Source organism: Aeromonas sp. 601027 (genome assembly GCF_049174455.1).
Classification (GTDB): Bacteria; Pseudomonadota; Gammaproteobacteria; order Enterobacterales; family Aeromonadaceae; genus Aeromonas; species Aeromonas veronii_A.
Genome location: NZ_JAAKTN010000017.1, coordinates 56,909 through 113,855 on the forward strand (window position 1 = coordinate 56,909; position 56,947 = coordinate 113,855).

53 protein-coding genes (1 of these 53 only partly in view) are annotated in these 56,947 nt (G+C 58.0%); 23 read left to right on the plus strand and 30 right to left on the minus strand.

The features are described from left to right. From gluQRS to G5193_RS19155, 7 genes are all read left to right on the plus strand, one after another. Positions 1-347: the 3' end of a tRNA glutamyl-Q(34) synthetase GluQRS gene (gene gluQRS, locus G5193_RS19125; RefSeq protein ID WP_421206908.1), read on the plus strand. 562 nt of this gene lie to the left of the window's left edge; 347 of the gene's 909 nt are visible here — the last part of the coding sequence; the start codon falls outside the window, past its left edge; the stop codon is at positions 345-347. Between the two features lie 166 nt (positions 348-513). Further along, the gene (pcnB, locus tag G5193_RS19130; RefSeq protein WP_257124359.1) at positions 514-1,980 is read left to right on the plus strand and encodes a polynucleotide adenylyltransferase PcnB; all 1,467 of its coding nucleotides are present in this window, start codon (positions 514-516) and stop codon (positions 1,978-1,980) included. A gap of 11 nt (positions 1,981-1,991) precedes the next feature. Beyond that, entirely contained in the window at positions 1,992-2,501 is a 510-nt protein-coding gene (folK, locus tag G5193_RS19135) for a 2-amino-4-hydroxy-6-hydroxymethyldihydropteridine diphosphokinase (RefSeq protein ID WP_005354659.1), read from the plus strand. Next, a complete protein-coding gene (gene panB, locus G5193_RS19140; RefSeq protein WP_005335640.1) occupies positions 2,498-3,292 on the plus strand; it encodes a 3-methyl-2-oxobutanoate hydroxymethyltransferase in 795 nt (264 codons plus the stop codon). Before folK ends, panB begins: the two co-directional genes overlap by 4 nt. A gap of 201 nt (positions 3,293-3,493) precedes the next feature. Beyond that, positions 3,494-4,351, plus strand: a complete 858-nt coding sequence (panC, locus tag G5193_RS19145) for a pantoate--beta-alanine ligase (protein WP_005335639.1) — start codon at positions 3,494-3,496, stop codon at positions 4,349-4,351. Positions 4,352-4,375: 24 nt separating this feature from the next. Then, positions 4,376-4,726 (plus strand): putative quinol monooxygenase, encoded by a 351-nt coding sequence (locus tag G5193_RS19150; protein WP_005354654.1) that lies wholly within the window; start codon positions 4,376-4,378, stop codon positions 4,724-4,726. Between the two features lie 152 nt (positions 4,727-4,878). After that, positions 4,879-6,243, plus strand: coding sequence for a cation:dicarboxylate symporter family transporter (locus tag G5193_RS19155; RefSeq protein ID WP_421206910.1), 1,365 nt, complete (start codon positions 4,879-4,881; stop codon positions 6,241-6,243). A gap of 83 nt (positions 6,244-6,326) precedes the next feature. On the opposite strand, the gene G5193_RS19160 is transcribed toward G5193_RS19155, so the two are convergent. The 3 genes from G5193_RS19160 to G5193_RS19170 form a co-directional block, all read right to left on the minus strand. Then, the gene (locus G5193_RS19160; RefSeq protein ID WP_042063117.1) at positions 6,327-6,854 is read right to left on the minus strand and encodes a rhodanese-like domain-containing protein; all 528 of its coding nucleotides are present in this window, start codon (positions 6,852-6,854) and stop codon (positions 6,327-6,329) included. 4 nt (positions 6,855-6,858) lie between these two features. Next, a complete protein-coding gene (locus G5193_RS19165; RefSeq protein ID WP_160881351.1) occupies positions 6,859-7,278 on the minus strand; it encodes a MauE/DoxX family redox-associated membrane protein in 420 nt (139 codons plus the stop codon). A gap of 119 nt (positions 7,279-7,397) precedes the next feature. Next, a complete protein-coding gene (locus G5193_RS19170; protein WP_421206913.1) occupies positions 7,398-7,805 on the minus strand; it encodes a hypothetical protein in 408 nt (135 codons plus the stop codon). 245 nt (positions 7,806-8,050) lie between these two features. Between G5193_RS19170 and G5193_RS19175 the strand changes: the two genes are divergently transcribed. Further along, positions 8,051-10,141 (plus strand): hypothetical protein, encoded by a 2,091-nt coding sequence (locus G5193_RS19175; protein WP_421206915.1) that lies wholly within the window; start codon positions 8,051-8,053, stop codon positions 10,139-10,141. Positions 10,142-10,200: 59 nt separating this feature from the next. On the opposite strand, the gene G5193_RS19180 is transcribed toward G5193_RS19175, so the two are convergent. The 3 genes from G5193_RS19180 to hpt form a co-directional block, all read right to left on the minus strand. Then, positions 10,201-10,974: an ABC transporter permease gene (locus G5193_RS19180; RefSeq protein ID WP_320656493.1), complete on the minus strand. Its 774-nt coding sequence runs from the start codon at positions 10,972-10,974 to the stop codon at positions 10,201-10,203. Continuing rightward, complete coding sequence (locus tag G5193_RS19185; protein ID WP_236317175.1) at positions 10,971-11,888, minus strand: ABC transporter ATP-binding protein; 918 nt, start codon at positions 11,886-11,888, stop codon at positions 10,971-10,973. Before G5193_RS19185 ends, G5193_RS19180 begins: the two co-directional genes overlap by 4 nt. Before the next feature lie 111 nt (positions 11,889-11,999). Beyond that, positions 12,000-12,530 carry a hypoxanthine phosphoribosyltransferase gene (hpt, locus tag G5193_RS19190; protein ID WP_005362861.1) on the minus strand — a complete coding sequence of 177 codons (531 nt, stop codon included), beginning with the start codon at positions 12,528-12,530 and terminating at the stop codon, positions 12,000-12,002. A gap of 201 nt (positions 12,531-12,731) precedes the next feature. Here hpt and G5193_RS19195 point away from each other — a divergent pair, with 201 nt between their 5' ends. After that, positions 12,732-13,346 carry a TetR/AcrR family transcriptional regulator gene (locus G5193_RS19195; protein WP_042079938.1) on the plus strand — a complete coding sequence of 205 codons (615 nt, stop codon included), beginning with the start codon at positions 12,732-12,734 and terminating at the stop codon, positions 13,344-13,346. Positions 13,347-13,418: 72 nt separating this feature from the next. Here the strand turns inward: G5193_RS19195 and G5193_RS19200 are convergent, their stop codons facing one another. Together G5193_RS19200 and mpl are read right to left on the minus strand one after the other, a co-directional pair. Next, complete coding sequence (locus G5193_RS19200) at positions 13,419-14,030, minus strand: flavin prenyltransferase UbiX (RefSeq protein ID WP_128815641.1); 612 nt, start codon at positions 14,028-14,030, stop codon at positions 13,419-13,421. Next, positions 14,027-15,397: a UDP-N-acetylmuramate:L-alanyl-gamma-D-glutamyl-meso-diaminopimelate ligase gene (gene mpl / locus G5193_RS19205; protein ID WP_118854605.1), complete on the minus strand. Its 1,371-nt coding sequence runs from the start codon at positions 15,395-15,397 to the stop codon at positions 14,027-14,029. Before mpl ends, G5193_RS19200 begins: the two co-directional genes overlap by 4 nt. 258 nt (positions 15,398-15,655) lie before the next feature. On the opposite strand from mpl, the gene G5193_RS19210 reads away from it, so the two are divergent. Next, on the plus strand, positions 15,656-16,357 hold the full coding sequence (locus G5193_RS19210) for a phosphatase PAP2 family protein (protein WP_421206919.1): 702 nt from the start codon (positions 15,656-15,658) through the stop codon (positions 16,355-16,357). 69 nt (positions 16,358-16,426) lie between these two features. On the opposite strand, the gene galE is transcribed toward G5193_RS19210, so the two are convergent. From galE to barA, 7 genes are all read right to left on the minus strand, one after another. Next, the gene (galE, locus tag G5193_RS19215; protein ID WP_421206921.1) at positions 16,427-17,440 is read right to left on the minus strand and encodes a UDP-glucose 4-epimerase GalE; all 1,014 of its coding nucleotides are present in this window, start codon (positions 17,438-17,440) and stop codon (positions 16,427-16,429) included. A gap of 116 nt (positions 17,441-17,556) precedes the next feature. Continuing rightward, positions 17,557-18,546 (minus strand): FAD-binding oxidoreductase, encoded by a 990-nt coding sequence (locus G5193_RS19220; protein WP_421206923.1) that lies wholly within the window; start codon positions 18,544-18,546, stop codon positions 17,557-17,559. A gap of 111 nt (positions 18,547-18,657) precedes the next feature. Next, positions 18,658-20,307, minus strand: coding sequence for a hydroxylamine reductase (hcp, locus tag G5193_RS19225; RefSeq protein ID WP_421206991.1), 1,650 nt, complete (start codon positions 20,305-20,307; stop codon positions 18,658-18,660). Positions 20,308-20,596: 289 nt separating this feature from the next. Further along, positions 20,597-21,064 carry a Dps family protein gene (locus G5193_RS19230; protein ID WP_421206925.1) on the minus strand — a complete coding sequence of 156 codons (468 nt, stop codon included), beginning with the start codon at positions 21,062-21,064 and terminating at the stop codon, positions 20,597-20,599. 155 nt (positions 21,065-21,219) lie between these two features. Next, positions 21,220-22,107: an N-acetylmuramoyl-L-alanine amidase gene (locus tag G5193_RS19235; RefSeq protein WP_421206927.1), complete on the minus strand. Its 888-nt coding sequence runs from the start codon at positions 22,105-22,107 to the stop codon at positions 21,220-21,222. A 34-nt stretch (positions 22,108-22,141) separates the two neighbouring features. Continuing rightward, the gene (locus G5193_RS19240; protein ID WP_005335594.1) at positions 22,142-22,621 is read right to left on the minus strand and encodes a DUF1456 family protein; all 480 of its coding nucleotides are present in this window, start codon (positions 22,619-22,621) and stop codon (positions 22,142-22,144) included. Between the two features lie 89 nt (positions 22,622-22,710). Next, on the minus strand, positions 22,711-25,428 hold the full coding sequence (gene barA / locus G5193_RS19245; protein WP_421206929.1) for a two-component sensor histidine kinase BarA: 2,718 nt from the start codon (positions 25,426-25,428) through the stop codon (positions 22,711-22,713). Positions 25,429-25,581: 153 nt separating this feature from the next. On the opposite strand from barA, the gene rlmD reads away from it, so the two are divergent. The 5 genes from rlmD to eno all read left to right on the plus strand — a co-directional run bounded on the left by rlmD (position 25,582) and on the right by eno (position 33,706). Next, entirely contained in the window at positions 25,582-26,904 is a 1,323-nt protein-coding gene (gene rlmD / locus G5193_RS19250; RefSeq protein WP_421206931.1) for a 23S rRNA (uracil(1939)-C(5))-methyltransferase RlmD, read from the plus strand. Between the two features lie 547 nt (positions 26,905-27,451). Then, positions 27,452-29,665: a GTP diphosphokinase gene (gene relA, locus G5193_RS19255; RefSeq protein WP_005335588.1), complete on the plus strand. Its 2,214-nt coding sequence runs from the start codon at positions 27,452-27,454 to the stop codon at positions 29,663-29,665. 73 nt (positions 29,666-29,738) lie between these two features. After that, positions 29,739-30,536: a nucleoside triphosphate pyrophosphohydrolase gene (mazG, locus tag G5193_RS19260; protein ID WP_421206933.1), complete on the plus strand. Its 798-nt coding sequence runs from the start codon at positions 29,739-29,741 to the stop codon at positions 30,534-30,536. A gap of 141 nt (positions 30,537-30,677) precedes the next feature. Beyond that, a complete protein-coding gene (gene pyrG, locus G5193_RS19265; protein ID WP_005335584.1) occupies positions 30,678-32,315 on the plus strand; it encodes a glutamine hydrolyzing CTP synthase in 1,638 nt (545 codons plus the stop codon). An 89-nt stretch (positions 32,316-32,404) separates the two neighbouring features. After that, the gene (gene eno / locus G5193_RS19270; RefSeq protein ID WP_005335583.1) at positions 32,405-33,706 is read left to right on the plus strand and encodes a phosphopyruvate hydratase; all 1,302 of its coding nucleotides are present in this window, start codon (positions 32,405-32,407) and stop codon (positions 33,704-33,706) included. A gap of 122 nt (positions 33,707-33,828) precedes the next feature. On the opposite strand, the gene G5193_RS19275 is transcribed toward eno, so the two are convergent. The 3 genes from G5193_RS19275 to G5193_RS19285 form a co-directional block, all read right to left on the minus strand. Next, positions 33,829-34,314 carry a GNAT family N-acetyltransferase gene (locus G5193_RS19275; RefSeq protein ID WP_421206936.1) on the minus strand — a complete coding sequence of 162 codons (486 nt, stop codon included), beginning with the start codon at positions 34,312-34,314 and terminating at the stop codon, positions 33,829-33,831. 260 nt (positions 34,315-34,574) lie between these two features. Continuing rightward, entirely contained in the window at positions 34,575-35,762 is a 1,188-nt protein-coding gene (locus tag G5193_RS19280; protein WP_421206938.1) for a restriction endonuclease, read from the minus strand. Between the two features lie 66 nt (positions 35,763-35,828). Beyond that, positions 35,829-36,431 (minus strand): hypothetical protein, encoded by a 603-nt coding sequence (locus tag G5193_RS19285; protein ID WP_019445334.1) that lies wholly within the window; start codon positions 36,429-36,431, stop codon positions 35,829-35,831. A 725-nt stretch (positions 36,432-37,156) separates the two neighbouring features. Here G5193_RS19285 and G5193_RS19290 point away from each other — a divergent pair. After that, a complete protein-coding gene (locus tag G5193_RS19290) occupies positions 37,157-38,332 on the plus strand; it encodes an aspartyl protease family protein (protein WP_421206939.1) in 1,176 nt (391 codons plus the stop codon). A gap of 40 nt (positions 38,333-38,372) precedes the next feature. Here G5193_RS19290 and G5193_RS19295 read toward each other — a convergent pair whose 3' ends face one another. The 9 genes from G5193_RS19295 to G5193_RS19335 all read right to left on the minus strand — a co-directional run bounded on the left by G5193_RS19295 (position 38,373) and on the right by G5193_RS19335 (position 46,750). Then, positions 38,373-38,969, minus strand: coding sequence for an MliC family protein (locus G5193_RS19295; RefSeq protein WP_421206941.1), 597 nt, complete (start codon positions 38,967-38,969; stop codon positions 38,373-38,375). Positions 38,970-39,155: 186 nt separating this feature from the next. After that, a complete protein-coding gene (locus G5193_RS19300; RefSeq protein WP_042084552.1) occupies positions 39,156-39,521 on the minus strand; it encodes a DUF2061 domain-containing protein in 366 nt (121 codons plus the stop codon). A 346-nt stretch (positions 39,522-39,867) separates the two neighbouring features. Beyond that, the gene (locus G5193_RS19305) at positions 39,868-40,437 is read right to left on the minus strand and encodes a hypothetical protein (RefSeq protein WP_421206943.1); all 570 of its coding nucleotides are present in this window, start codon (positions 40,435-40,437) and stop codon (positions 39,868-39,870) included. A 66-nt stretch (positions 40,438-40,503) separates the two neighbouring features. Next, complete coding sequence (locus G5193_RS19310; RefSeq protein WP_421206945.1) at positions 40,504-41,154, minus strand: hypothetical protein; 651 nt, start codon at positions 41,152-41,154, stop codon at positions 40,504-40,506. Positions 41,155-41,358: 204 nt separating this feature from the next. Continuing rightward, the gene (locus tag G5193_RS19315) at positions 41,359-42,150 is read right to left on the minus strand and encodes an HNH endonuclease (RefSeq protein ID WP_421206946.1); all 792 of its coding nucleotides are present in this window, start codon (positions 42,148-42,150) and stop codon (positions 41,359-41,361) included. A gap of 145 nt (positions 42,151-42,295) precedes the next feature. Continuing rightward, on the minus strand, positions 42,296-42,829 hold the full coding sequence (locus tag G5193_RS19320) for a transcriptional regulator (protein WP_421206948.1): 534 nt from the start codon (positions 42,827-42,829) through the stop codon (positions 42,296-42,298). A 708-nt stretch (positions 42,830-43,537) separates the two neighbouring features. Further along, positions 43,538-44,392, minus strand: coding sequence for a 23S rRNA (adenine(2030)-N(6))-methyltransferase RlmJ (locus G5193_RS19325; protein WP_421206950.1), 855 nt, complete (start codon positions 44,390-44,392; stop codon positions 43,538-43,540). After that, positions 44,386-44,847: a DUF2390 domain-containing protein gene (locus G5193_RS19330; protein ID WP_421206952.1), complete on the minus strand. Its 462-nt coding sequence runs from the start codon at positions 44,845-44,847 to the stop codon at positions 44,386-44,388. The genes G5193_RS19325 and G5193_RS19330 overlap by 7 nt, the downstream gene beginning before the upstream one ends. Continuing rightward, positions 44,840-46,750, minus strand: a complete 1,911-nt coding sequence (locus G5193_RS19335) for an ABC transporter ATP-binding protein (protein WP_421206954.1) — start codon at positions 46,748-46,750, stop codon at positions 44,840-44,842. Before G5193_RS19335 ends, G5193_RS19330 begins: the two co-directional genes overlap by 8 nt. 154 nt (positions 46,751-46,904) lie before the next feature. Between G5193_RS19335 and G5193_RS19340 the strand changes: the two genes are divergently transcribed. Then, positions 46,905-47,318 (plus strand): CBS domain-containing protein, encoded by a 414-nt coding sequence (locus G5193_RS19340; protein ID WP_040068349.1) that lies wholly within the window; start codon positions 46,905-46,907, stop codon positions 47,316-47,318. 115 nt (positions 47,319-47,433) lie between these two features. On the opposite strand, the gene G5193_RS19345 is transcribed toward G5193_RS19340, so the two are convergent. The 3 genes from G5193_RS19345 to G5193_RS19355 all read right to left on the minus strand — a co-directional run bounded on the left by G5193_RS19345 (position 47,434) and on the right by G5193_RS19355 (position 51,118). Continuing rightward, the gene (locus G5193_RS19345) at positions 47,434-49,095 is read right to left on the minus strand and encodes a hypothetical protein (RefSeq protein WP_421206956.1); all 1,662 of its coding nucleotides are present in this window, start codon (positions 49,093-49,095) and stop codon (positions 47,434-47,436) included. Between the two features lie 124 nt (positions 49,096-49,219). Beyond that, on the minus strand, positions 49,220-49,687 hold the full coding sequence (locus G5193_RS19350) for a hypothetical protein (protein ID WP_216979440.1): 468 nt from the start codon (positions 49,685-49,687) through the stop codon (positions 49,220-49,222). 54 nt (positions 49,688-49,741) lie between these two features. Further along, positions 49,742-51,118 carry a PLP-dependent aminotransferase family protein gene (locus G5193_RS19355; protein ID WP_421206958.1) on the minus strand — a complete coding sequence of 459 codons (1,377 nt, stop codon included), beginning with the start codon at positions 51,116-51,118 and terminating at the stop codon, positions 49,742-49,744. 116 nt (positions 51,119-51,234) lie between these two features. Between G5193_RS19355 and G5193_RS19360 the strand changes: the two genes are divergently transcribed. From G5193_RS19360 to G5193_RS19385, 6 genes are all read left to right on the plus strand, one after another. Beyond that, complete coding sequence (locus G5193_RS19360; RefSeq protein ID WP_040068356.1) at positions 51,235-51,831, plus strand: LysE family translocator; 597 nt, start codon at positions 51,235-51,237, stop codon at positions 51,829-51,831. A 125-nt stretch (positions 51,832-51,956) separates the two neighbouring features. Further along, positions 51,957-52,547 (plus strand): LysE family translocator, encoded by a 591-nt coding sequence (locus G5193_RS19365; RefSeq protein ID WP_040068358.1) that lies wholly within the window; start codon positions 51,957-51,959, stop codon positions 52,545-52,547. 125 nt (positions 52,548-52,672) lie between these two features. Beyond that, a complete protein-coding gene (locus G5193_RS19370) occupies positions 52,673-53,371 on the plus strand; it encodes an aspartate/glutamate racemase family protein (RefSeq protein WP_421206960.1) in 699 nt (232 codons plus the stop codon). A 130-nt stretch (positions 53,372-53,501) separates the two neighbouring features. Beyond that, a complete protein-coding gene (locus G5193_RS19375; protein ID WP_042084524.1) occupies positions 53,502-54,608 on the plus strand; it encodes a 1-acyl-sn-glycerol-3-phosphate acyltransferase in 1,107 nt (368 codons plus the stop codon). A gap of 314 nt (positions 54,609-54,922) precedes the next feature. Further along, a complete protein-coding gene (locus G5193_RS19380) occupies positions 54,923-55,393 on the plus strand; it encodes a YhcH/YjgK/YiaL family protein (protein ID WP_421206962.1) in 471 nt (156 codons plus the stop codon). A 274-nt stretch (positions 55,394-55,667) separates the two neighbouring features. Continuing rightward, positions 55,668-56,867, plus strand: coding sequence for an acetate kinase (locus tag G5193_RS19385; protein ID WP_005354534.1), 1,200 nt, complete (start codon positions 55,668-55,670; stop codon positions 56,865-56,867). Positions 56,868-56,947 lie beyond the last annotated feature (80 nt).

The following is a 56,947-nucleotide window of genomic DNA, read 5'->3' on the forward strand; positions in this document are numbered from 1 at the left end:
ATATGGACAGCGGCATCACCGAGATAGTGCGCGGCGCCGATCTGCTTGAACCCACGGTGCGCCAGATTGCCCTCTACCAGACCCTGGGGGCGCCGGTGCCCGACTGGGTGCATCTGCCGCTGGCGGTGCTGGCAGATGGCAACAAGCTCTCCAAGCAGAACCATGCGCCGGCCCTGGCGCTCGATGAGGTGCGACCGGCCCTGTGGCAGGCGCTGCACTTCCTCGGCCAGTGCCCGCCGCCCGAGCTGATGGCGAGCCGGATCGACGAGATCATCGGGTGGGGCATCGCCAATTGGCAGCTAGAACGGGTGCCCGCCAGCGAGAAGATCCCGCTGGACATTGAATAAAGAGAGCCGGTTTTCGTGTAATAAGGCGTGAGCTGGGCGCTGATAGACCGCTATTTTTTGGCTCGGTTTGATTCAAATGAGCTGAAGTAGCCACATGGTTTTTCATTTGTGCAGGCGTGAGCTATGATAGGCCGCTATTTTTTGGCCTCCCGTCAATTTAGAAGTCATGAAGAGGTGTACCATTTTTTCCCAGATCGCAAACTTTTGCCGCAAGGTGCTCGGCAAGGAAGACGGCGAGCAGTCGGCGGAGTCCCCCATTCCGGCCCGTGTTGCCGGACAACGTCGAACCCTGAGTCGTGACCAGCACCCGATTTCGCGCAAAGAGATCAGCGAGAATGCACTCAAGGTGCTCTATCGCCTGAACAAGGGCGGCTACGAAGCCTACCTGGTCGGCGGCGGAGTCCGGGATCTGCTGCTCGGGAAGACGCCCAAGGATTTCGACATCGCAACCGATGCGACGCCGGAGCAGATCAAGGCGCTGTTCAGCAACTGCCGCCTGATTGGCCGTCGTTTCCGCCTGGCCCACATTGTCTTTGGTCGTGACGTGATCGAAGTGGCCACCTTCCGGGGTCACCACCATCAGGTCAATACCAGCAAACATGTGTCTGCCCAGTCTGATGAAGGGATGCTGCTGCGCGACAACGTCTACGGCACCATCGAAGAGGATGCCGAGCGCCGCGACTTTACCGTCAACGCCCTCTACTACAGCGCCAAAGATTTCACCCTGCACGATTTCGAAGGGGGTCTGGAAGATCTGGCTGAGCGCAAGCTTGAGCTGATCGGTGATCCCGAGACCCGTTATCGTGAAGATCCGGTGCGGATGCTGCGCGCCGTGCGCTTCGCCGCCAAGCTGGATATGACCATCAGTCCGCGTACCGCCGCCCCTATCAAGGAGCTGGCGCCACTGTTGCAAGACATCCCTGCGGCCCGCCTGTTTGAGGAGACCCTCAAGCTGTTCCTGGCTGGCGACGGCCTGGCGACCTACAAACTGCTGCGCGAGTATGGTCTGTTCCAGCAGCTCTTCCCGCAAGTGGCTGCGCTGTTTACCCCGCACGGCAACTCGCCCTACGAGCAGTTTATCGAGCAGGCACTGATCGATACCGATACCCGGGTTCGTGAAGATAAGCGCGTCACTCCCGCCTTCCTCTACGCCACCTTGCTGTGGGGCTGCGTTGAGGCCCGTGGTCGGGTGCTGGAGAACGAGAGCGGCCTGCCCTGGTATGACGCCTTCATGCTGGCGATCAACGAGGTGCTGGACAATCAGGTGCGGATCATCGCCGTTCCCCGCCGTTTCACCACAGATGTCCGCGACATCTGGGCACTGCAACAGCGTCTGACCCGTCGTCAGGGCAAGCACCCCGAGCGCGCCATGGAGCATCCCAAGTTCCGCGCGGCGTTCGACTTCCTGTTGCTGCGCAACCGGGTCGAGCGCGGTCTCGGCGAGCTGGCCAGCTGGTGGGAGCGCTATGTCGCCTCCAATCCGGATGTACGCCCGCAACTGCAGCGTGAAGCGACCCGTCGCCCGGCAAGCGGTGAGCGCGGCGAGGCTCGCAGCCACGATGGCGAGAAGCGCAGCAGCAACAGCCGCAACCGTCGTCGCCCCCGTCGCCGCAAACCGAAAGTGGCCGAGTGACAACAGACGTGATGACCGAGGTCTTCATCGCCATTGGTTCCAACCTGTCTGATCCGCTGGGTCAGGCTCGTCGCGCCGTTGCCGCCTTGGCAAGGTTGCCGGAATCTGTGCTGGTGGAGGCCTCGTCGTTTTACAGCAGCCGCCCCATGGGGCCTGCTGACCAACCGGACTACGTCAATGCCGTGGCCCGGCTCAATACCCGGCTCGCGCCCCTTGCGCTGCTGGATCAATTACAAAAAATCGAGCTGGAACAGGGACGTGTGCGCAAAGATGAGCGGTGGGGGCCGAGAACTCTGGATCTTGATCTGCTGCTCTATGGGGATCAGGTGATCAACCATGAGCGCCTGATCGTACCCCACTACGGCATGAAGGAGCGGGAGTTCGTGCTGCTGCCCCTTGCCGAAATTGCGCCTGCTCTGGTGCTGCCCTGCGGCACCCCGCTCGCCCGACTGGTTGCCCGCTGCCCGCACAATGATTTGGCCATCATTGCCCCGCGTGCAGACGTACAGGAGCCTCTATGAGCAAGATCACCACCGCCAGCCTGCTGAAGATGAAGCAGGAAGGTCAAAAGTTCACCGCCATCACCGCCTATGATGCCACCTTTGCCAAGCTGTTCGACGACGAAGGGGCCCACGTGCTGCTCATCGGCGATTCGCTGGGCATGGTGCTGCAAGGGGGGCAGGATACCCTGGCGGTCAACATGGATGAGATGGTCTATCACACCCGCTGTGTGGCGCGCGGTGCCAGCAAGGCACTGGTGGTCGCCGACATGCCGTTCATGAGCTACGCCACCCCCGAGCAGACTTACCAGAACGCTGCCCGCCTGATGGCGGCCGGTGCCCGCATGGTGAAGATGGAAGGGGGCGACTGGCTGTGTGACTCCATCCGCCACCTCACCCGCAACGGGGTGCCGGTGTGCGGTCACCTCGGCCTCACTCCGCAATCCGTTCATGTCTTTGGCGGCTTCAAGGTGCAGGGGCGCGACGAGTTTCAGGCGCAGGAGATCTACCGTCAGGCCCTCGAGCTGCAAGCGGCCGGTATCCAGCTGCTGGTGCTCGAGTGTGTGCCTACTGCGCTGGCCGAGCGCATCACCAAGGCGCTTCGCATCCCGGTGATCGGCATTGGTGCTGGCCCCGCGACCGATGGTCAGATTTTGGTGATGCACGATGCCTTTGGCGTCACCTCCGGCTATGTGCCCAAGTTCACCAAGAACTTCCTGGCCGAGACCGGTGATGTGCGTGCCGCCATCCGCCTCTATGTCCAGCAGGTGAGCGAGGGGAGCTTCCCCGGCCCGGAGCACTGCTTCAACTGATCCTGGCGGTTGCATGATGGGGGCTGCGGCCCCCGTCTCTGCTTGTCAGCTTCGCACAGTTAATCTGTATAGCTAATCCGTATCTTATTGATTCATCTAAAGGTGAACTGCTGATAGCCATGTTCGTGCCCCATCCCGCCCGAGCGCTATCTGTGGATGCAACCCGTCTCTCTTTTTGATTTATCGGAAGGTGAACTGCTGATGTTGGTCGTAAATAATCCCGTCGTTCTGCGTGAGCAGATAAGCCAATGGCGCCGTGAAGGGCGTGCCATCGCATTTGTGCCCACCATGGGTAACCTGCATCAGGGCCACCTGACGCTGGTGAAAGAGGCGCACAGCCACGCCGAGAAGGTGGTGGTCAGCATCTTCGTCAACCCGATGCAGTTCGACAAGGCCGAGGATCTTGCCAACTATCCGCGCACCCTGGAGCAGGATTGCGCTGCGCTGGAAGCGGCCGGCGTCGATATGGTGTTCACCCCGACCCCGGAGATCATGTATCCGCAGGGTCTGGCCAGCCAGACCTTCGTCGAGGTGCCGGGCCTCTCCAATCTGCTGGAGGGAGCGCTGCGCCCGGGTCACTTCCGCGGGGTCAGTACCGTCGTTACCAAGCTGTTCAATCTGGTACAGCCGGATGTGGCCTGCTTTGGCCAGAAGGATTACCAGCAGTTGGCGCTTATTCGCAAGATGGTGGCCGACATGGCGATGCCCATCGAGATCGTCGGTGTGCCCACCGTGCGGGCCGAAGACGGGCTGGCGCTCTCTTCGCGCAACGGCTACCTGACAGCTGCCGAGCGGGCCATCGCCCCCGAGCTGGCGCGCACCATGAACTGGATCGCCGAGCAGATTGAAGCGGGTGACCACCACCTGCCCTCCTTGGTGGCGCAGGCCAGCCAGCGTCTCGACAACGCCGGTTTTCGTACCGATGCCATCGACATCGTCGATGCCGCCACCCTCGAATCCGCCACTGACGAGAGCGCGCAGCTGGTGATCCTGATGGCTGCTTATCTTGGCAAGGCCCGCCTTATCGACAATCAAGTGGTCACGCTGCAGCAAGCCTGAGCCCGCCACAACCAGGAGGACTCCATGTCCAAGAAGGTTTACTGCATTGCCCAATTCCTGCCCAAACCCGGTCAGGAGCAGGCCCTGTTTCAGGTGCTGCAGGCGCTCGAGCCCAATACCCTGCGTGAGGATGGTTGCCTGCAATATCGGGTAACCCGCCACATCGCGAGCCCGTTTGCCGAGGGGGAAAGCTTTCCCATCGTATTCAACGAGATTTGGCAAGATATGGCGGCTTTCGAAGCCCACTGCCAGCGCGCGGAGATCAAGGCTTTCTTCGAGCGTTACTGCCTGGCGGAAGATGGTTTGGCCGCCAAGTGGAATGTCTGCGTCTATAGCGACGAACCCGAACAGTACGACGCCCCCGTAAAGAAGTAATTCCCCCGATTGCCAGCGGACGCCCTCTTGGGCGTCCGCTGCTTTTTCACGCCTGCACTCTCCTGCATTCCGGCGTTTTGTTCTGGGGCCCAGCCCGCATTTCCCTTCGTTTCTATCCACTTTTGGCCTGATGGCCGCTACAGGTACTCATGATGTTTGTCCTGATTGCATCGCTTGTTTTCTGTCTGCTCTGTTTTGCTCTCACCCGGTTGCCTACCGGTTTGCCGCTCTCGCGCAAGGTGCTTGCGGGTCTGCTGCTTGGCGCCCTGTTCGGGCTGGCGCTGCAACTGGGTTGGGGCGCCGATGATGCCGGCGTTCAGCAGACCCTGGAGTGGGTCAATATCGTCGGCGGTGGCTATGTCAGCCTGCTCAAGGTGGTGATGATGCCGCTGGTGTTCACCTCCATCCTCTCCGCCATCAACAAGCTGGAGCAGGCTCAGTCCCTCGGCAAGATCAGCGCCGTGCTGATCGGCTCCATGCTGACCCTGGTGATGATCGCCGGTGTGGTGGGGATGACCATCACCAACCTGAGCGGTCTCACCGCAGCCGGGTTGTTGAGTCACGGCAGCGACAGCGCAGCCCTGCAACAGAGTATGAGCACCATCGACAGTGCCCAGACCCTGCCTGCCTTGCTGCTCTCGCTGGTGCCCACCAACTTTGCCGCCGATATGGCGGGTAGCCGCGGCCTCTCGGTGATCGGGGTGGTGATCTTCACCGTGTTGGCCGGGGTTGCTCTGCTCCAGATGAAGGCGGAGCACCCGGAGGCGGGTGCTCGCGCCGCCGTGGCCATCGACACCCTGCAGTTGTGGGTGATGAAGATGGTGCGGGTGGTGATTGCGCTCACCCCTTATGGCGTGATGGCGCTGATCGCCCGGGTGGTGGCCCACTATCCCCTGAGCGAGATCCTCAGCCTGCTCGGCTTTATTCTGGTCTGTTACGTCGCCATTCTGGCGATGTTTGCGGTGCACATGGTGATCCTGCTGCTGATCGGTCAGAACCCGCTGCACTATTTGCGGGAAGTGTGGGGCGTGCTCACCTTCGCTTTTGTCTCCCGCAGCAGCGCGGCTTCCATCCCGCTTAGTATCGAGACCCTGCAGCGTCTTGGGGTGCCCGCCAGCATCGCCAACTTTGCCGCCTCGTTCGGTGCCAACCTCGGCCAGAACGGCTGCGCCGGTATCTATCCGGCCATGATGGTGGCGATGATTGCTCCCATGCTAGGTATCAACCCGTTTGATCCCCTGTTCCTGCTGACTCTGCTGCCGGTGATTGCGCTGGGTTCGATCGGGGTGGCCGGCGTCGGCGGTGGCGGCACCTTCGCCGCGCTGATCGTGCTCTCCACTCTAAACTTCCCCATCGCGCTGGTGGGGGTGATGATCGCCATCGAGCCACTGGTGGATATGGGCCGCACAGCTCTCAACGTCAACGGCTCCATCATGGCGGCGATGATCACCAAGCGGTTGCTGGGCAAGCAACAGCTGGCCCAAGCGGAGCAGCCGCAGACGCAGGCCGCCAGTTAACTCCGAGTGTTGCCCAATATGAAAGAAGCCCGCAGTTGCGGGCTTCTTTCATATCGGCTGTGTTGCCTTGTGGGCAGACGCGGTTATTCGGCAGAGACGGGGTAACCGGCTCCTTTCCAGGCGAAGATGCCGCCCGGCACCCGATAGACTTGCTGATAGCCCTGAGTCACCGCCCAGGCGGCTGCGTTGTGGCTGCGGCCGCACTTGACGAAGCCGCAGTAGATCACCACCGGGCGGGACTTGTCTTCACCCAGCAGCGCCTGGAACTGCTCCGCCGTGCCGCTCCCCTCGACGATTTCGCTCCAGTTGTCGCCGGACTTGGCCTCCTTCACGAAGACAAAGTTCTTGGCGCCCGGGATGTGCTCTTTCTTGTAGGAGTCCTCATAGGGCATGGTGTCGATGATCACCAGCTCCTCGCCCTTGTCCATCCGGGTCTTCAGCTCGGCCACGGTCAGCAGCTGATAGCCCCCCTGCTGCGTCTCTTGCGCCAGCTGCACCGCCGACTGCTCCAGCTTCACCTCCTGCTCGAACTGGTTGTCGCCACAGCCACCGAGGGCAAAGCTGGCGGCGATCAGCGAGGCCAGCAGGGTGCGGGATCGCAATGTCATCATGTCACTACTCCTTTAGAACGGGAAAAACGGGGCGGGAAGTTCGCAGCAGGGCGCCCGCAAGCGTCAGTAGCAGCAGATCCCGCACAATGGCCTCCGGCAACGAGCTGAGGTCAGCCCTGCCTAGACAGCCGCAAGAGATGTCGAGCCCGATGGCAACGCCATAGCCCAACACCGGAATAAACAGGGCGAGCAGCCCGATCACCAGCCACAATCCCCAGCGCCGGTTGGCGATGACTGCAAGCCCTGCGCAGAGCTCAAGGGCGATCAGCCCCCAGGCGGCGAACGGGATCAGCGGCGGCCAGATCAGGCCAAAGGCGCCGATCTGCTCGATGAACAGGGCGGGGGATACCAGCTTGAACCCGGCGGAGGCGAGGAAGAATCCCCCCAACGCCAGATTGGCCAGCATGCGCAACAACGCAGGCATGTTCTACCTCTTTATAGAGAGTGGTAAATTCTAACAATTCCCGATTGAGCCGCAATGACTAAACCCATGCCGGACAAGATAAATCTCGATTTTGCGGGGCAGTGACCAGAATGGGGGCGCTAGACCCTGATGGTGGCGGTTGTAGAGGCGGGATGCTGTGGCTGTGTCGATTGCTCCCGGTCGTGCTGGTGGGTCAGCAGTTCGGCAGCCAGCTCGATGGCCCGCTCGAGCAGTAGCAGCAAGCTGTCGACCGTCAGATGATCGAGCCACTCGTGGGCCCAGATCAGGGTCTCTCCCTGCTCGGTCTGATCCAGCAGAAACACCGGCTCGTCGCCAAGGTGGTTGAGCAGGGGCGTGTTGGGCATGGCGTGGCCCGGTAGCAGCAGATAGATCACCAGATGGCCCTCATCCTCTGCCAGCGTCAGCACCAGTTCGTCGTTGATGGCGAGGGTGGTGGCTGTCTGTCCGGCCACCGGAAGCGGAAGTCCAAGTTGTGTGTACAGGGCGGTGATGAGAGCGTGATACATGGCCAAACCTCGGGCAGGGAGAGAGTGACACCCTATGCGGCTGATCGGTGGTTGCTTATCACTTGTCGTCATTTTTTTAGCGTTTTTGGTCGGCGGGGCGAATGATTGTGCCGAAATTGTGAGCTGACAGACATCTTTTACGGGTCAGTCCGAATCCTAAAAAAGCGGGACCATCGCTGACAGGGTGACAAGGGGGGTCGGCGTACGCTGAGGATCTTCTCTCTCATCAACGCAGGTTTCTTGCCATGAAAATTGCCTCCCCGGATATCGATGTAAGCCGTCATCAGCAGACAAGCTCTGATGCTACACCTCCTGCTACTGCTCGCCTTGGCAACGCCAGACTACGGCTGCTGGATGCCGGTAGCCGGGAGTTCGAGAGGGGGATCCGCCGCGGTATTGGCCATCGGCAGAGCCCGGAACTCAAGGCGGTCAAGCAGGCGGTACGGCACTATCAGGTCCAGCCAACACCTTCACTGGCCGGGCTGGCGAAGATCGAACAGGCGCTGCAGTTCTGGATCGACTCGGGCAAGAATCGCTCCCGTCAGCAGGATCCCGTGTTGCAAAAACTGGTCGATGACATCGCTGTCCGCCGTCAGGCGTTGGCACAGGGTGGCAAGCCTCCCTCATTTCAGCTGGCGTGGGTCTGCAACGAACAGGGGAGGGTCAATCAGCCTATCGAGAGTAACCAGCAGATCCGCCAGTGGTGCAGCGAGTTGGCTCGCCTGCAACAGGAGGGGGCCAACGACTTGTTCAAGCGGGAGCTGCAAGGGGGGCTAGACCTGATGTTCGGGGTGAGTGAGGGGATGATGGCGAGACGGTTGGAGCGGGCGCCGACCCGTGAAGAGGTCGCAACAAGCCACGAGTGGCAGCTGTTTTGCGGGACCTTGCGTCAGGCTCTGCCCGCACTGGGTGAGCTCAAGCCGCAAGCCACTGCCGAGGAGAATGGTCGCGATATCCTGTTGACCCACAGCCAGTTGCTGGAGCTGGGCCACCTTAAGGAGGTTCTGGATCTCAGCATTCAGCAGCAGGTGAGCAAGCAGGGGGAGATTGGTTTGCTCAGGACCGAGCTGCTGACCGCGCTTGTGGATGGACTGGATGAGCCCTGGCTTGAGCGCGAGGCGCAGGAGAAGGCGCTCTGGCAGGGAGAGGCCGTATCAGGAAAGCACTATCAGAGTGGTGTGCGGGCCGAGCTCAAGAGTCCTCTCTCTGCGGCCAGCAAGGAGCTGAAACCGGGTGAGCCTGTGAGCCAGAAGGCCTTTGGCGGGCTCGGGCTGGTCAGTGCCAGTGCGCTGGTGGAGGCTTTCGCCAAGATCGAGATTGGCAAGTGGGAGGGGCGTCGCGACACACCGGTAGGAGAGTTTGCCGGCAAGGTGGCTCTGACCCAGGAGAACAAGGCGAGTGCCAAGGCCGAGCTGGTGATTGGCAAGGCGGAGGGCTCATTGGTGTTCAATCCGGTGAACAAGATCGTCAATGATACCGACGGCTCGCGTTACACCCCGGGGCCCCATGACCTTAGTCTGCTTCGCATCGGGGCCAGTGCCGAGCTGGTGAGCAGGCTGGGGCTGTCGGTTGAGGGGAGCTGGACTATCGGCAACCTGCTTAACGCCAAGCTGGCAGGCTCTGCCGAGGTGGTCGCCAATGCCAAGCTGGAGGCCGGTTCTGCGGCTATCATGACGCCCAATGGGCCAGTGGTCAGCGTAACGGCCAACGCCTCGGCCTTTGCTGGTATGAAAGCAGAGGGGAGTGCCCAGCTCAATCTGCTCAAGAGTCAGTATGCGGATGCCTATAGCCTTTCGGCCAAGGTACGCGCCTCCGCCAATCTGGGGGTAGGTGCATCGGCCGGTGCCACTGCGGCTTTCGGGCCACAGGGAGCCAAGTTTCATACTACCCTTGGCGTGACACTGGGGGTGGGGTCCGATGTCGGTTGGGAGGGCGGAGTCAACGCCATGGCAACCAAGGCGTATGCACTGGAGCTGGCTGCTCGTGCGGTAAGCAACTTTGATCAGCGCAAAGGGGAGCAGCTAGATGGACTGGCGATGGCGGCAGGGAATGAAAACCGTCTCTTCGAACTGGCCCAGCGGGTCGATAACCGGATTGTCACTCTCGCCACCCAGTTGGAGGAACTGCAGCTGGCGGCCAGCGAGAACCGGATCCGGATGCAGGAGAGCCTGATCGATCCCGATCTCGCGGCTGGTCGCACCGCCATGGCGCAGGCTATCGACGATGCTTTCGGTCAGGAGCGGGTCGATGAGCAGGGGGGCGTCACGGTTCCCGAGCGTAACGAGAAGCTTGATCTCACCGCCCGGCTGCTAAAGGATCACGCCATCCGGGTCTAGGTCATCCCGAGGCCGGCAGGACAATGAAAACGGGCACCGCGAGGTGCCCGTTTTGGTCATCAGTGGCGCAGTCCGGTACCCCGGGAGATAAGCCACCAGGCGATACCGTAGAGGGCCACGATAAAGCCGATGATGATGAGGTAGGCGGTGCCGAGCGGCACGTCGGAGATACCGAGGAAGCCGAAACGGAATGCGTTCACCATGTAGATGATGGGGTTCACCTGGGAGACCCCCTGCCAGAAGGGGGGCAGCAGGCTGATGGAGTAGAACACCCCGCCCAGATAGGTGAGCGGCGTCAGCACGAAGGTGGGGATGATGCTGATGTCGTCGAAAGTCTTGGCAAACACCGCGTTGATGAGCCCCCCCAGCGAGAAGAGGATGGCGGTCAGCAGCACGGTCACGCAGACGCTGAACAGATGGTGGATCTGCAGCGGCACGAAGAAGAGCGACACCAGGGTGACGATGAGACCGACACAGAGGCCGCGGGCTACGCCACCGCCCACGTAGCCCGCGATGATGACGTAGTTGGGCACCGGCGCCACCAGCAGCTCCTCGACGTTGCGCTGGAACTTGGCGCTGAAGAAGGAGGAAGCGACGTTGGAGTAGGAGTTGGTGATCACCGACATCATGATGAGGCCGGGCACGATGAACTCCATGTAGGTGAAGCCGCCCATGTCACCGATGCGCGAACCGATCAGGTTGCCGAAGATGACGAAGTAGAGGCTCATGGTGATGGCGGGCGGCACCAGGGTCTGGATCCAGATCCGGGTAAAGCGGCTCACCTCTTTGGCCAGAATGCTCTTGAAGGCGATGTAGTAAGTGGTCAGGTTCATGCTTTTCTCCCCTCTTCGACTAGGGTGACAAACAGCTCTTCCAGCCGGTTGGCCTTGTTGCGCATGCTCAGTACCTGCACCTGCTGGTGTGACAGCTGCTCGAACAGGCTGTTGAGGGACTGGCTCTTGTCGAGATCCACTTCCAGGGTGCGCTCATCTTGCATGCGGCCGTTGAATTCGGGCACGTTTGGTACGGCAGAACCTGGCGCCAGATCGAGCAGGAAGGTCTCGCGGCCCAGCTTGCCCAGCAGGTTTTTCATGCTGGTGTTCTCAATCAGGCGACCCTTGTCGATGATACCGATGTTGCGGCAGAGCATCTCCGCCTCTTCCAGATAGTGGGTGGTGAGGATGATGGTGACCCCCTGCTCGTTGAGATCCTTGAGGAAACTCCACATGGAGCGGCGGATCTCGATATCGACCCCGGCGGTCGGCTCATCGAGGATCAGCAGCTTGGGCTCGTGCATCAGGGCGCGGGCGATCATCAACCGGCGCTTCATGCCGCCGGAGAGGGTGCGGGCCGGCATGTCGCGCTTCTCCCACAGATCGAGCTGGCGCAGGTACTTCTCGGCGCGGATCTTCGCTTCCGCCTTGGGCACGCCGTAGAAGCCGGCCTGATGGGTGACAATCTGGATCACCTTCTCGAACTGGCTGAAGTTGAACTCCTGCGGCACCAGCCCGAGCTGGGCCTTGGCCTGTTCAAGGTCGCTGTCGATGTCGTAGCCAAACACCTTCACCTTGCCGGCGCTCTTGTTCACCAGCGAGCTGATGACGCCGATGGTGGTGGATTTGCCCGCGCCGTTCGGGCCTAGCAGGGCGAAGAAATCCCCCTGCCTGACGGTAAGATCGATGCCTTTAAGGGCTTCGACGCCCCCCTGATAGGTCTTTTTCAGGCCGCTGATTTCCAGTGCGTTCATTGCAACCTCTGTGATGGTTGAATCCGGCTCGATACAGAAAAGGCGGCCAAGGCCGCCTGCACAGAGTAAAGGGCGCAAGGCCGCTTCACCCGTGATATTCCTGAACCTGGCTTACTCCTGAGGTACCACTTTGCCGATAAACGGCAGGTTGCGGTACTTCTGGGCGTAGTCGATGCCACAGCCGACCACGAATTCGTCCGGAATGGCGAAGCCAATCCAGTCGACCGGCACCTGCACTTCGCGGCGGGAGGGTTTGTCCAGCAGGGTGCAGATGGCCAGGGATTTCGGCTCGCGCAGGGAGAGGATCTCGCGCACCTTGTTGAGGGTGTAACCGGTGTCGATGATGTCTTCCACGATCACCACATCCTTGCCCTTGATGTCATCGTCCAGGTCTTTGAGGATGCGGACGTCACGGGTGCTGTGCATGCCGGAGCCGTAGCTGGAGGCGGTCATGAAGTCCAGGGTGATGGGCAGCTTGCACTGGCGGCAGAGGTCGGCCAGGAAGATGCAGGAACCGCGCAGCAACGCAATCATCACGACTTCGTCAGAACCCTGATAGCGGGCGGTGATCTCTTCACCCAATTTGGCGATCCGGGCGGCTACTTCAGCCTCGGAGATCATCACCTCGACGGTGTGTTTCATCACTTACTCCCATAAGGCCAAAGGGGATTTGGCCGTTCATGAATATCAAAACCGATGATTCTACCACTCATGTTGAAGGGTGCTAGAGATACGTGGTGCTTTTATCGGCTTATTTTAATTGATAGAGTTAGCAGGCACTCAGGCATGATTAGTTAAAATACTATAAACACCATAATCAATAACTATTAGATGATAAAAACTATGGAACCACGCGCAGAAATAAGACGTCGTACCCGGCTGTCGCCGGAAGCTCGTCGCTCCCAATTGATGGAATGTGCCATCGAGGTGTTCTCCCGTCGCGGCATTGGCCGTGCAGGTCACGCCGAGATAGCCGAACAGGCCAAGGTCTCTGTGGCTACCGTCTTCAACTATTTCAACACCCGCGAGGAGTTGGTAGATGAGGTGCTGGCCGAGATCGAACGCTTTGTGAACCAGATGCTGTCGCAGGCATACGGTGACCAGGGCTCCATTTTCGACAAGATCCAGCGTCATGTACGCCTCTCTGTCGATGCCGCCTACGATCAACCGGATTATGCCGGTATCTGGCTGGAGTGGAGCTCATCGGTTCGGGAAGAGGTATGGCCCCGCTATACCCGGCTGCTCGATCACTGCCTTGAGCTGATCGCCAGCGAGCTGCAAACCGCCATGGATGCAGGGGAGATCACCAGCGTGCTGTCAGCACAGGATCTGGCCCGCTCTCTGACCGGTTTTGGCTATGTGATGATGCAGATGATCAATCAACCTCAGCGCCCGGCGCGCCAAGAGGTGACTGATTTCCTGTTCAAGTACGTGACGGCGCCAATTCAGGCTCGCTAACACGACTTAACGAAAAAACGGCGTCACTCATTGAGTGGCGCCGTTTTTTTATGGCCGAATGTGGCGGTCACCTCAGTGGTGGCCATAGCCCCAGCGGTGGGTCAGCTCATGCTCGACACCGAGATGATCGAGGATGCGGGCGACCATAAAGTCCACCAGATCCTCGATGCTTTTCGGCTCATGATAGAAACCGGGCGCGGCAGGCATGATGGTCACCCCGAGCCGTGCCAGTTTCAGCATGTTCTCCAGATGGATCGCCGAGAAGGGGGTTTCGCGGGGTACTAGGATCAGCTGGCCGCGCTCCTTGATCACCACATCCGCTGCCCGCTCTAGCAGGTTGTCCGAGGTACCGTTGGCAATGGCCGAGACTGTGCCCATAGAGCAGGGGCAGACCACCATCTGTTTGGGCGCGGCCGAGCCGGAGGCCACCGGCGAGAACCACTCCTCCTTGCCGCAGGCGACAATCTGCCCCTCCTTGGCGCCATATTGGCGACAAAGATAGGCAGAGAGCTCTTTCGGCGAGCCCGGCCAATCCTGTTGCTGCTCGGTCTTGAGTACCACACGAGCCGCCGATGAGGCGAGCAGGTAGACCCGATAGTCCGCCTGCACCAGACACTGGAGCAGGCGCAGGGCGTAGGGGGCGCCGGAGGCGCCAGTCAGCGCCAGGGTGATCGCGTTGTTCATAGTTCGCCGTGGTAATCCTTGAGGCGGGCGATCAGCTTGTCATGAATGCCACCGAAGCCGCCGTTGCTCATGATCAGAATATGGTCGCCATCGCGGCTCTCGGCCACCAGCCGGTTGATCAAGGTCTCCAGATCGTTGAATACCTTGGCCGGTCGGGTCATATGGGCCGTCACCTCGCCGAGATCCCAGCCGATGTTGGGGGGTTGGAAGAAGAACACCTCGTCGGCGCCATCGAAGCAGCCAGCCAGCTCCTCCTTGTGAACCCCCAGCTTCATGGTGTTGGAGCGTGGCTCCAGCACCGCCAGAATACGGGCTTCTCCCACCTTGGCGCGCAGGCCGCCGAGAGTGGTCTCGATGGCGGTGGGGTGGTGGGCAAAGTCGTCATAGACACTGATGCCAGCCACCTCGCCTTTGAGCTCCATCCGCCGTTTGGGGGATTTGAATTGGCAGAGCGCCGCAATACCGTGCTCCACCATGACACCAGCATGGCGGGCGGCCGCGATGGCCATCAGACCGTTGTTGACGTTGTGTTCGCCGATGCACTCCCAGTGCACCTCGCCCTGTTTTTCGCCATCCAGCCACACCTCGAAGGCGGAGCCGTCATCGGCCAGCTTGACCGCCTTCCACTTGGCGTCGTTCTGACCCACTAGCTCCACTTCGCTCCAGCAGCCCATCTTGCGTACGGCGGTGAGGTTGTCATCGGCTTGCGGGAACAGCACCCGGCCGTTGCTCGGCACGGTGCGCATCAGGTGGTGGAACTGGCGCTGGATGGCGGCGAGATCCGGGAAGATGTCCGCGTGGTCGAACTCCAGATTGTTCATCACCAGGGTGCGCGGATGGTAGTGGACGAACTTGGAGCGTTTGTCGAAGAAGGCGCAGTCATACTCGTCCGCTTCGATGACAAAGAAGGGGGCGGAGCCGAGACGAGCCGAGACCGGGAAGTTGCCCGGCACGCCGCCAATAAGGAAACCGGGCTCCAGCTTGGCGTACTCCAGCACCCAGGCCAGCATGCTGGCGGTGGTGGTCTTGCCATGGGTGCCGGCGACGGCAAGCACCCAGCGATCCTGCAGTACGTGCTCCAGCAGCCACTGGGGGCCGGAGATGTAGGGTAGATTGCGGTCCAGCACATATTCAACACAGGGGTTGCCGCGGCTCATGGCGTTGCCAATCACTACCAGATCCGGCGCCGGATCGAGTTGGGAGGGGTCATAGCCTTCGGTCAGTTCGATGCCCTGTTGCTCGAGCTGGGTACTCATGGGGGGATAGACGTTGGCATCCGAACCGGTCACCCGGTAACCAAGCTGTTTTGCCAACACCGCCAGACCACCCATAAAGGTGCCGCAGATCCCGAGAATGTGAATATGCATACCGCTTCCTTTCGCAGTAAAGGGAAGTGCGCATTCTAGGGGGTGTTGCGGTGGTGGCACAAGCCGCACTCATGGTGAGAGGCCCACAGATGCAGCACCGAAGGCAGAAATCTTGGCGCTGTTGGGGTGTGTGAGGCTTGAATGGATTTTTGGGTTTTATTTGAAGCTTGATATTATGTCGCACTTTCTTACAATTCTTCGGTTTTGTGACGCACTTTACAGTTTTACGATATCGCCCTTTTCCAAAGGAGAGTCCCCATGGGCAAGTTCCTGCTTTGCTATCTGGTCGGTGGTCTGGTGGCCATCAGTTGGGCTGCGCTGCCCGCTCATGGTCCCTGGGATCAGTGGGACCTCGCGATTTTTCACACCGTTAACGGCTGGCTCGGCCAGTCGGCTCTGTGGGCCGATCTGGTGGCTATCACCAATAACCGGCTGTTCGATCTGGCGGTGCTGGCCTGTATGGGGCTGATCCTGGCCCGCTGTTTCTTTGCACGGGATCTGGCGGGTCGTCGCCAACTGGTAGCGATGGGCATAGTGATGCTGCTGAGTGCTCTGGTGATCAACCAGCTTGGTCACCGATTGCCGGTGGAGCGACCCAGTCCGACCCTGATGGTGGCCGATGCGCTGCGGGTGACCCAGATCAGCGCTATTCCGACCAAGGACTCTTCCGGTGATAGCTTCCCGGGGGATCACGCCCTGTTCCTGATGATCTTTGCCGGTTTTGTCCTGCGCTATCTGCCGCGCTGGGCGGGAGTCACCGCATTGCTGATAGTGCCGATCTTTTCCGCGCCGCGCATTCTGGCTGGCGCTCACTGGTTTACCGATGTCTATGTCGGCGCGTTGGGGCTGGCGACCCTCTGTCTGCCCTGGTTGCTGCTGACCCCGCTGGCGGATCGGCTGATAGAGCGCATCGCCCCCCGATTGGCCCGTGTGCCGCTGTTGCGCAGTCAGACCCACTGATTGAACGTCGCAAAATAAAACGCCCCGACATGAAAATGTCGGGGCGTTTTGTTATCAACCCGCGAGAGATCAGCCTTGATAGCCGTTCGGGTTGTTGCTTTGCCAGCGCCAGGTATCGACCATCATCTGCTCCAGACCGCGCTCTGCCTGCCAGCCCAGCTCGGAACGGGCCAGCGTCGGCTCTGCCCAGCACTCGGCGATGTCGCCCGGGCGACGGGGTTTGATCTGGTAGGGAATGGGTCGGCCGCTGGCCGCTTCAAACGCCTTGACCATCTCCAGTACCGAGTAGCCTTGACCTGTACCCAGGTTGTAGGTGAAGACACCGGTGTCGCTCTTGATGCGTGCCAGCGCTTTGAGGTGACCGATGGCGAGATCCACCACATGGATGTAGTCGCGCACGCCGGTGCCATCCGGGGTCGGGTAGTCGTTGCCAAATACCCCCAGCTCCTTGAGCTTGCCGACACCCACCTGGCTGATATAGGGCAGCAGGTTGTTGGGGATACCGTTGGGATCTTCACCAATCAGGCCGCTCTCGTGGGCGCCGACCGGGTTGAAGTAACGCAGCAGTACGATAGCCCAGCGGGGATCGGATTTGGCGAGATCGCGCAGGATCTCCTCCACCATCAGCTTGGAGCGACCATAGGGGTTGGTGGCGCTGGTGGGGAAATCTTCCCGCAGCGGTACCGAGGCGGGATCGCCATAGACGGTGGCCGAGGAGCTGAATACCAGCCGGAACACGCCGGCCCTGGCCATCTCTTCGCACAGCACCAGAGTGCCGCTGATGTTGTTCTGGTAGTAGGTGAGCGGGATCTGGCTCGACTCCCCGACCGCCTTGAGGCCGGCGAAGTGGATGACCGATTCGATCTGGTGGTTGGCGAACAGCTGCTGCAGGCAGGCTCTGTCCAGCACATCCCCTTCGACGAAGGTGACCGGTTTACCGGTGATCTGCTCGACCCGCTTGAGTGACTCCGGTGAGGAGTTGGAGAGGTTGTCGAGTACCACGACCTGCTGCCCCGCGCCGAGCAGCTCAACCAGGGTGTGGGAGCCGATATAGCCAGCGCCCCCTGTGACCAGTATTGTCATTTTTTATCCCGTGTTCTGGTGAAACTGGGGCCGAGTCTAGCTCCCCTGTCTACTTGGGAAAAGGTTGGGATACCGATGACGCCTTCACCGCACCTCACAAAAGCCTGCACCACGCCTCAATAATCGAGACTGATATCCCCTTTCGCGGTGCAGGAGCAGGCTAGAGCAACGCCGCTCTCCAGATCCTGAGCACTTAAGGTCATCACGCTCTGGCGCTCGATGTCACCTGTGGTGGTGCAACGACAGCTGCCACATACCCCGGCGCGACAAGCCGCCATTATGGTTTCGCCCGCCGCTTCCAGCGCCGCCAGCAGGGTCTGACCCGGCAGGATTTTCACTTTCTTGCCGCTCTTTTTCAGGGTCAGCCAGAAGTGGTCGCTGGTGGTCTTGATGGGCTCTGCGGGAGGAAGACCGAAGGACTCCTGATGCAGCTGCTCCGGCGGCAATCCCAGCTTCGTCAGCATGGTTCTGACCGCCGCCATATAGGGGGCCGGACCGCAGAGATAGACATGGCGTTCGTGAAGGTCTGGGGCCAATTCGGCCAGCATGGCTGGGGTGAGTCGGCCAATCCAGGGGTGATCTGCTGGGGCCTCTTCCAGAATCAGGGCATGACGTACGCCTGAATGAGCCGCTGCCAGCGTATCCAAGTCCTCTGCGAAGATCACATCTGCTGGCGAGCGGGCGCTGTGAATAAAGCGGATATCGGCATCCGGCCGTTTGGCCAGCTCGTCCCGTAACATGGACCACATGGGGGTAATGCCGGAACCGGCACTGAGCAGCAGTGGCCGTTCGCAAGGCAAGGTGGTCAGGTTGAAATCGCCGAACGGACCATCGGCCCGGATCTTGTCTCCCACCTGCAAGGTCTGGTGCAGATGGTGGGAGACTAGCCCCACATCCTTGATGGTGACCTGCCAGCATGCATCCTGCGGGCTGGAGGAGAGGGTATAGGCGCGGCACTCCGGCTGGCCGTCTATCTCGGTGTGCAGGGTGATGCACTGGCCAGCCAGTACGGGTGGGAGGCTGCCGGAAAGCGGCGCCAGCTGCCAGCTCACGACGTCGTGGGTGCTCTGTTGGCGGCCAATGCAGGTGAGCGTGAGAGAGGTCATCACAAGGCTCCTTAGGTTTGAAACGGTTCGAAAAACGTCTGGTGAAAAAGCCGGATCCAGAAAAAAGGCGAGCCGGGCGGCTCGCCAAACGCTTACAACATGAGGTGCCGATCAGGCCGCCAGGATCTCGGCCAGGTCAGCCTCGGCCGTGGTGGTTCCTTTCAGGCCGAACTGCTCTTCTAGCACCTTGAGCAGGGCCGGGGTGAGGAAGGCGGGGGCGGTCGGGCCGGTACGAATGTCCTTCACCCCGAGGGAGAGCAAGGTGAGCAGAATGACGATGGCTTTTTGCTCGAACCAGGAGAGCACCAGCGTCAGCGGCAGATCGTTGACCCCGCACTCGAACGCCTCGGAGAGTGCCAGCGCCAACTGAATGGCGGAGTAGGCATCGTTGCACTGGCCCACGTCCAGCAGACGGGGAATGCCGCCGATGTCGCCAAAGTCGAGCTTGTTGAACTTGTACTTGCCGCAACCCAGGGTGAGCAGCAGGCTGTCGCGCGGCGCCGCCTTGGCAAACTCGGTGAAGTAGGCGCGCTCGGCCTTGTCACCGTCACAGCCACCCACCAGGAAGAAGTGGCTGATCTCTCCGGCTTTGACCTTCTCAATCACCGCGGGGGCGGCCTGCATCAGGGCGTTGCGGGCAAAGCCGATGGTGATGAAGTGCTCGAGCTCAACGTGCTTGAAGCCTTCCAGCGCTTGGGCCTTGGCGATCACGGCGGAGAAATCATCCCCCTCCAGATGGGTGACGCCCGGCCAGCCGACGATGGAGCGGGTAAAGATGCGATCCGAGTAGTTGCCCACATTCGGGTCGATGATGCAGTTGGAGGTCATCACCACGGCGCCCGGGAAGTTGGCAAACTCCTTCTGCTGGTTTTGCCAGGCGGAGCCGTAGTTGCCCACCAGATGGGGGTACTGCTTGAAGAAGGGGTAGGCCAGCGCGGGCAGCATCTCGCCGTGGGTGTAGACATGAATGCCGGTCCCTTTGGTCTGCTCCAGAATGAGCTTGAGATCCATCATGTCGTGGCCGGAGACCAGAATGCACTTGCCGGGGAGCGGCGTGACCCTGACCCGGGTCGGCTCCGGATGGCCGAAGGCGCTGGTTTCACCGAGATCCAGCATCTCCATGATTTTGAAGTTGAGCTGACCGATCTCCATGGCACAGCTGAACAGCCGACCCATTTCGCTCGGGTCTGTGCTTAGCCAGCTCATGATGCGGTGGAATTCGGCGGCCACCTCGTCACTCTGCTGATCCAGCACCCGGGCGTGCTCCATGTAGGCGGCGGCGCCCTTGAGGCCGTAGAGGCAGAGCAGACGCAGCCCCATGATGTCTTCGTTTACCTCGTTCTTGCCCCGATTGGGGGCGGCTGGTGCGGCATGGGCAAGTTGCTCCAGCAGCTCGGCACCGGGTTCGAAGTAAGCGGAGTGTGGCAAGTCTTTGACCTGCACCGCCATGGTGCTCAGACGATCGGCCAGCTGCTGGCGATAGGCGAGGGCCAGATTGACATAGGCCACGATGCGATTCGAGTCGAAGTTGACGTTGGTGAGGGTAGCGAAGAAGGCCTTGGGCACGAAGGCATCGATTTCGCGATCTATGATGCCCTGCTCACGGGCGGCCAGCGCCCAAGCGCTGAGCCCCTGCAGGGTATAGATCAGTACATCCTGCAGATCCGAGGTTTCAGCCGTCTTGCCGCACATACCTTGTGCGTAGGCACAGCCGTTGCCAGCCGGGGTACGAATTGTCTGTTCACATTGCACACAAAACATCATGCCTCTCCTAATTGGACATTTCAGTTGTCTGTTTTGTGGCGATTCTATTCCTCTCGCGAAAAACTTAATAGGCATTCAATTTGCCAATTAAGATTCCCTTGATGCAGATCAAAAACAAAAAAAGCCGCCCAAACAGGGCGGCAAGCGGGTGGATAAAAGGAGAGACAACTCAGGTTTGCAACAGAACATAACAATCAGACGGATTGGGCCGTGGTCTGGTCAGGAGCTTTCGGCCCGGTACTTACTCAAGCCAGCATACGTACGCTGTAGTCGGCTTGGTTCACTATCAGGCCAGATAAGCGCGCAGCATCCAGACCAGTTTTTCCTGCTGCTGCACATAGTCGGAGAGGATGGAGGCTGTGCCCTCATCACCGGCTTCGGCGGCCTGACCCAGAATACGGCGCTGGGCGACCAGCAGTTCACGGAAGCTCTCCAGCAGGGATTCGACACAGGCGCTGCCATCGTGCAGCCCTTTTTGCTCCGGGATGGCAGAGACTTTCAGGTATTCACTGAAGCTGTGCATTGGCACGCCATCCAGGGTCAGGATCCGCTCGGCCAGTGCATCGACTTTCAGCAGCAGGTCGTTGTAAATCTCTTCAAATTTCAGGTGCAGTTCGAAGAACTGGTTGCCACGGATATTCCAGTGGAAGCCGCGCACGTTCATGTAGAGGATCTGGTAGCTGGCCAGCAATTTGTTCAACTCGGCTGCCAGGGCTTGTGATTGAGCAGTATCAAGACCAATCGGGCTTTTCATCATTCACCTCCAGATTTGGAAATCGGTTTGAAATTCTCTTTCGGAACGCAGTCAGAGTAACGCCTTGCAAAATGCAGGGACAATTGCTTGTGCCTAACTGTTTGATAGCTAACGGCTATCAAACAGTACGCAGCAACAGGGGCAATGGATGAGTATTAGGGGAAGTATTTCTCGAGCAGCGCCATCAGGATGGCCTGGCACTCGCGGTCCGGTTCGCTATTGACCTTGCTGGCGCGAAAGTGGAGCTGAAAGGCGCCCATGACGGCGCGGCTCTGCTCATCCCACTGGCCAGTCTGGGGCAGGCCATAGCCATAGCGGGCCAGCTGTTGTTGCCACATGGCCGCATCCCAGTCGGGCAAGGGGCTGGCCAGCAACTCAGCCACCCGACCTTCATCGGGCCAGGCGCCGACTCCGTACGTCAGATAGAGCTGGCGCCAGGGGAAGTGGGGGCCGGGATCCTGCTTGCGCTCGGGGGCGACATCGCTGTGGCCCAGCACCTGGGTCGGTGGAATCTGGTAGCGGGCGACCAGCTCCCGGCTGAGGGCGCCGACGGCAGCAATCTGCTGTGGGGTATAGGGTTGCCAGCGGCGAGCATGGGGTGCCAGCGGCTCATCTTCTGCTGGATAGCCGAGGTTGACGATCTCGATGCCAAGGGAGCTGGCATTGAGCCCGGCATATTGGTGCCAGCGGCTGCGTCCCGCATGCCAGGCGCGCGCGCTGTCCGGCACCAGCTGATAGACCGGTAGCGGGGTCTCGTGGCTGTCGCGGGGGATCAGGTAGTGGGCGCTCACCTTGTGCTCCGGCTCGGTCAGCAGGCGCAAGGAGTTGGCACCGTCTTCGTCGGTGTAGTGGAGGATCAAAAAGGCGATCCGCTCGTTCAGGTTGGCGCTCTGATAGCGGGTCGAGAGCCGGTACTCGGACGGGGTACAACCACCCAGCAGCAGAACCAGTGGCAGAAAAAAGAGGGGAAGAAGACAGCGCCAGCGCCATCCCCCTGCGACAGCCAGTCTGCTGAACGTGGGAGGAGTGAGTCGCTGGCACATGTCGAAGGCCCTGTCTGGTCAGTCGCGCGGCTGGTTAGCCGCGGTATTTGGCCGTGAGACCGATCAGGAAGTTGCGCAGGATCTGATCCCCGCAATCCTGATAGTGCTTGTGATCCTTGGAGCGGAACAGGGCACTGAGCTCGGACTTGGAGAGGTTGAAGTCGGCGAGCTTGAGGGTGCCGAGCATGTCCTCTTCCTTGAAGTTGAGACCGATGCGCAGCTTGCGCAGGATCATGTTGTTGTTGATCCGGTTCGGGATCACCTGGGCCGGTGCATCTTCCCGCACACCGCGGCGGGCGATGATGAAACCGTCGAGGAACTGGCTCAGGGCCGAGTCGGGACAGGCGACATAGCCTGCCTCTTGCTCTTCACCTTCCGCTGCCTCTTTCATCAACCAGCTGTGCAGCTGGGCGTGAGTGACCGTCAGGTTGCCTTTGGCAAACATCTCGACCATCTGGTCGTTGCTGATGGTGAGGGCGTAGCGCAGACGGCGCAGAATATCGTTGTTGGTCATGCTGACTCCTGTGTAAACGGCGCAACTTTACCATCTGGCAGCCCTCGCGTCAGAAAAAGCGGGGGCCGATACAGTTCAGGTCAAGTTCATCAAGCCTTGCCGAGATAGCGGGGCGCCTCTTGGCGCACCAGTTCCAGCGCATCTTGCAGCTCCAGCAGCTCGGGTTCCAGCTCGCTGACCGACACGCCGTCACGCAGCTGTTGCTCCAGCTGGGAGAGCAGCCGTTGCAGCCCCGGCACCCCGGAATAGGCACAGCCACCGTTGAGGCGATGGAGCTGGGCCAGCACCTCGCTATCTTCAATTTCGCCAGCCAGCGCGCTATCCAGCACTGGTTCCACTTCGTCGAAACTGGCCAGCAGCATGGTCAGCATCTCTCTGGCGAGATGCTCTTTCCCCGCCGCCTGCCGCACCGCCAGTGCCCAGTCGATCTGTTGAGCACCATTATTCTGGTGGCGGCGATGGGCAAAGTCGGTGATGAGCTGGGCCAGCATGCTCTCGTCGATGGGTTTGGCCAGATAGTCGTCCATCCCCTGCCTGATCAGCCGCTCCCGTTCTCCGGGAATGGCGTGAGCGGTTACCGCCACGATCGGGGTGGTGGTGTTGAGGGACTGGTTGCGAATCGCCTGGGTGGCGCTGATGCCATCCATGATCGGCATCTGGATATCCATGAAGATGATGTCGAACGGCTGGCTCTGTGCTTGCTTGACCGCTTCCTTGCCGTTTTTGCACACCACCACCTGACTCACCATCTCCTTGAGCATGGCGGCGATCAGCTTGAGGTTGGCGGCGTTGTCATCCACCGCCAGCACCTTGATTGGCTGCAACTGGCGCGGCGCAGGCTGGGCGGGCAGCTTCTGGCGGCTCGATTCCGGCGAGAGCAGGGCGTGCAGCAGCTTGCGGTGGTTGACTGGTTTGGAGAGACAGTGCTGGGCGCCATGGGCCAGCATCGCTTCATAGAGCGCCGGCTCGTGGCTGCTGAGCAGCACTATGGTGTTCTGCTGCTGGCCGTTCAGTCTGTCGAGACGGCCGATCACCTGCTGCGGCGTATGCAGGGGGCTGCTGCCGATGATCACCATCTCCTGCTCGCTCATCTCGGGCCAGGGATCATCGCTGGTCAGTGGGTGCACGTCGAGGTGCCACTCCGCCAGCAGGGCGAGCAGGGAGGCTTGCGCGAAGGGATCCGGTTCCAGCAGCCAGAGCCGTTTGCCACGGATCCGATCCAGCGGCAATTGATCGGTCTGGGGCAGGGGGGATACCTCCACATCCAGACTGAAGGAGAAGATGGAGCCCTTGCCGAGCTCCGATTCAAAGCGGATCTGGCCGCCCATCTGCTGCACCAGCTTCTGGGTGATAACGAGCCCCAGGCCCGTGCCGCCATAACGGCGGGAGATGGAGGAGTCGGCCTGATTGAAGGCCTGGAACAGCTGATGTTGCTGCTCCTGGGAGATGCCGATGCCGGTATCGCGGATCTGGACGTTGAGCCTCACCTTGTGGTTGCCACTGCCGGTCTGCTCGATATGGACATCGACGTTGCCCTGTTCGGTGAACTTGATGGCGTTGCCGGTGAGGTTGGTCAGCACCTGTTGCAGACGCATGGGGTCGCCGGTGAGGTAGTCCGGCACATCGGCATCCACCCGCAGGGAGAGCTCCAACTGCTTGTCGTGGGCGCTGGGGCCGAGCAGGTGCATGGTCTCGTTGAGGGTGTCGCGCAGGCTGAACGGGATATGCTCCAGCTGCAGCTTGCCCGCTTCCAACTTCGAGAAGTCGAGGATGTCGTTGATGATGCCAAGCAGGTTGCGCGCCGACTTCTCGATGGTCTGCATGTAGTCGGTTTGGCTCGGGGTCAGGCTGGTTTTCAGCAACTGGCGGGTAAAACCGATGACCCCGTTGAGCGGGGTACGCAATTCGTGGGACATGTTGGCCAAAAACTCCGACTTGACCCGCGCCGCCTCCTGCGCCCGCTTCTTGGCCATGTCGAGCTCGACGTTCTGGATCTCGATCTGCTCCAGGGTTTCGCGCAGGTCAGAGGTGGCCTGATCGATATTCTGCTGCATCTCTTCGTGATATTCGGAGAGCGCCTTGGCCATGGCGTTGATGCCATTTTTCAGCATATCCAGCTCGCCGGTGAGCTGGCCGCTGACCCGGGTATCGAGGCGCCCCTCCCTGATCTTGTGCACCGCCTGCACCATGTTGGTGATGGGTTGGGTCACGCTCTTGACCAGACGGAAGCCAAACAGGGTACTGAAGGCGACCCCGATGAGCACCATGATCACCGCAAAGAAGGTGTCGCGGTATTGCAGCAACATGGCCCTGTCGGTCGCCATCTGCATCGAGATGTAGCCGATCATCGGCGGCTCTACATCGCTGGGCAGCGGGAAGCCATCCAGACTGGTTTCAGCCTGGATCGGGGTGCGCAAAATGATGTCGTCTCCCTGAAACGTCACGCTGGTCAGATCCGGAATGGGTTCGCCATCGGGCAGCCTGAGCCGGGTGAAATCCCTGTGGTAGTTCGAGGTGACGAACAGCTGGTTGTCCTGGGTGAAAACCGCGATGGACTTGATGAAGGGGGAGTTCTTGCGATGGGTCAGGCCAATCAGCCGCTTGAGGGATTCGCGACTGTGCTGGGTCATCCCGTATTCACTGGCGATCGCCAGCGGTTCGATGATGTTGATCCCCTGATCAATGAGGTTGTTTTCCAGCTGCTGGTAGCGGTGGAAGGTGAAGTAACCGGCCATCAGGCCACCGATGATCAGGGTCGGCAGGATGGTGAAGGCGAGAACGCGTGCTCTCAGGCCATATTTGGTCATACGAACAGGCCACCAGTGAACAGGGTTGGCGATAGGGTTGATGGCAATACACGGGCTCTGTGGCCGTATTTGGTCATACTATTATTCTTGTGGGACAATACCCGGCAGCAGATTTCACAATCATGACATAGCCACCTATAGGCACCAAGTTTTATGGCCCAGTTTTTCAAGCCCCAAAAGAAGTCCACCCAGCTCCAACGCATTGAATTTACGATAGACACCCTCGATCACCACTGCGTCGGTATCGGTCGCCATCAGGGCAAGGCGATCTTCGTCGAAGGGGCACTGCCCGGCGAGACCGTCAAGGCACGCATCACCGAAGAGAAAAAGCAGTATGGTCACGCCGCCTTGCAACAGGTGGTGACCCCGGCAGCCAACCGTATCGCCCCCTTCTGCAGCCACTATCGCGAGTGCGGCGGTTGCAGTGCCCAGCACATGTCGGTTACCGATCAGCAAGCCGCCAAGGCGGCCGGACTGGTCAGCCTGTTCGAGCGGTTGGGCAACATCAAGGCGCCGGCGCTGGAGCCGGTACTGACCGGTAAAGATCGCGCCTACCGCCGGGTCTGTCGTCTGGCCATCAAATTTGACAAGAACGGTCGCTGCACCCGGGTCGGTTTCCGCCGTCGCAACAGCAACGATCTGGTGGAGATCGACAGTTGCCCTGTGCTGGCCGAGCCGCTCTCTGCGCTGATTGCCCCGCTGCGTGAGTGCCTCAATCGCCTCAAGAGCCAGCGCGAGCTGGGCCATGCGGAGCTAATCCAAGCCGAGCAGGGGATCATGATGCTGCTGCGCCATACTGGCCGCCCCAATGAGGCGGATCGTGCCCTGCTGGTGGCGTTTGCAAAAGCGCAGGGGATCGACCTCTATCTGCAGGCGGCCGATGATCGCATCGAAGCGCTGCAGCAACATTTTTCCCCATCCTACTCGCTGGATGGCCTGTCTCTTGCATTTGCCCCCGGTGATTTCATTCAGGTCAACGGCCCCATCAACCAGAACATGGTCGAGCAGGCGCTGACATGGCTCGGGGCGAGCAAGGATGACAAGGTGCTCGATCTCTTCTGCGGCATCGGCAACTTCACCCTGCCGCTGGCCCGTCAGGCTCGCGAAGTGGTGGGTGTGGAAGGTGAACTGGCCATGGTGCAGCGGGCCGAAGAGAACGCCCGTCGCAACGGCATCACCAATGCCCGTTTCTACAAAGCCGACCTGAGCGATGACATTGTCGGCATGTCCTGGGCGCGGGAAGGGTTTGATCTGGTACTGCTGGATCCGGCTCGTCCTGGCGCGCTGGAAGTGATGGGACACGTCGTGAAACTTTCACCCAAGCGGGTGGTCTACGTCTCCTGTAACCCGGTCACCCTGGCGCGGGACAGTCAGGTGCTGGTGAAAGGGGGTTACCGTCTGGTGCGCCTCGGCATGCTCGACATGTTCCCTCACACCGGTCATCTGGAGTCCATGGCGCTGTTTGAACGGGAGTAAATGACTCATCAGTTCGGCGATGCGGATATGTAATCTGGCATGTCTGCGGCTGTTTGAGCTGGTGTGGTATATGAAGTAATCCTGCTCATCAGTACGGCGTGCGGATGTGCAATCCGGCATGTCTGCGGCTGTTTGAGCTGGTGTGGTATATGAAGTAATCCTGCTCATCAGTACGGCGATGCGGATATGTAATCTGGCATGTCTGCGGCTGTTTGAGCAGGTGTGTATATGAAGTAATCCTGCTCATCAGTACGGCGATGCGGATGTGTAATCCGGCATGTCTGCGGCTGTTTGAGCAGGTGTGTATATGAAGTAATCCTGCTCATCGGTACGGCGATGCGGATGTGTAATCTGGCATGTCTGCGGCTGTTTGAGCTGATGTGATTGGGGTAATCTAGACCCTCGTCGTTCGGCAGGGCCTGTTGGCGCGCTCTATTGTCTTTCTGGACAATATGCCTTGAAAAGTGCGCTGGATATCCCCATTTGAGGCAATCTCATGAGGGGGGAAGTGACAGCTTTCGGCCCGATAATTTAAAGGATTGATACCATGGTTGCGGTTCGCGATATTCATTTGAAAGACAACTTCACCCTGGAAGAGTGGGTCAGCTCGCTCTCCTTGAGTGACAGTGAAAAGGATCAGCTGCGAACCGTCTACCAGTATTGTCTGACGCTCGGTGACGAGGCGCTGACCAGCAAGCTGCTGGTGCGCGGCATCGAAATGGTGGGCATCCTGCAGATGCTCAGCATGGATATCGGTACCCTCAAAGCGGCCATCATCTACCCCTTCGTCGAAGCCGGTCTTATCAGCCAGGAGCGGATGGACGAGGACTTCGGCTCCAAGATCGCCAAGCTGGTGGAAGGGGTGCTGGAGATGGAGGCCATCCGCTCCCTGCAGACCCTCCATCGCAGCGAAACCTCGCCGGAGCAGGTCGACAACGTGCGTCGCATGTTGCTTGCCATGGTCGAGGATGTGCGCGCCGTGGTGATCAAGCTGGCGGAGCGGATCGCCTGCCTGCGGGAAGCGAAGACGGCAGATGAAGAGACCCGGGTGCTGATGGCCCAGGAGATCACCAACATCTATGCGCCGCTCGCCAACCGTCTGGGCATCGGCCAGCTCAAGTGGGAGCTGGAAGATCTCGCCTTCCGTTACCTGCACCCGGATACCTACAAACAGATCGCCAAGCAGCTCGACGAGAAGCGGCTCGACCGCGAGCGCTATATCCGCGAGTTTGTGCAATCCCTGCGTAATGGGTTGAAAGAGGCGGGAGTTGACGCCGAGGTGTACGGTCGGCCGAAACATATCTACAGCATCTGGCGCAAGATGCAGAAGAAGCACCTCGAATTCAACGAGTTGTTCGATGTGCGCGCGGTGCGGGTAGTGACCAAGCGGCTGCAGGATTGCTATGCGGCGCTCGGTATCGTGCACACCCAGTTCCACCACATTCCCCGCGAGTTTGACGACTATGTCGCCAACCCCAAACCCAACGGCTATCAGTCGATCCACACCGTAGTGGTGGGGCCGGAGGGCAAGACGGTCGAGATCCAGATCCGTACCGACCAGATGCATCAGGATGCCGAGCTCGGCGTCGCGGCGCACTGGCGCTACAAGGAAGGAGCACAGGCTGGCGGCAAGGCCAACACCTTCGAAGACAAGATCGAGTGGCTGCGCAAGCTGCTCGCCTGGCAGGAAGACCTCTCCGAGAGCGGCTCCCTGCTGGAAGATCTGCGCAGTCAGGTGTTCGAGGACAGAGTCTACGTCTTCACCCCGAAAGGGGATGTCATCGACCTGCCAGCTGGCGCCACCCCGCTCGATTTTGCCTATCACGTCCACAGCATGATCGGTCACCGCTGCATCGGCGCCAAGATTGACGGCCGCATCGTGCCGTTTACCTACGCGCTGCAGACCGGCGATCAGGTGGAGGTGATCACCCAGAAAGAGCCGAACCCGAGCCGCGACTGGATGAACCCCAACGCCGGCTTCCTGCGCTCCAGTCGGGCGCGGGCCAAGGTGGCGACCTGGTTCAGAAAGCTGGATCGGGACAAGAATATCGTGGCCGGTCGCGAGCTGTTCGAGAAGGAGCTGGATCGCCACAACCTCAGCATGTCCAAGATCGACAAGGGCAACATGCTGCGCCGCTTCAATCTGGAGAGCACCGACGATCTGCTGGCCGGTATCGGCAGCGGCGATATCCGCATCAACCAGGTGCTCAACTATCTCGACACCTGTTACAACAAGCCGACGGCGGAAGAGGAAGATCGCCGCCTGCTGGAGAAGCTGGAGCAGAAGGCCAATGCGCCGATGCGCCACAAGCCCAAAGACCATATCGTGGTGGAAGGGGTTGGCAACTTGATGACCCATATCGCCCGCTGCTGCCAGCCTATTCCGGGGGACTCCATTCAGGGCTTTATCACCATGGGGCGCGGCGTTTCGATCCACCGGGAAGATTGCGAGCAGCTCAAGGAGTTGTCACGTCGCAACCCCGAGCGGCTGATCGATGCGGTGTGGGGGGAAAATTACTCTGGCGGCTACGGCCTTACCATCCGGATCATCTCCAACGATCGCTCCGGCCTGCTGCGCGATATCACTACCGTGCTGGCCAACGAGAAGATCAATGTGATGGGGGTGCGCTCACGCTCCAACGTGCGCGAGCAGACCGCCGAGATCGACATGGAGCTGGAAATTTACAACATCAACGCCTTCAACCGGGCGTTGGCCAAGCTCAGTCAGCTCAATGACGTGATCAGTGCCAAGCGGCTTTGATATCGAACCGACCGGCCCCAGTGGCCGGTCTGCATTTACGACCCTTTTTGAACAAATCGAAAGCGAATATCCCATGTCCCAACGTTACGATCTGCCCCAACTGCTCGACATCATGGCTCGCCTGCGCGATCCGCAAAACGGCTGCCCCTGGGATCTGAAACAGAACTTCCAGAGCATAGTGCCGCACACCCTGGAAGAGGCCTACGAAGTGGCCGATGCCATCGAGACCAAAGATTGGCAGGGGCTGAAAGGGGAGTTGGGTGACCTGCTGTTTCAGGTGGTGTTTTACGCCCAGCTGGGTAAAGAGCGGGGCTTGTTCGATTTCGCCGATATCGTCGATACGGTGAGCGAAAAGCTCATTCGCCGTCACCCCCACGTTTTTTCCGATGCAGACCTTGGCGACGAGCAGGCGGTAAAAGCGAACTGGGAGGCGGAAAAAGCCAAAGAACGGGCGGCCCTCGACAAAGAGAGCGTGCTGGACGACATCCCGCTCTCGCTGCCAGCCCTGACCCGCGCCGCCAAGATCCAGAAACGCTGTGCCACCGTCGGTTTTGACTGGAAGACGCTGGGGCCTGTGGTGGACAAGATCCACGAAGAGATCGACGAGGTGATGGAAGAGGCATTGATGGCCGATGTGGACGAGGCGCGAGTGAGCGACGAGCTCGGCGACCTGTTGTTTGCCACCGTCAATCTGGTGCGTCATCTGGGCAAGGATCCGGAGCAGGTGCTGCGCGGTGCCAACGCCAAGTTCGAACGTCGTTTTCGTCAGGTTGAGCAGATAATCGCCGCAGAAGGCTTGAAAATGACCGATTGTACCCTCGAAAAGCTCGATGCCGCCTGGGATAAGGCGAAGGAAACCGAGCAAAGTTGATTTGGCGCAAGATGGGGGGGCGGTGAGCCTGATAGATTTTTGCTCATTGTTTGGGAGAGGGGTTTTTGGTATACTGTTTCCCCGTCCTGCTTCATCCCCGAAGCACCCCTTAAAATTCCCTAAACTTCTTTCAGGTTCAGCATGACGACCAAATATATTTTTGTTACTGGTGGCGTTGTTTCATCCCTCGGCAAAGGCATTGCCGCAGCTTCTCTGGCAGCCATTCTGGAAGCCCGTGGTCTGGATGTGACCATCATGAAACTGGACCCGTACATCAACGTGGATCCGGGCACCATGAGCCCGACCCAGCATGGTGAAGTGTTCGTAACCGAGGACGGGGCCGAAACCGATCTGGATTTGGGCCACTACGAGCGTTTCATCCGCACCAAGATGACCCGTCGCAACAACTTTACCACCGGCCGTATCTACGCCGACGTACTGCGTAAAGAGCGTCGTGGTGACTATCTGGGCGCCACCATTCAGGTTATCCCGCACATCACCAACGCCATCAAAGAGCGGGTGATTGCCGGTGCCGAAGGCCATCAGGTTGCCATCGTCGAAGTGGGCGGTACCGTAGGTGACATCGAGTCCCTGCCGTTCCTCGAAGCCATTCGTCAGCTGGCTGCCGAAGTGGGCCGCAACAACGCCATGTTCATGCACCTGACGCTGGTTCCTTACCTGGCTGCTGCCGGTGAAGTGAAGACCAAGCCGACCCAGCACTCCGTCAAAGAGCTGCTCTCCATCGGTATCCAGCCGGATGTGCTGATCTGCCGCTCTGACCGTGCCATTCCGGCCAACGAGCGCGCCAAAATTGCCCTGTTCTGCAACGTGCCCGAGCGCGCCGTCATCTCCATGAAAGACGTCGACTCCATCTACAAGATCCCGGCACTGCTGAAATCCCAGAATCTGGACTCCTACTTCACCGAGCGTTTCGGTCTGGAGTGCAAAGAGGCTGACTTGTCCGAGTGGGAACAGGTTATCTACGAAGAGGCCAACCCGACTGGTGAAGTGACCATCGGTATGGTCGGCAAGTACGTCTCCCTGCCGGACGCTTACAAGTCCGTCAACGAGGCGCTCAAGCACGGTGGTCTCAAGACCCGTCACTCCGTCAACATCAAGTACATCGACTCTCAGGATATCGAGACCCGTGGCGCCGAGCTGCTGGAAGGTCTGGACGCGATCCTGGTGCCGGGTGGCTTTGGTGAGCGCGGTGTGGAAGGCAAAATTCTGGCTGCCCAGTATGCCCGCGAGAACAAGATCCCCTACCTGGGTATCTGCCTCGGCATGCAGGTTGCCATGATCGAATTCGCTCGCAACGTAGCGGGTATGGAAGGGGCTCACTCCTCCGAATTCAAGAAAGATTGCGCGTATCCGGTCGTCGGCCTCATCACCGAGTGGGTGGATGAAGAAGGTAACGTCGAGACCCGTACCGAGAAGTCTGATCTGGGCGGTACCATGCGTCTGGGTTCCCAGCTTTGCCACCTGGTCGAAGATTCCAAAGTGCGTCAGATGTACGGCAGCCCGACCATTTACGAGCGTCACCGTCACCGTTACGAAGTAAACAACAAGCTGCTGCCGCAGATTGAAGCGGCAGGTCTGAAAGTGACCGGTCTCTCCGCCGACAAGAAGTTGGTGGAAATCATCGAAATCCCGGATCACCCCTGGTTCGTGGCTGCGCAGTTCCACCCGGAGTTCACCTCTACTCCTCGTGATGGCCACGCTCTGTTCGCCGGTTTTGTGAAGGCGGCAGGCGAGTATCAGAAGCGTAATTTGAAGTAATTGAAAATAAATGCGGTTGGGGCACTGTGCCACAGCCGCTTTTTTTGGCATATTTTTGTTGTTTTTTTACGAAACCTGAGGAAATACACATGTCCAAGATCGTTAAAGTGATCGGTCGTGAAATCATCGACTCCCGTGGTAACCCGACCGTTGAGGCCGAAGTTCACCTGGAAGGTGGTTTTGTTGGTATGGCAGCCGCTCCGTCTGGCGCGTCCACCGGTTCCCGCGAAGCGCTGGAACTGCGTGACGGCGACAAGAGCCGTTTCCTGGGTAAAGGCGTGCTGAAAGCCATCGAAGCCGTAAACGGCCCGATCGCTCAAGCTCTGCTGGGTAAAGATGCCAAGGACCAGGCCACTGTCGACCAGATCATGATCGACCTCGACGGTACCGAGAACAAATCCAAGTTCGGCGCCAACGCCATCCTGGCTGTTTCCCTGGCTAACGCCAAAGCTGCCGCTGCTGCCAAAGGCATGCCGCTGTACGCCCACATCGCCGAGCTGAACGGCACCCCGGGTGTTTACTCCATGCCGCTGCCGATGATGAACATCATCAACGGTGGTGAGCACGCCGACAACAACGTCGACATCCAGGAGTTCATGATCCAGCCGGTTGGCGCCAAGACCCTGAAAGAAGCCGTTCGCATGGGCGCAGAAGTGTTCCACAACCTGGCCAAAGTGCTGAAGTCCAAGGGCTACAACACTGCAGTTGGTGACGAAGGTGGTTTCGCTCCGAACCTGAAATCCAACGCCGAAGCGCTGGAAGTTATCGCTGAAGCTGTTGCCGCTGCCGGTTACAAACTGGGCACCGACATCACCCTGGCTATGGACTGCGCTGCTTCCGAGTTCTACGACGCAGAGAAGAAAGAGTACAACCTGAAAGGCGAAGGTCGTGTCTTCACCTCCAACGGTTTCTCCGACTTCCTGGCTGACCTGACCACCAAGTTCCCGATCGTCTCCATCGAAGATGGCCTGGACGAATCTGACTGGGAAGGTTTCGCCTACCAGACTGCTGAACTGGGCAAGAAAATCCAGATCGTTGGTGACGACCTGTTCGTAACCAACACCAAGATCCTGAAGCGCGGTATCGACAACGGCATCGCCAACTCCATCCTGATCAAGTTCAACCAGATCGGTTCCCTGACCGAAACTCTGGCTGCCATCAAGATGGCCAAAGACGCTGGCTACACTGCTGTCATCTCCCACCGCTCCGGTGAGACCGAAGACGCGACCATCGCCGACCTGGCTGTTGGTACCGCTGCTGGCCAGATCAAGACCGGTTCCATGAGCCGTTCTGACCGTGTTGCCAAGTACAACCAGCTGATCCGTATCGAAGAAGCTCTGGGTGCCAAAGCTCCTTTCCGCGGTCTGAAAGAAGTTAAAAACCAGGCTTAATTTGCTGGTTTGCCAGCCTCGGCTGGAATGAAAAAAACCGGAACCCTTGGGTTCCGGTTTTTTTATGCCTGATCCTTGCCACAACAGCCTGAGAGGTGAGGGGTTGTACCTCTGGTCTCGGGTCAGACAAAGGGGAGCGTGCGCTGATAGCGCCCTGCATGCGCCTGGAAGCCCAGTTTTTCAAACAGGGCGATAGAGCGGACGTTATCTGCATCGATATCTGCGGTGAGGCTGGTGACTCCCAGTGTGCTGGCGTGGGCGAACAGCAATCCCAGCGCCTCCGACATAAACCCTCTTCGCCAATAGGCCGCATTGAGCAGGCAGCCCACCTCGCAGCTGTGACCCGCCTCGCTAAAACTGTGCAGGCCGCAGGTGCCGATCACCTTATTGCTCTTCCGCTCGACAATCGCCCACTCCAGCGACTCCCCCGTTTGCTCCAGCCGCACCACGCTCGCCATCATCTGCGCCACCATGGCGGGAGAGGTAAAGCAGGGATCAGAGGCAAACTCCATGGTCAGCGGATTGCCATAAATCTCGAACAGATCGGCAGCATCCTGCGGGCCAATGGTGCGCAGCACAATCCGAGTGCCGGTTAAGTCGGGCTTCATAAATCTCCTTGGGGAGTGTTACGCCAGCAAAGATACAGGTAAAAAATGAGACAGCGTGAAAGCCGGTTTCTAAAGGCAATTGGTGCTATCACGAAATATTGTGACCGCGAACGTCCGATTACGCTTCGCTAATCGAACTTACGGGCTGTAGCTTCGTCTCAGCAAATCAGAGGAGACCACAACAATACCGTGCCCGTCGGTGGCTAAGTGGGCTCGCTACGCGGCACTCAAAATGGTGGGGGGCCCAATTCCCTTGTCTCTCATCGAAGCCCAAATTCTGCAATTAACGATGGACGACGAGATAACAAACGTTCCAAATGGCTTTCTGGCCACATTTCTATTCTTAAGCCACTATCAGACTGATTATGTCTTTCGACTAAAGCTACAGCATCAGAAGTAAATCTTCCCGAAGTAGCGATTACGTGAATATCAACTTTTGGAGGCTCCCAAAGTTTCATTTGTTCTTTAAGCTCTGCTATATCAGATACAGAAACACTTTTTGACAACCAGTGCTTACATTGAATAATTGTTCGATGCCGGAACACACCGCCAAGAGGGTCGTTATGAACTCTTAATACGGATAAATCTCTTCCTCTATCAGGAGCGTTAGTTTTCATCAGCCACTCGGGGTTTTCATAGCCTTTTTCAGAAGAGATCAGAGCAAATATTACTCTCTCAAAATCATCTGGAGAGAGCTTTTCCCATTTAAGCTGTACAACAATGGGGCCTGTAGGCTTGCTAGATACTAAACTGCCAAGATCGTCTATTTCGACAGGTATGGGCTCTTTCTCTCCGTACAGTGACTTTCTAATGCCACTTTTTACGCTCGGCCAGTCATGCTTAATGATATCTTGAAGATCTCCGAGTAACCCGAAATGTAAGTGTCGGTGCAGGTCTGTCCATCTACTAGGGCGAGGCTCACTGCCCAGTAACGTATCAATTTCAGCAATATGAAACTTTAAATCATCAAAGCCAGAGCGGGTAACGGCTTCATTGACTTCAGATTTACCTTCGAGCTCAATTGCGAGATCTCTCAAGTCTTCATCTATGCTATCAATAGCCGATTGAAGTGCATCTCGCACTAGCTCACGCCTCTTACGATCGAACTTATGCCTATATTCGCGAATTAACTTGGCTGGTTCGTATATCTGATTCTCAACCGAAATTTGGCACTCTATTTCGCCAACTTCCATTGCATCAAGTCTGTTCTGTCCTATCTCATTCAAGTTCATCAAGTAAATTTTTGGTTTCCAACCATCGATTTTGGGGAGACAGGACAAAACATTTTCGAAATCTCTGCAATTATTCTCATAGCCAGAATCGTCTAGAAACGCCACTCCGCTAGGAATTATTGATTCCATTTCTATCCAGATTTTTTCAAGCTTTACTAGGTTTGCTTCTGCTGTTTCAAAAATTCTCAACGCAGCATTTAACGGGCTTTCTGTCATAAATTTACTCGGGTTTCAATTGAGGGGTAACGCCGCATTCAGCGGCTTGTCCGCTGCAATGCTTTGTTATGGATGTACAATCCGATACATCCCTGTCTTTTCTAAAAAATCAGTTCCTATCAGATAAGGCCTATGATATCCCGACTTAGCACTTTTTTCCTGAGTTGGATCAACGAGCATTATGCATTTGTGGGCAGGATGTAGGCCTCGCTTGAAAAGGAGATCGGCATGTGCCTCTGCAGTACAGTCTAAAATCGTACCATCTGTAAGGGTCAGCCAAACATGAGCCTTAATGTCTCCATCAATACTCGGCTTCTCAAGTTCACGTTCTATAGAATCTTTAGACATCTCACAATAGACGTAATCATCCCAATATCTATCACCTATCGTGATAAAGCTTTCAATGTTCATGTCGCTTTTAAGATGAGACATTAGCATTAAATGTACAGGCGCACATTGCCCAGCTAAATCTTCTGAATTTTGATAACCATAGTGGTATAACGCATCACCACATAGTTGAAAAATATCTTGCATGGTTGAACGTTCAATCTTTTCACCTAGCGGGATCGGAGATTTTTCAATCTTCAATCCTAAGCTGCGCGTGTAGTCGACCGCATTTATTAATCTTTCTATATAATTCAAGTCTTTCAATCCTTTATTGGTAACCATTTAGCGCTCAGAATCCATAACAGTGATTAGATGGAAGGCGGTACTAATCCGTTAGCAGAGAATTCCATATAACTCCGTAACATTTTCATCGCCACCAAGTGAAAATCATTATTAACTCATAATGTTACCCGTTTGCTTCTCATGCTGGGAGTATTCGCTTGACTTCCTCTTTATGCTCCACGGTGACCACTGTATGAAAAAAACTGTACATGGGTTGCGCATAGAAAGCGCCGCCAAAGCACGCTTGCTTGAGCAGGTCAGAAATAAAAATGAGGTCGTCACCATTTTGAGTGGGTCGAAGGCAACCCTCGCTTATCCATTCCATCCGGCATGGCTACCGCCCCTGAATTTCAGCCTCCAGTCTGCTGCGGTTCACCAACGGGATGGGGTTGGCATGGCTCATGGGAGACTCCGACGAGGCAAGTGTTGCCTAATGGCAATATTAACCATGGCGCTGTGGAGAGAAAGCTCAATATTGAGATTTTCTGTGCAAGATCAATAAATTAATCAAATGTCACCCACGATTGATGACGCGCCGAGATAGCCTGAACAACCATTCTTGAGCTATCACCATAGAATATTCATGGTCATATCTGGCTTGAGCTAGCATAAAACTCTTTGTTATTGTCCGCATCCCCCGCTGAAATAGCTTATTTATCTATAAATCAACAAGATAGCATTATGTGGTGGCGTCGCGGGGGCATCTGCTATCGGGAAGGAGAGTTATGAAGTCGCAGTTCAAAGTGGCGCTGGCCATGTTGGTCCTGTTCGTCGTCCAAGGCTGCACAGCCCCGGATTCATCCGCCAAACGCAATGCACCCGGCCCGGTGCTGACAGTGCATTACGAAAGTGCCCCCCTGATCCCCGTCACCATCGCCGGTGAGCAGTACCAGTTTTTGCTGGATACCGGGGCCAGTATCACCTTTATCGATCGTCGTCTGGCCAGCCGTTTCAAGGCGCTGACCTTAAGCGAATTGCCCAGGGCCTATCAGGCTGATTTTGCCAGTGTGAACAGCGTTTCGAGCCAACTGGGCAGCGAGCAGCTTGGCTTTGTTGAGCCGCAACCCTTCTCGGTGGGGTCGGTCACCATTGATGACAGCGATTTGTGGGCAACCGTTGATTTCGATCTTTTCTCCCAGTCTCTTGGCAGCCGTATTGATGGCATCCTCGGGATCGACACCATCCGCCGTTTCAACTGGGTGTTTGATCGCGACAAGCATAAGCTAACTGCTTTGCTGACGGCACCGTCGGCAGTCACGTTCGAGCGTTGCATCGGCTATGAAGATAGCTACAACCGCTCCCCGGCAGTGTATCTGACCCACGGCGAGAGCAGCGTGCGCATGTATCTGGATACCGGGGCCGATCAGAGTTATGCCGACCATGCCTTTATCGACTTTATGGCGAGCCAGAAGGCGATCTCTGGCGAAGATGCGATGCCACGCAAAGGGGTGGACGCCAGCGGTATGGTGGAGGGGCGTGAACATATCCTCACCGGCCTGCACTTTGATGAACGTCAGCTCGGTGAGCTGCGCGTGTCGGAAAACAGCAATGAGCAGTATGGTCTGGGGATGGATTTTGTTAACCGCTTCAATCGCTTTGCGATCATGCCCGGGCGTATGATGCTCTGCTACGACGCCGACAGCCTGGCGCGCAAAGTGCCGCCAGTCCTGCGCAATATCGGGGTGCGCTTTGATGGCGAGCATCTGCAGGTCTACTACAGCGACAAACGGGATCTTGCCCCCTATGGTCTGGCCAACGGCGACATTCTGGAGCAGATCAACGGGGTGGCTTATCGTCCCCTCGAGATCGACAAGGTGCGTGAGCTGCTCAGCACCAGCAAGCCGGGGTCGCTCAAGTTGCGGATTGTGCGGGAAGGAAAACCACTGGATATCGCCATCTAGTCAAGGTGGGGGGCGGCAAGACGAGCCGCCCCCATGAGCCTCAGCCCTTGGTTGGATTTTCCATGCAGGTGAGGGTTGGCTGGCCGTAACGCTCCAGCGTGGCATCGTCCCCTTTGGTGAAGAAGGTGAGGTTTTGCCCTTCATAACGGGCGCCGCTGGCGCTGGGGGCTTCATAGGCGAGCACTTGTTGCTGCTTGTCGCCCTCGCTCAGGTTGATCACCGCGGCGGGCAGCTTGGCATCGTTATAGAAGTAGGTAGAGAGAGTGACGTTCTTGCCGCACTGGTAGTTGACCGGTGCCGGCACCATCAGCTGGCCGCCGCTGATCTGCAGTTCGGTGATCCGCAGCAGGTAGTTATCTTCCACACACTGGCGCAGATCCTGCCCCTTCCAGCAGTCGTTGCGACCCTTGATCCAGCCGCGCTGCATGGCGCGCTCGGTCTTGAGCTGTTCGGGAGAGAGCGCGGCAATCGCCTTGGGGTAGAGGGCCGCCAGTTCGTTATCAAGGGCGGCCAGTCCGGCATCCTTGCAGATCAGGTTTTCGACCGATCCGGAGGCTTTGGTGCAGTCAAAGGAGGGGGTTGCGGCGCTGGCCAGCAGAGGGGCAAACAGCAGGGTGGCAAGCAAGGTCTTTTTCATCGATAGAATCCAGCAATGAGGAGGGCATATCTGCCTACTACAGCACACTCTACAGGGCAATGCAGCAGGGGAGCCGAGCCCACTTGCACTGCTGAATGGCAGCCAAACGGAAAAACCCGACACTCCTGGCCGGAATGTCGGGTTTTTTGTGGCCGCGATAAAGGGGGAGGCGGGTTGCCCGGTTGATCAGGCCAGCGCCAGTTGCTGACTGCGGGCGCGCCACAGCCGCTCGTGGAAGAAGAACACCACGGTGTTGATGGCCGGTTCGATCATCGCCATCACGCCGCCGGTGAGCAGCTCGCCGCTCAGCAGGAAGGCCACCCCGAAGGCCACCGAGAAGTGGACCACCGCGAAGCTGCTGGTCTTGGCCTGCAGGCTGTGATTTGGCTTGAGTTTGTGCCAGCCAAGGTCATGAAAGTAGAAGGCGACCGTGTTGACGGCGGGCTCGATCAGGGCGATCAGGCTGGCGGTCAGCAGCTCACCGGTCAGCAGGTAGGCCACGGTAAAGGCGACACCGAAGTGCAGGATGGCAAAGCTGATGGTCTTTTTCATGATGGCGGCTCCCTCTGTTGATGATGAGAGTATCCGCCGAAATGAGATTAAATGAAAACTATTCTCATCTATTACCAGGATAGAGAGAACCTATCAAAGGAAAAGTGCCTCCGCACTGTCGTGAGGCAGGCTCGCGGTGTGCCAGCATTTCGGGCTGGCCGGATAAAAACAGGAAGCCCCGTGACGGGGCTTCGCTTTTCTGTCTACCGGGGCACAGGGTCGCTATTACTACTCTGAGACCTTGTTGAGCCACTCGACCCTGTACAGAAGACCTTGGACATCCATCTTTTGGGTTTGGGCTATGCTACGCCTTGCTCCAAAAGGTGGGTGTCCCAGATTTGCTTTGTTATGTGAATTTTACTCCCGCAAGCTGCTTTACATGTTTAGATATAGCACTATGCAAGTTTTTCTGATTGCCATAGATGTTGTCGTAAACTTCAAAGAGTGACGTTATATGATCTTGTTCAAATGCTTCATCAACTGCTTTATTAGCTTTCTTATACTTCTCAATCGCAATGAGTACCTCGTCACTTAATAATGGCTCATAAACATTTAAAGCATCATTTAAGTGCTTAGATAACTTTTTGTACTTATCAGTTGAGTCATTAGGCCTATCAACAGAGTTTGCAATTCCTTGCTGAACTTCAAATTCAAAATCAGCCAACTCAGATGTTAACTCGATAACCTCTGCCAAGCTCTCAAGCAAACCGAGCAGATGGTTTTTGTTAATTTCCCAAATTCGATCTTTTCTTTGTTTTCTCACCGCATCAAAGTGAATAGCCGCAGCTATTGCTGTTGAAGATGCGATCACGATGTTAACAGCTATATTGGAATCAAAATCGTAATTTAGATCAAATGCTACGTACCAAATTGTTAGAGCAAAGCCCAACAAAATCCCAAGAATAAACTTAGTCACTATGCACGATACTCCTTTATTCACATAACGCCCGCCTAAGGGGCTGACAACGTATTACCACCAGACTCAAATACAGTAACCGAAACCACCGCGGCTCAATGGGACTGGAAACGCCGCGCGTTGACAGTCCCTCTTGAGGCGTTTGTTAAGTTTATATTTTTGGGCATTTTTTATAAACATCTCAATCAATTGCATATCGAAAAAGACAACAAATGCTATTGTAGGAAAATAAATAAAATTACTGTATTTGTTCATTCCTAAACCTAGTCTCACTACATACAGCGAATAAACAAAGAATATTATCACTGTAAATATTGCCAAAACAAAAGGTGTCACTACTGATTCTGATAAATTTTGTAGAAAATACAACATAGCGGTCAAAAACAAACCTGTTGTAGCTACATTACCATAGTGAGTCAGCAAGGCGTCCAGATATTTTCTGGACTTAAATTCATGAAAATCAAAAATACTATCGATGATTGCTTCTAAATCGATATTTTTTTGTGTAGCGACGTAGTTTATCGCTGTTGGGTAGATAAATGCTAATGCGATTAACAGAAAATAAGCCACATCGCGTTTAGCCCAACTTAGTGGGTTAAAACTTCCATATACACCAGAAAACACGAAATATAATATCAATGAAAGAATAAATGCTCCAACAAGAGCTAAGAAAGCTGCTAACCAGTTGCCTTCCTTTTTGATCGCTTGATCTGTCATAAGTTTCCTAAACTTAAATTAAACATAACGCCCGCTTAAGGGGCTGACAACGCTACTACCAACTTTCCGCATAACACCGTAATCACAAGAACCAACGCATAGTAAAAAAGCAGAAGACCTTGGACACCCATCTTTTTGGTTCGGGCTCTGCTACGCCTTGCTCAAAAAGGTGGGTGTCCCAGATTTGTGCACTTTAACCGTTTGTTATGCGATTTTTCCGTCTTCGATGATATCTCTTAATTCCTCTATCGATAAAGGAGGTCTTTTTGCATGTAGCATTCTATGACAATTCGCACAAACAGGGAGTAAATCCGTTGAGGGGTTAATTGTATGCTCACCTTTATATGCTGAAATGGGCCTCAAATGGTACACTTCGATATATTTATCACCAAGTTTTCCATACACTTTACCAAACTCGAACTCACAAACATGACAACTATACCCAAATGTCATAATACATTTTTGGCGAGCTATTGGATTTCTATCGTACGTTGTAATAGTGACTTTCTTGGCTCTCCCTTCTTTATACTCAGGAATATCTCCCTTATGTTTACCAAACTCGATTAGAGTTCTTTTTTCTAGCATTTCACAGATGGAGTCTGCATATTCTTTCGGAATATAAACACCACCACTTTCTGGGGTCCACTTGAAGTCTGGATAGTTCTTTTCTAACTCTTTAAGAGATATAATTGGCTCATCAGACAGAGCTTTAAATTCCAACAAAGCACGCAATGCCTTTCCTTTATCTTTAGCCTTAACAGGATCCCAATGTTCTAAGAGATCTGGTTTAGTTAATACGTAACCACATCCTATGATACCTTTAGGCTCTAAACCTAGCCGCATCATATAAAATTTCTCACCAACCTCAATTTGCTTCCTTTTACCAGAACTCCAAATTTCTTGGTAACAACCATCCGTATTAACAGAGACAATGGCTTCCTTTAGATCATACCAAGCCCACTTTTGGGGGTTCCAAGTAAATAGATACGAATTCATTCATCAACCTTATAATCGCATAACGCCCGCCTAAGGGGCTGGCAACGCATTACACTAAACTAAAACGCAACAACCGTAACCACCACGGTTCATCGGGACTGGAAACGCCACGTGTTGACAGTCCCTCTTGAGGCGTTTGTTAGGCTTATGCCCAACGTATACCCATAAACTTATTAAGCGCTGTAACATGCTCTGGATACGCATATATCGAAACTTCTTCGATTCCTATAGCTTTAGCCACAGCGTATCGGTGATGACCACCTTGAAAAATAACTTCGTTATTCTCGACAGGTTTAATTATTGGTGGAGTAATGGGGTTACCCTCAGATAAATACACTATCATCTCAGCTAGTTTCGATTGGCAGCCAAGTTCCCATAACTCATCGCCATCTCGTCGACTGTAATGACACAAATGTTTATCAAACTCCAATAAGGGCAGGTGACCGAGAACAAGTCCTTCAGGGAACATTTTTTCAAAATCAGCTTGCGTTAAACCGTCAAAGCAAAACTTTTGAGATTCCAACCGGTAGTCCCAGTTAAATTTGATTACTGGCCATTCTTCCGGTGGCTTATTGTATAAATATTTTGATTTGTTAAAAACTCGCTCATTTTCATCGGTTTCACGTCTATAGTGTTCAGCACTTTCATACCCCAATACTTGGGCTAATTCATCATCCATTTCGTTAATATGTTCCTCTGATAAGCCTAACAGTGATTAGATAGAAGGCGGCACTAATCCGTTAGCAGAGCATTCCATATAACTCCGTAACATTTTCACTGCCGCCAAGTAAAAAAATCATTAAATCATAATGTTACAAACTTGTTCTCGTGCTGAGCGTGTTCGATTGACCCCCTCTTTTGCGCCACGGTTGCTACTGTATAAAAAATCAGTACTCAGGGCACTCTTGGCAAGCGCCGCCAAAGCACGCCTGCATGAGCAGGTCAGAAATCAGCATAAGGCCGACACTATGTTGACTGGGGGGTCGTGGGCTACGTTCGCTTATCCATTTCATCCGGCATGGCTACCGCCCCTGAATTACAGCCTCCAGTCTGCTGCGTTTAACCAATGGGATGTGGCTGACATGGCTCATGGGGTGACTCCGACGAGGCTTTTGTTGCCAATTGGATATATTACCGGCTCATTGGCCAAGGGAAAGGGGGATGCGGGGAGTTTCTGAGCCAGATCAAGCAATTAATAAATCGCGACTGGTTGGCGCAGGGAGTGGAAAGTGCGGCCACTGTGTTGCTGGATAAAGAGTGTTGGCGGGTAAAAAACAAGAAGCCCCTGAACGGGGCTTCTCTTTGCTGGCCATGCCGCCACGGTGAACGGCTTGGGTGAGCGACTTGCTGGCGCCTTGGCCGGGCGCCGGAGCGAGTTGGTGCGGGCCTACTCTGCGACCTTGTTGAGCCACTCCACCTTGTACTGGGCGCCGGCGCCCTGCGCCAGCTTGGCACAGAGCGGTTTGAGGAAGGCTTCAATCTGCTCGTCCAGCATCCAGGGGGGGCTGATGATCAGCATGCCTGAGCCGTTCATGCCCCAGTCGGTAGTCTGACCGGCCACTTCCAGCTCGGCCACCAGCACGTTGCCGAAGTTCTCCCGCTTGATGGCGCGCAGCATGTCGCGGGATTTGTCTGCCTCTTGCCCGAGGATCGGATACCAGAGGGCGTAGATGCCGGTTGCCCAGCGTTTTTGCGCCTTTTTCAGGGTATCGACCACGGCGAAGTAATCTTCTTTGAGCTCATAGGGCGGATCGATCAGCACTAGCCCGCGGCGCGGGGTCGGCGGCAGCAGGGCGATCAGCCCCTCGAAGCCGTCACGGTGGTGTACGGCGACGCGAGGGTCATAACCCATGTTGGCGCGCAGGTCTTCGACCTCGTTGTTGTGCAGCTCCATCAGCGCCAGCTTGTCCTGCTCGCGGGTGAGGCGACGGGAGAGCTCCGGCGAGCCGGGGTAGTAGTGCAGCTCGCCGTTCTGATTCATCTCCTCGATGACCCCGAGATAGGGGGCCATGGCAGACCACTGGGCCCGCTCGTCCCACAGGCGGCCAATGCCGTCGGCATACTCGGCCTTCTTCTGGGACCAGTCGCCGCGCAGGTCGTAGAGACCGCCACCGGCATGGGTGTCCAGCACGATGAAGGGTTTCTCCTTCTTCTTGAGGGACTCGATGATCAGGGCCTGAACGGCGTGTTTCAGCACGTCGGCATGGTTGCCGGCGTGAAAGGCGTGGCGGTAGCTCAGCATATTAGATCTCTGAGGGGGCCCTGCTGGACACCCAGTAACGATAGATAGTTCAACAAATTGCGGCTGTTGCCGCGAAATAGGGAGAGGCTGCGCAGGGTCTGCAACAGGACGCCCTGTTGCAGCCGCTCCAGCTCCAGTTCGTGGGCCAGCATCGACTGATACTGCTGCTCGTCGAGTCGCGTCTTGGCGCTCTGGCGCAGGGCGCGCCACGGGGTCAGCACCGCTTCGGTCTGCACCAGCGCCGGTTGCAGGTCGGTGAGATCGACTACGATGCCGAGTTGATCGAGCCGGTGCAGCAGCAGCGCCAGATTGACGTTGCCCCCCTGCTCCTGCACGGTGAGCCAATCCTGGCTGCGCTCACCATAGACCTTGCCGCTCCAGTGCCAGAAGCCGATCGGCGTCGGCAATTCGTGGACCGCGACCCGCTCGCTGGCCATCAGCTGTTCGTCACGCAAAGAAGGCTTGCTCCATGGTTTCCAGCTCTTCGGAGAGGCTCATCCACTCCAGCTCCACCTCTTCCAGCTGCTCCTTGAGGGGGCCCTGGGATTTGAGCAGCTCGGAGAGCTTGGTTTTAGCGCTCTCTTCGTAGATGGCGGGGTCGGCCAGTTGGCTCTCGATGTCGCCAAGCTTGCCCTGCAGCTTCTCCATGCTCGCTTCGAGCTTTTCGAGCTTCTGGCGCAGGGGACGGGTTGCTTGCCGGAACTCCGCCTCGCGCCGCTTCTGATCCTTGCGCGCCACCGCCGAGTTGGCAGAGACGGGGCCATCGGCCGGTTTGGCGTTGGCCTCTTTCTCCTGCTCGCCGAGCCACTTGTGGTAGTCGTCCAGATCGCCGTCGAACGGCTCGACCCGGCCACCGTGCACCAGATAGAAGTCATCTGTGGTGGTACGCAGCAGGTGCCGGTCGTGGGAGACAACTACCATGGCCCCTTCGAAGCCTTGCAACGCCATGGTGAGGGCGTGGCGCATCTCCAGATCCAGGTGGTTGGTAGGTTCATCCAGCAGCAGCAGGTTGGGTTTTTGCCAGGTGATCAGCGCCAGCACCAGCCGCGCTTTTTCGCCGCCGGAGAAGGGGGCTACTTTGTCGAGCGCCTTGTCACCGTGAAAACCGAAGCTGCCCAGATAGTTGCGCAGCTCCTGCTCGGTCTTGTCCGGCGCGAGGCGCACCAGATGATCGAGCGGGGTATCGTCGAGACGCAGGGTCTCCAGCTGATGCTGGGCAAAGTAACCGATGCTCACCCCGGCGCTCACCTCGAGCTTGCCGGAGAGCGGCGGGTTGGAGCCGGCCAGCATCTTGATAAAGGTCGATTTACCGGCGCCGTTGCGACCGAGCAGACCGATGCGCGAACCCGGTACCAGATTGAGTTTGATCTTCTCCAGGATCACCTTGTCGCCGTAACCGGCAGAGAGGTTCTCCATGGCGATGAGCGGGGTCGGCAGGGCCGACGGCTCGCGAAACTCGAAGCTGAATTCGGAGTCGGCGTGGGCGGGCAGGATCTTCTCCATCCGCTCCATGGCTTTCAGGCGGCTCTGGGCCTGACGGGCCTTGGAGGCCTTGTAGCGGAAGCGATCCACATACGCCTGCATGTGGGACATCTCCCGCTGCTGCTTCTCGTACATCGACTGCTGCTGGGCCAGATGTTCGGCGCGCTGCAGTTCGAAGTCGGAGTAGCCGCCGGTGTATTCGTTGAGCTTGCCGTTCTCGATATGGATGATGCGGCTGATGACCGAGTCGAGGAAGTCGCGGTCGTGAGAGATGAGCACCAACGTGCCCTGATAGCCCTTGAGCCACTTCTCCAGCCAGATAACGGCGTCGAGATCCAGGTGGTTGGTCGGTTCATCGAGCAGCAGCAGATCGGAGCGGCAGAGCAGCGCCTGGGCGAGGTTTAAGCGCATGCGCCAGCCACCGGAGAAGCTGCGCACCGGCGAGCTGAGCTGCTCGTCGCTGAAACCGAGGCCGTGCAGCAGTTCGGCGGCGCGGGCGCGAATGCTGTAGGCGCCTATGGTATCGAGGCGACCGTGCAGCTCGGCTACCAGCAGACCATTGTCATCCTGCTCGGCCTGTACCAGCTGGGCTTCCAGCGAGCGAAACTCCTTGTCGCCGTCGATCACGTACTCGAGCGCGGAGCAGTCGAGCGCCGGAGTCTCCTGCGCAACGCCTGCAATCTGCCAGCCAGCGGGCAGGCTGAAGGTGCCGCTGTCGATGGCCAGCTCGCCCCGTACCAGTGCAAAAAAGGTGGACTTGCCACAGCCGTTTTTGCCCACCAGACCCACTTTGTGGCCGGGGTGAATGGTGGCGGAGGCGTTGTCCAGCAGCTTGCGGCCGCCGCGGATCAGTTCGATTTGACTGGCAACTATCATGGGTGGGATCTGCTTGCTCAAAATGGAGGAGAAAAACTGGCGCGGATCTTACGTGAAATGACGCTGATTTGCACTGTAGCGAAGGGCTGGCCACTGGCTGGCGCTGCAAAAACATGCCATAACAGAGAAACCAGTTTGGTTACGGGAGGTTAGCATGCATATCAGGGATATTATGACGACCCGGGTCGCCACCGTTTCAATGGATGATCGACTCCGAGTCATCAGGGATATCTTCGAGCAGGCCCACTTTCGCCACCTGCTGGTGCTGGAAGAGGAGGAGCTGGTGGGGGTCATCTCGGATCGGGATCTGTTCCGTGCAATCAGCCCTTATCTCGACTCCGAAGCCGAGATGAGCCGCGATACCGAAACCCTCAACAAGCGGGCCCACCAGATCATGAGTCGTCAGCTCGTCACCATCGCTCCCCATCTCACCGTGCGCGACGGCGTCAAGCTGATGCTGGAGAAGGGGGTATCCTGCCTGCCGGTGCTGGAGAATGGCGCATTGGTCGGCATTATCAGCTGGAAAGATTTTCTCAAGGCGGCGCTGGAGAGTGACGCGCTGGTTTGAGCCCAACGCTCATCGCCATCAGCTGACAGAGAACAAATAGAGAGAGGGGAGCCAAGGCTCCCCTCTCTCTATATTGGCTTTGCCGACAATGCCGGTTTGCACGCCGCCAGCATCATCATGGCTCGGGCTGCCCTGCGACAAGACAGGAGGGGCCGCTGCCGGAGAGGTGCGGCTGAAGATGGGTGCGGATCTCCTGCAGGGTGCGCTGGTACTGCCGGGCATGTTGATCGAGAAACGCGGGGCTGTGCTTGAGGCGTCGCTCCAGGGTATCAACCAGCAGCGCCACCCTGGGGGCCGCCATACCGGCTGGCCAGCAGTGTTGCAGCAGCTCCAGCAGTTGCCAGGCATCGCCCGGCAGGGCGGGGAACTCCTCCAGCAGTTGCAAGCCCGCTTGCAGGGCTGTCTGATACTGGCTGGCCTGCATCGCCTTGTGGCGTAGCTGGCGTAGCTCGTTCAGCCGTTGTTCTCTCGCCGTCAGACGCTGGCCCAGCTCGGCCACCAGATGGTGGAACAGCTGGCGGGTGAGCGGGTGGGGCGCAACCCTGACGCGGTATTGGGTCAGCTGGGTCAGGTAGCGCTGGGCATGGTGGGGCAGGCCACAAAACTGACAGACGGCAAAGCCCAACAACAGGGTGAGATGGTTCTCGCTCGCCTGGCTGGGTTGATGGTGGGCGAGCAGGATCAGCGCCTCGTCGAAGCGGTAATCCAATCCCTGCATCAGTGCCTGCAGCAGCTCGAACTCCTGCGCGGGCAGGTTTACTGTTCGCTTCAGATGGGCCCACTCCTGTTGCAGGGAGCGGATCCGGTTGCTGGATGGTGTATGCCACAGCACCGCCAGCATGGCGTTGATCATGAAGTGGTCGATGGCCAGCCGGACGCGCTGTTCACTGAAATGGTGAAGATTCAGGGTGCTGGCTTGTTCCAGCACCTTCCTCTCGTCTTGCTGTAATAGTCCCAGCATCATGGCCAGCTGATGCCAGCGGGGTTGATGGGGGCGGACTTGTTGCAACTGCACCATGGTCTCCCAGGCTGCCTGCCACTGATGTTGGTGCAACTGACTGGCGAGTTGCAGCTCCAGTCGGGTGGCGGTCGGCAATATGGTTTGATGACGCTGCAAGTCGGTTTCGGCACTCTGCAGTTTGCCCAGTCCCAACATGGCGTAGAACAATCCGGCCCTCGGCCAGCTTGCCCGATACTCGTTGGCACACAGGGCATAATGCTGGGCGGCAGTGAGCTGTTCGCTGGACTGCAGCAGCAGGTAACCCTTGAACCGATCCAGCCAGGGGGCAAGGGGTCGGTTGTCCCGTTGATAGAGCAGGTCTTCACAGAGTGCGGTCGCCAGTTTCCACTCCCGCAGCAGGGTTGGAGGGGCGAGGGTGTGGGTCATCCTGCTCAGTTGTGTCAACTGCTTGAGCGCAGTTGTGAGCTCCCCGGTCATGAAGGGGAGTGGCAGATGGAGGGAGAAGTAGAGGTCCGAGGGGAGAAAATCCTGCTCGTTCTGGTCTGCATCCATCAACAGTAGTACGCAGGCGGGTTGTAGCAGGCCGAGGTAGTGTGCTTCATGCAGCAGGCGGGCGCCGTCATGCCCCAGTTGTCTATTTTGCTGGCAGATAATGGCATCAAATGGCTGTTGTTGCAGCAGGGTGAGTAGACCGCTGCGTTCCTGACCCGGGTGGCTGTGGTGGTGGATCCGTTCAGCAGGGATACCCTGTTCGGTCAGTTCCCGGGTGATGGCGCTACGGAGCAGTGGATCCTCTTCGAGCAGCAGTATCGTCATGCACGCGTCCTTTCAATACTCCACGAGTAGATCAGATTAGACCCAAGAGGAACATGGCGACAACTCTGCGGGGGAGGAAAAGTGACAGTAGTCGGCGCGAGACGAGGAAGGGCATTATAGGCGGTTACCGGGATTTATGTGCTTCGGTGAGAAAGACACACTCTGTTTGACGGATCTGGTGTGAGCCACTCCCCTGTTCCCCCTGCCAGCTTAATTCCAGCTTGCCGAGGCGGCCCAGATGGCGCAGTTCAAATTCGTAGCGCTGGCAGAGGTTGTTTTGGGGCAGACTCGTCATACCCGCTGGCAGGCGGTATTGATAGCGCAGGATCGGCCCATCTTCCAGCTTGCTGGCCACCGGCACCAGCCCCTCTGGCGTGGGCTGCGGCGCCCCGAGCGCACGGCGCAAACTGAGCGGTGCATCGATCGCCTTTTGATAGTGCAGGCCGTTCATGGCCGCCAGCTCCTCTTCCAGCCGTTGCAACTCCCCTTCCAGTCCATTGAGCGCGGCCCCCAGCTGCTGGTGGGTCGTTGACGAGGCGCAGCCACCCAGCAACAGGGTGGCAAGCAGTAGGGCGGCTCTGATGGGGGGCACGGCATCTCCTTGGCAATGACGATGAAGCGTGAAGGTCAGGTCGGCTGGCCCTGACTATAGCAGGGGATTGCTCGGGGGCGTCCCCTGCAGCAGCTGCGCCAGACGGGCCAGCCCTTCGCCGACCCGGGCATCGGTGGCGGGTTGGCTCAGGCTCAGGCGCACCCCTTGCGGAGCGGCAAACTGACCGGCGGCGAAGTGTTCCCCGCTCGCCACGCCAACGTCAAGAGCATCGGCGGCGGCAGCAAACTGTTGGCTGCGCCAGGGCTCCGGCAGCGGTAGCCAGGCGTGCATGCTGCCCGGCTGCCAGCGGGCGGCAGGCAGCAGGTGGCGCAGCAGTTCGCCACGGCGTTTGAGGATCTCCCGCTGCTGCTCGACCAGCGGCATGATCTGGCGCTGACTGACCATTTTGCAGGCGAGCTCGATCAACAGCGGGCTCACCATCCAGCTCGACAGCCGCATGGTCTGGGCGAAGGCGCTGCGCAGGGCAGGGGGCGTCAGCACGAAGCCCACCCGCAGGCCGCCGCAGGCGATCTTGGCCAGACTGCCCAGATAGATGACCCGCTCCGGCGCCAGATTGACCAGAGGGATCACAGGTTGCTGGGGCAGCAGGCCGTTGACGTCATCCTCGATGATCAGCAGATCGTGGCGACGGGCGATGGTGACGATGGCCTCCCGCCGCGCCAGACTCATGATGGCGGTGGTGGGGTTTTGCAGGGTTGGGGTGAGGTAGAGCAGCTTGGCCCGGCGGGTGCGGCAGGCGGCGTCCAGCGCCTCGGGCAGCAGCCCCTCCTCGTCCATCGCCAGTCCCACCACCTGATTCTTCAGCTGGCGGGCATTGCCCAGCATACCGGGGTAGCTCAGCCCCTCGCACAGGATGGTCTCCCCCACGCAGCCGGTCGCCAGCAGCGCCAGCATGATGCCGTGCTGGGCGCCGTGGCTGAACAGCAGGCGATCCTCACTACAGGCCACCCCTTGCTCCGCCAGCCAGTTGACGAACTGCTGGCGCTGATCCGGTCGTCCCGCCTCCTTGTCGTAGCCGAGCAGGGCGTTGAGATCCCCGTCCGCCACTTCCCCCAGCATGGGGCGAATGATGGCCGCCCGATCCAGCTGCACCGGCAGGTTCTGCCACAGCTCGATGCGGTGCCCCTCCTCCTGACGGATCACCCACTCATTGGCGGGATCCGTGTTCGCTCCCTTGACCCAGGTGCCGTGGCCCACCCGGGCGGCCAGCAGGCCGCGCCGCTCCGCCTCGCTGTAGGCGCGGGTGACGGTGCCGACGGTGACACCCAGACGATCCGCCAGGGATCTGTGGGTAGGCAATCGGGTCTGCGGTGGCAGCTCGCCATTCGCGATCCCCTGTTCGATTGCTTTGACCAGCTTGAGGTAGAGGGGGCCATCGAAGGCCGCAAGGTCGGGCGTCCAGATTGTCATGGTGACAATAAATCCATTGATCCAAATTTGTTGTCAATATAGCGTGAATTTCAGCCTGATAACAATCAAATAGCTTGCATTGTATCGATACAACTCAGCGAGTAAGGAGTCACAATATGACGATGGAGTGGTATGTTACCCTGTTCGGTTTTGCCGTACTCACCTGCGGTACGCCGGGGCCCAACAACCTGATGCTGACGGCTTCCGGCGCCAACTTCGGGGTGCGTCGCACTCTGCCACATCTGCTCGGGGTGGGGCTGGGGCAGCCGGTGTTGCAACTGGTGTTGGCGCTGGGGCTTTATCCGCTGTTCGAGCGCTGGCCCCTGCTACGGCTCGGTTTGCAGATCTTCGGCAGCCTCTATCTGCTGTGGTTGGCGTGGCGTATCGCGGTGGCCGGGGCGCCGGGGGATCCGGCCCGGAGGGCCCGTCCGTTGACCATGCTGGAGGGGCTGGGCTTTCAGTTCCTCAATCCCAAGGCGTGGATGATGGGGATCTCCGCCATCAGTCTGTTCAGCCTGCCCGGCGCCAGTTACTGGTCGAGTCAGCTGGCGGTGATGGTCATGTTTGCGCTGGTGGCCCTGCCGGTCTGCTTTGTCTGGGTACTGTTCGGCCATCAGCTGAGCAACTGGATCAGCTCGGATCGGGGCTGGCGGCGACTCAACGGTTCTCTCGGCCTGCTGACGGCACTCTGTGTGGTGATGCTCTGGTATTGAGCCGTGTTGCGCTGGAGGGGGAGGTGGCCGAGAAAGAGGCATTTCTGACTTGTCGCCACGGGGTTGGCTCTGCATATTAGAAGGCTTTCCCCATAACGGGGGCGTTGAATCGACAAGAGGTTGAGATGGATCTGAACTGGTTACTGCCCCTGGCGGGGTTTGCCCTGGTTACCTGCGGCACGCCGGGGCCAAATAACATGTTGCTCACCAGCGCCGGGGCGGCGCAGGGGTTTCGCCGCACGATTCCCCTGCTGGTGGGGGTGGTGGGGGGGATCAATCTGATGATCCTCGCTACCGCGCTGGGGCTTGGCGTGGTGTTCGAGAAGGTGCCGCTGCTGCACGATGGCCTCAAGATTATCGGCTCGGCGTATCTGCTCTGGCTGGCGTGGAAGGTGGCGACCGCCAGCGGCCCGGCCGAGGGCAACCGGCCGCTCATTCCCGCCCATCAGGGGGCCATGCTGCAACTGCTCAACCCCAAGGCATGGATGATGGCGCTCTCCGCCATCAGCGGTTTCACTCTGGCGGGGGAGGCTTACTGGCCCTCCGCGCTCTGGGTGTTGGTGATCTTCTTTATTACCGGCCTCTACACCGGGGCGTTCTGGGTGTTGTTTGGTGCCCAGGTGCGGCAAATCATTCGCACTGCCCGGGGTTGGCGGCGTTTCAATCTCGGCATGGGGCTGGCGACGGCCGCCTGTGTCGGGATGATCTGGATTTAGCCCGGGGTTGACCCGGGCCTTTACCGGCTGTCTTGTTGGCCCTGCGGGGCCTTTTTTATCTCGCCTGCGTGACCTTGCCTGCAAGGTGGCGTGGTTCTGCCCTCCCTTGGAATGAAGGAGTTCCTATGAAATGTATCGGTCTGTTGGGTGGCATGAGCTGGGAGTCCACCGTCAGTTACTATCAGGCGCTCAACCGTGGGGTGCGGGCACAGCTCGGCGGTTTGCACTCGGCGCGGGTGCTGCTCAACAGCGTCGATTTTGCCGGTATCGAGCGGTTGCAGCATGCCGGTGACTGGCCCGCTACCGCTCGTTTGCTGGCGGCGGAGGCGCGCAAGTTGCAGGATGGCGGCGCCGATTTCTTGCTGATCGGCACCAACACCATGCACAAGGTCGCCCCCGAGATTGAGGCCGCCATCGATATCCCGTTGCTCCATATCGCCGATGCCACCGCGGCCAAATTGCGGGCTGACGGGATCACCCGAGTCGGCCTGCTCGGCACCCGCTTCACCATGGAGCAGGATTTTTACAAAGGGCGCTTGCAGGATCGCTTCGGGTTGGCGGTGCTGGTGCCTGCCGAAGCTGAGCGGGAGCGGGTACACAGGATCATCTATGACGAGCTCTGTCTGGGGGAGACCCGTGAATCGTCGCGGGCCGAGTATCTGGCCATTATCGAGGCGCTGGTGGATGCTGGTGCCGAGGCGGTGATCCTCGGTTGCACCGAGATTGCCCTGCTGGTGGGCGATGCCCGGGCGGCGGTGCCGCTCTACGACACCACTGCCATCCATGCCGAGGCCGCCGTGGCACTGGCGCTCTGCTCCGATTAATTAACTGGTCAGATCTCACTATTCATGCTTGTCTCATACCCCTTGCCATAAAAGCGTGTAAAATTGCGCCCTGAATTTTCCCCGGCCAACACGGGTTGGCTGCGGTTTCCTAGCATGCAAGGCTGACATTGTGACTGAAGTAGATAGATTCGCGGATATTCGCCCCTACCGCGATGAAGAAGTGCCGGCAGCCATCGAACGGCTGATCCAAGATGATGAATTTATCGGCGCCATCGCCAAGTATCGTTTCGGTTCCCTGATGAGCTGGCTGGGCTGGGCCATTCGCCCGATGATCCGCCTGTTTCTGCGCCGTAAATGGTCAAAAGTGACCACGGTGCATCAGGTCCAGATGGGGGTCACCCGGTACATGTCCCGCATGATCGCCACCTCTACCAAGGGGGTGACCTTCTCCGGGATCGAGCATCTGAAGAAAGAGCAGGGCTATCTGTTTGTCTCCAACCACAGAGACATCGCCATGGATCCTGCGTTCGTCAATTGGGGGCTGCACACCCACGGTTTCGATACCGTGCGCATCGCCATCGGTGACAACCTGCTGCGCAAACCCTGCGCCACCGAGCTGATGAAGCTCAACAAGAGCTTTATCGTCAAACGCTCCGCCAAGGGGCCGCGGGAGATGATGAAGGCGCTCGGCGAGCTGTCTGCCTATATCGGCAACTCGGTTCACGAAGGTCACTCCATCTGGATCGCCCAGAAGGAAGGACGCGCCAAGAATGGCGATGACAAGACAGATCCCGCCATCCTCAAGATGTTCTACGTCGACGGCAAGAAGCAGAAGATCGACTTCGTCGACTACATGCGCAGCCTCAATATCGTGCCGGTCAGCATCAGCTACGAGCTGGATCCGACCGACAAGGCGAAGGCGCGCGAGCTCTACGAGAAGTCGGTCAACGGCAGCTATGAGAAGGGCGAGTTCGAGGATATCGAGAGTATCGTCGCCGGTATCGTCGGCATGAAGGGGCGGGTACATGTCTCCTTCGGCGCGCCGATCACCGAGGGCTTCAGCGATCCGGACGAACTGGCCGCGCTGATCGACAAGGCGATCTGGAGCAGCTACCACCTGTTCCCCAGCAACTATCTGGCGGCCGATGTCTCCGGCAAGGCCAATACCATCGAGCAGGCGGCCTTCCTGACCCGTCAGTCAGAGGTGCCGGAAGAGCACAAGGCGATCTGGCGGGCCATGTACGCCAAACCGGTGGAAAATGCCCAAAAGGCTTGAATGAAACCGGTTGTTAAACGGTTTTGCGAAAAAAACGGGCGCTGATGCGCCCGTTTTTGCGTCTGGTCAAAGTCGAGGGGGAAAGGGTGGTGAATAATATGGTTTCAGCTGGTACGATCACTATGAAAATGGGATTATGTCTCTTGGCAAGGTGCTGACGAGTGTGTAACAGTGCCCATATAGCTGAACATGAGCAAAAGCTCTAAACCGGTTTGCACGGATTGCAGACGGCATTATTGAAGGACCTGTCACAGGTCCTTTTTCATTGGCTGGCAAAGATGCCGCCCAGATATACCTAACAGGAAACAGACGCCATGATCACCGGTAGCCTGAACACCCTGCAGCGGACGCCGCTGCCCGCCCCGCTGGCCCGCATCATGGCCGAGGTGGTGAAGAGCGTGGCTCACTGGGGTGACGCTCCGCTCGGCAAGAGCGAGATCGATGGCCTCAACCTGTTCTGTCTGGTGAGCGAAGATCTGACCGAGCCAGCCGCGGATCGCCGTGGCGAATTCCATCAGCAGTATCTCGATATCCAGTTGCTGCTGCGCGGTGAAGAGTGGATAGGTGTGGGCCCCCACGACTATGTGAGCGACGGCGCCGACCATCCACATCCTGACCTCTGGTTTGTCGAGGACGAGCAGACCAGCTATCTGGCGCTGCAACCTGGCGATTTTGCCATCTTCTGGCCGGGCGAGCTGCACCGCCCGCTCTGTACCTTCAACCAGCCCGCCAAGGTGAAGAAGCTGGTGGTCAAGGTACACAAGGATCTGCTGGCTATCGCCTGAGCATTCCCATTGAGGCGAGCCCTGCGCAGCTGATGCGTTGAGACTCGCAAGCATTGAAACCAGTGATACGCACCACAAGTTGCGATCACTCTTTCAAGAGCAAGAATTGAAACCAGTGATACGCACCACAGGTTGCGATGACTCTTTCAAGAGCAAGAATTGAAAAATTGGACGCACCCTCCTGCGACCATAAGCCCCCGGCAGGGGAATCCCATCCTCTTTTGGATGACACGACACTGTCGGCATAAAGCCGAAGCACAGGAAGATGTAGAAAATGAGCAAGTTGGTATTGATCCTTAACTGCGGTAGCTCTTCCCTGAAATTTGCCGTAATGGACGCCGAAACAGGTGAGGACATGCTGTCCGGCCTGGCCGAATGCTTCAATCTGGATGATGCACGTATCAAATGGAAACTCCACGGGGTCAAGGGCGAAGCCATGCTGGGAGCGGGTGCCGCTCACCAGGAGGCCCTCGACCATATCGTGGGTCACATCCTGCCGCAGGATCCGACTCTTGCCGAGCAACTGGTGGCCATCGGTCACCGAATCGTACACGGTGGCGAGCAGTTCTCCCGCTCCGTGCGCATTGATGACGGCGTGATCGCCGGTATCGAAGCCGCCATTCCGTTCGCCCCGCTGCACAACCCGGCCCACCTCATCGGTATTCGCGCCGCGCTGAAAGTGTTCCCGCAGCTGTCCGAGAAGAACGTGGCCGTGTTCGACACCGCTTTCCACCAGACTCTGCCGCAAGAGGCCTACCTCTATGCGCTGCCGCACAAGCTCTACCGCGAACACGGTATTCGTCGTTACGGTGCCCACGGTACTTCTCACCGCTACATTGCGGAAGAAGCCGCAAAAGAGCTGGGCAAGCCGTTGAATGAACTGAACATCATCAACTGCCACCTGGGTAACGGTGCCTCTGTCTGCGCCATCAAGAACGGCGAATCCGTAGACACCTCCATGGGTCTGACTCCGCTGGAAGGTCTGGCGATGGGTACCCGCTCCGGTGATATCGATCCGGCCGTGGTCTTCTTCATGCACGACCAGCTCGGTTACAGCGTGGAGCAGATCAACCACACCCTGACCCGTGAGTCCGGTCTGCTGGGGATGACCGAAGCGAGCAGCGACTGCCGTTACGTCACCACCAACTACGCCACCGACGCCGGTGCCAAGCGCGCGCTGGATGTCTTCACCTACCGTGTGGCCAAGTATGTCGGTGCCTATGCCGCTGCGATGGACGGTCGTCTGGACGCCGTGGTCTTTACCGGTGGTATCGGTGAGAACGCCGCCATGGTGCGCGAGATGGTGCTGAACCGTCTGGCTCTGTTCGGCTTCAAGGTGGACAAAGAGGCCAACAACGCTGCAGTACTGGGTGGCGAAGGTCGCATCACCACCGCCGACAGCCGTTGCGCCATGGTGATCCCGACCAACGAAGAGTTGGTCATCGCCCGCGATGCCCTGAGCCTGGTCTGCTAAGTCAGCCTCGCTTTGAAACAACGCCCGGCCAGTGCCGGGCGTTGTCGTTTCTGGCGTTCACCGATTTGACATGGGGGAGG

Excerpts from the sequence above, each read along its gene's own strand:
- pcnB (WP_257124359.1), top strand. The coding sequence starts at position 514 with ATGAAGAGGTGTACCATTTTTTCCCAGATCGCAAACTTTTGCCGCAAG.
- folK (WP_005354659.1), top strand. The coding sequence starts at position 1,992 with ATGACCGAGGTCTTCATCGCCATTGGTTCCAACCTGTCTGATCCGCTG.
- panB (WP_005335640.1), top strand. The coding sequence starts at position 2,498 with ATGAGCAAGATCACCACCGCCAGCCTGCTGAAGATGAAGCAGGAAGGT.
- panC (WP_005335639.1), top strand. The coding sequence starts at position 3,494 with ATGTTGGTCGTAAATAATCCCGTCGTTCTGCGTGAGCAGATAAGCCAA.
- G5193_RS19150 (WP_005354654.1), top strand. The coding sequence starts at position 4,376 with ATGTCCAAGAAGGTTTACTGCATTGCCCAATTCCTGCCCAAACCCGGT.
- G5193_RS19155 (WP_421206910.1), top strand. The coding sequence starts at position 4,879 with ATGTTTGTCCTGATTGCATCGCTTGTTTTCTGTCTGCTCTGTTTTGCT.
- G5193_RS19160 (WP_042063117.1), bottom strand. The coding sequence starts at position 6,854 with ATGATGACATTGCGATCCCGCACCCTGCTGGCCTCGCTGATCGCCGCC.
- G5193_RS19165 (WP_160881351.1), bottom strand. The coding sequence starts at position 7,278 with ATGCCTGCGTTGTTGCGCATGCTGGCCAATCTGGCGTTGGGGGGATTC.
- G5193_RS19170 (WP_421206913.1), bottom strand. The coding sequence starts at position 7,805 with ATGTATCACGCTCTCATCACCGCCCTGTACACACAACTTGGACTTCCG.
- G5193_RS19175 (WP_421206915.1), top strand. The coding sequence starts at position 8,051 with ATGAAAATTGCCTCCCCGGATATCGATGTAAGCCGTCATCAGCAGACA.
- G5193_RS19180 (WP_320656493.1), bottom strand. The coding sequence starts at position 10,974 with ATGAACCTGACCACTTACTACATCGCCTTCAAGAGCATTCTGGCCAAA.
- G5193_RS19185 (WP_236317175.1), bottom strand. The coding sequence starts at position 11,888 with ATGAACGCACTGGAAATCAGCGGCCTGAAAAAGACCTATCAGGGGGGC.
- hpt (WP_005362861.1), bottom strand. The coding sequence starts at position 12,530 with ATGAAACACACCGTCGAGGTGATGATCTCCGAGGCTGAAGTAGCCGCC.
- G5193_RS19195 (WP_042079938.1), top strand. The coding sequence starts at position 12,732 with ATGGAACCACGCGCAGAAATAAGACGTCGTACCCGGCTGTCGCCGGAA.
- G5193_RS19200 (WP_128815641.1), bottom strand. The coding sequence starts at position 14,030 with ATGAACAACGCGATCACCCTGGCGCTGACTGGCGCCTCCGGCGCCCCC.
- mpl (WP_118854605.1), bottom strand. The coding sequence starts at position 15,397 with ATGCATATTCACATTCTCGGGATCTGCGGCACCTTTATGGGTGGTCTG.
- G5193_RS19210 (WP_421206919.1), top strand. The coding sequence starts at position 15,656 with ATGGGCAAGTTCCTGCTTTGCTATCTGGTCGGTGGTCTGGTGGCCATC.
- galE (WP_421206921.1), bottom strand. The coding sequence starts at position 17,440 with ATGACAATACTGGTCACAGGGGGCGCTGGCTATATCGGCTCCCACACC.
- G5193_RS19220 (WP_421206923.1), bottom strand. The coding sequence starts at position 18,546 with ATGACCTCTCTCACGCTCACCTGCATTGGCCGCCAACAGAGCACCCAC.
- hcp (WP_421206991.1), bottom strand. The coding sequence starts at position 20,307 with ATGTTTTGTGTGCAATGTGAACAGACAATTCGTACCCCGGCTGGCAAC.
- G5193_RS19230 (WP_421206925.1), bottom strand. The coding sequence starts at position 21,064 with ATGAAAAGCCCGATTGGTCTTGATACTGCTCAATCACAAGCCCTGGCA.
- G5193_RS19235 (WP_421206927.1), bottom strand. The coding sequence starts at position 22,107 with ATGTGCCAGCGACTCACTCCTCCCACGTTCAGCAGACTGGCTGTCGCA.
- G5193_RS19240 (WP_005335594.1), bottom strand. The coding sequence starts at position 22,621 with ATGACCAACAACGATATTCTGCGCCGTCTGCGCTACGCCCTCACCATC.
- barA (WP_421206929.1), bottom strand. The coding sequence starts at position 25,428 with ATGACCAAATATGGCCTGAGAGCACGCGTTCTCGCCTTCACCATCCTG.
- rlmD (WP_421206931.1), top strand. The coding sequence starts at position 25,582 with ATGGCCCAGTTTTTCAAGCCCCAAAAGAAGTCCACCCAGCTCCAACGC.
- relA (WP_005335588.1), top strand. The coding sequence starts at position 27,452 with ATGGTTGCGGTTCGCGATATTCATTTGAAAGACAACTTCACCCTGGAA.
- mazG (WP_421206933.1), top strand. The coding sequence starts at position 29,739 with ATGTCCCAACGTTACGATCTGCCCCAACTGCTCGACATCATGGCTCGC.
- pyrG (WP_005335584.1), top strand. The coding sequence starts at position 30,678 with ATGACGACCAAATATATTTTTGTTACTGGTGGCGTTGTTTCATCCCTC.
- eno (WP_005335583.1), top strand. The coding sequence starts at position 32,405 with ATGTCCAAGATCGTTAAAGTGATCGGTCGTGAAATCATCGACTCCCGT.
- G5193_RS19275 (WP_421206936.1), bottom strand. The coding sequence starts at position 34,314 with ATGAAGCCCGACTTAACCGGCACTCGGATTGTGCTGCGCACCATTGGC.
- G5193_RS19280 (WP_421206938.1), bottom strand. The coding sequence starts at position 35,762 with ATGACAGAAAGCCCGTTAAATGCTGCGTTGAGAATTTTTGAAACAGCA.
- G5193_RS19285 (WP_019445334.1), bottom strand. The coding sequence starts at position 36,431 with ATGGTTACCAATAAAGGATTGAAAGACTTGAATTATATAGAAAGATTA.
- G5193_RS19290 (WP_421206939.1), top strand. The coding sequence starts at position 37,157 with ATGAAGTCGCAGTTCAAAGTGGCGCTGGCCATGTTGGTCCTGTTCGTC.
- G5193_RS19295 (WP_421206941.1), bottom strand. The coding sequence starts at position 38,969 with ATGAAAAAGACCTTGCTTGCCACCCTGCTGTTTGCCCCTCTGCTGGCC.
- G5193_RS19300 (WP_042084552.1), bottom strand. The coding sequence starts at position 39,521 with ATGAAAAAGACCATCAGCTTTGCCATCCTGCACTTCGGTGTCGCCTTT.
- G5193_RS19310 (WP_421206945.1), bottom strand. The coding sequence starts at position 41,154 with ATGACAGATCAAGCGATCAAAAAGGAAGGCAACTGGTTAGCAGCTTTC.
- G5193_RS19315 (WP_421206946.1), bottom strand. The coding sequence starts at position 42,150 with ATGAATTCGTATCTATTTACTTGGAACCCCCAAAAGTGGGCTTGGTAT.
- G5193_RS19320 (WP_421206948.1), bottom strand. The coding sequence starts at position 42,829 with ATGGATGATGAATTAGCCCAAGTATTGGGGTATGAAAGTGCTGAACAC.
- G5193_RS19325 (WP_421206950.1), bottom strand. The coding sequence starts at position 44,392 with ATGCTGAGCTACCGCCACGCCTTTCACGCCGGCAACCATGCCGACGTG.
- G5193_RS19335 (WP_421206954.1), bottom strand. The coding sequence starts at position 46,750 with ATGATAGTTGCCAGTCAAATCGAACTGATCCGCGGCGGCCGCAAGCTG.
- G5193_RS19340 (WP_040068349.1), top strand. The coding sequence starts at position 46,905 with ATGCATATCAGGGATATTATGACGACCCGGGTCGCCACCGTTTCAATG.
- G5193_RS19345 (WP_421206956.1), bottom strand. The coding sequence starts at position 49,095 with ATGACGATACTGCTGCTCGAAGAGGATCCACTGCTCCGTAGCGCCATC.
- G5193_RS19355 (WP_421206958.1), bottom strand. The coding sequence starts at position 51,118 with ATGACAATCTGGACGCCCGACCTTGCGGCCTTCGATGGCCCCCTCTAC.
- G5193_RS19360 (WP_040068356.1), top strand. The coding sequence starts at position 51,235 with ATGACGATGGAGTGGTATGTTACCCTGTTCGGTTTTGCCGTACTCACC.
- G5193_RS19365 (WP_040068358.1), top strand. The coding sequence starts at position 51,957 with ATGGATCTGAACTGGTTACTGCCCCTGGCGGGGTTTGCCCTGGTTACC.
- G5193_RS19370 (WP_421206960.1), top strand. The coding sequence starts at position 52,673 with ATGAAATGTATCGGTCTGTTGGGTGGCATGAGCTGGGAGTCCACCGTC.
- G5193_RS19380 (WP_421206962.1), top strand. The coding sequence starts at position 54,923 with ATGATCACCGGTAGCCTGAACACCCTGCAGCGGACGCCGCTGCCCGCC.
- G5193_RS19385 (WP_005354534.1), top strand. The coding sequence starts at position 55,668 with ATGAGCAAGTTGGTATTGATCCTTAACTGCGGTAGCTCTTCCCTGAAA.